This is a genomic window from Variovorax sp. CF313 (assembly GCF_000282635.1).
Lineage (GTDB): Bacteria > Pseudomonadota > Gammaproteobacteria > Burkholderiales > Burkholderiaceae_C > Variovorax.
The window spans coordinates 1-48,562 of the sequence record NZ_AKIW01000099.1; the positions used below are offsets into that span (position 1 = coordinate 1).

34 protein-coding genes, 1 tRNA gene and 1 pseudogene are annotated in these 48,562 nt (G+C 67.8%); 16 read left to right on the forward strand and 20 right to left on the reverse strand.

Features of this window, described 5'->3' with window-relative positions:
* Positions 1 to 87: 87 nt before the first annotated feature.
* The 3 genes from PMI12_RS23270 to PMI12_RS23280 form a co-directional block, all read right to left on the reverse strand.
* Positions 88 to 894, reverse strand: a complete 807-nt coding sequence (locus PMI12_RS23270; RefSeq protein ID WP_007837336.1) for a BON domain-containing protein — start codon at positions 892 to 894, stop codon at positions 88 to 90.
* On the reverse strand, positions 891 to 1,535 hold the full coding sequence (locus PMI12_RS23275; RefSeq protein WP_007837337.1) for an SIS domain-containing protein: 645 nt from the start codon (positions 1,533 to 1,535) through the stop codon (positions 891 to 893). Before PMI12_RS23275 ends, PMI12_RS23270 begins: the two co-directional genes overlap by 4 nt.
* Positions 1,536 to 1,664: 129 nt before the next feature.
* Positions 1,665 to 2,042, reverse strand: coding sequence for a YraN family protein (locus PMI12_RS23280; RefSeq protein WP_007837338.1), 378 nt, complete (start codon positions 2,040 to 2,042; stop codon positions 1,665 to 1,667).
* 46 nt (positions 2,043 to 2,088) lie between these two features.
* Between PMI12_RS23280 and rsmI the strand changes: the two genes are divergently transcribed.
* On the forward strand, positions 2,089 to 3,039 hold the full coding sequence (rsmI, locus tag PMI12_RS23285) for a 16S rRNA (cytidine(1402)-2'-O)-methyltransferase (protein ID WP_007837339.1): 951 nt from the start codon (positions 2,089 to 2,091) through the stop codon (positions 3,037 to 3,039).
* On the opposite strand, the gene PMI12_RS23290 is transcribed toward rsmI, so the two are convergent.
* The 6 genes from PMI12_RS23290 to PMI12_RS23315 all read right to left on the reverse strand — a co-directional run bounded on the left by PMI12_RS23290 (position 3,036) and on the right by PMI12_RS23315 (position 23,248).
* Entirely contained in the window at positions 3,036 to 3,764 is a 729-nt protein-coding gene (locus PMI12_RS23290; protein WP_007837340.1) for a glutathione S-transferase, read from the reverse strand. The two genes, rsmI and PMI12_RS23290, sit on opposite strands and share 4 nt — an antisense overlap.
* Before the next feature lie 83 nt (positions 3,765 to 3,847).
* Positions 3,848 to 10,756 (reverse strand): beta strand repeat-containing protein, encoded by a 6,909-nt coding sequence (locus PMI12_RS23295; RefSeq protein ID WP_007837342.1) that lies wholly within the window; start codon positions 10,754 to 10,756, stop codon positions 3,848 to 3,850.
* Complete coding sequence (locus PMI12_RS23300) at positions 10,737 to 17,969, reverse strand: DUF11 domain-containing protein (RefSeq protein ID WP_007837343.1); 7,233 nt, start codon at positions 17,967 to 17,969, stop codon at positions 10,737 to 10,739. Before PMI12_RS23300 ends, PMI12_RS23295 begins: the two co-directional genes overlap by 20 nt.
* Before the next feature lie 208 nt (positions 17,970 to 18,177).
* Positions 18,178 to 21,090, reverse strand: coding sequence for a beta strand repeat-containing protein (locus PMI12_RS23305; RefSeq protein WP_007837346.1), 2,913 nt, complete (start codon positions 21,088 to 21,090; stop codon positions 18,178 to 18,180).
* Between the two features lie 128 nt (positions 21,091 to 21,218).
* Positions 21,219 to 21,782, reverse strand: a complete 564-nt coding sequence (locus tag PMI12_RS23310) for a DUF11 domain-containing protein (RefSeq protein WP_007837347.1) — start codon at positions 21,780 to 21,782, stop codon at positions 21,219 to 21,221.
* A 485-nt stretch (positions 21,783 to 22,267) separates the two neighbouring features.
* Positions 22,268 to 23,248, reverse strand: coding sequence for a LysR family transcriptional regulator (locus PMI12_RS23315; RefSeq protein ID WP_237726164.1), 981 nt, complete (start codon positions 23,246 to 23,248; stop codon positions 22,268 to 22,270).
* Between the two features lie 208 nt (positions 23,249 to 23,456).
* Here PMI12_RS23315 and PMI12_RS23320 point away from each other — a divergent pair, with 208 nt between their 5' ends.
* Entirely contained in the window at positions 23,457 to 24,191 is a 735-nt protein-coding gene (locus PMI12_RS23320) for a response regulator transcription factor (RefSeq protein WP_007837353.1), read from the forward strand.
* A 21-nt stretch (positions 24,192 to 24,212) separates the two neighbouring features.
* Entirely contained in the window at positions 24,213 to 26,615 is a 2,403-nt protein-coding gene (locus PMI12_RS23325) for a CHASE2 domain-containing protein (RefSeq protein WP_157632276.1), read from the forward strand.
* A gap of 15 nt (positions 26,616 to 26,630) precedes the next feature.
* Here PMI12_RS23325 and PMI12_RS23330 read toward each other — a convergent pair whose 3' ends face one another.
* Positions 26,631 to 27,605 (reverse strand): Bug family tripartite tricarboxylate transporter substrate binding protein, encoded by a 975-nt coding sequence (locus tag PMI12_RS23330; protein ID WP_007837361.1) that lies wholly within the window; start codon positions 27,603 to 27,605, stop codon positions 26,631 to 26,633.
* A gap of 93 nt (positions 27,606 to 27,698) precedes the next feature.
* Positions 27,699 to 28,652 carry a 2-hydroxyacid dehydrogenase gene (locus tag PMI12_RS23335; protein ID WP_042674105.1) on the reverse strand — a complete coding sequence of 318 codons (954 nt, stop codon included), beginning with the start codon at positions 28,650 to 28,652 and terminating at the stop codon, positions 27,699 to 27,701.
* Between the two features lie 117 nt (positions 28,653 to 28,769).
* Between PMI12_RS23335 and PMI12_RS23340 the strand changes: the two genes are divergently transcribed.
* A complete protein-coding gene (locus PMI12_RS23340) occupies positions 28,770 to 29,948 on the forward strand; it encodes a citrate/2-methylcitrate synthase (RefSeq protein WP_042674108.1) in 1,179 nt (392 codons plus the stop codon).
* Between the two features lie 88 nt (positions 29,949 to 30,036).
* Here the strand turns inward: PMI12_RS23340 and PMI12_RS29690 are convergent.
* The 3 genes and pseudogenes from PMI12_RS29690 to PMI12_RS23350 all read right to left on the reverse strand — a co-directional run.
* A pseudogene (locus PMI12_RS29690) lies at positions 30,037 to 30,276 on the reverse strand (amidohydrolase family protein); the annotation flags it as partial.
* A 67-nt stretch (positions 30,277 to 30,343) separates the two neighbouring features.
* Complete coding sequence (locus tag PMI12_RS23345; protein WP_007837367.1) at positions 30,344 to 30,973, reverse strand: restriction endonuclease; 630 nt, start codon at positions 30,971 to 30,973, stop codon at positions 30,344 to 30,346.
* A 90-nt stretch (positions 30,974 to 31,063) separates the two neighbouring features.
* Positions 31,064 to 31,738, reverse strand: a complete 675-nt coding sequence (locus PMI12_RS23350) for a hypothetical protein (protein ID WP_007837370.1) — start codon at positions 31,736 to 31,738, stop codon at positions 31,064 to 31,066.
* 212 nt (positions 31,739 to 31,950) lie between these two features.
* On the opposite strand from PMI12_RS23350, the gene PMI12_RS23355 reads away from it, so the two are divergent.
* Together PMI12_RS23355 and PMI12_RS23360 are read left to right on the forward strand one after the other, a co-directional pair.
* Positions 31,951 to 32,193, forward strand: a complete 243-nt coding sequence (locus PMI12_RS23355) for a helix-turn-helix domain-containing protein (protein ID WP_007837372.1) — start codon at positions 31,951 to 31,953, stop codon at positions 32,191 to 32,193.
* A 123-nt stretch (positions 32,194 to 32,316) separates the two neighbouring features.
* Entirely contained in the window at positions 32,317 to 33,219 is a 903-nt protein-coding gene (locus PMI12_RS23360) for a LysR family transcriptional regulator (RefSeq protein ID WP_042674124.1), read from the forward strand.
* On the opposite strand, the gene PMI12_RS23365 is transcribed toward PMI12_RS23360, so the two are convergent.
* The 3 genes from PMI12_RS23365 to PMI12_RS23375 all read right to left on the reverse strand — a co-directional run bounded on the left by PMI12_RS23365 (position 33,205) and on the right by PMI12_RS23375 (position 34,997).
* On the reverse strand, positions 33,205 to 33,897 hold the full coding sequence (locus PMI12_RS23365; protein ID WP_007837376.1) for a glutathione S-transferase family protein: 693 nt from the start codon (positions 33,895 to 33,897) through the stop codon (positions 33,205 to 33,207). The two genes, PMI12_RS23360 and PMI12_RS23365, sit on opposite strands and share 15 nt — an antisense overlap.
* 307 nt (positions 33,898 to 34,204) lie before the next feature.
* A tRNA-Arg gene (locus PMI12_RS23370) sits at positions 34,205 to 34,279 on the reverse strand.
* Positions 34,280 to 34,322: 43 nt separating this feature from the next.
* Complete coding sequence (locus PMI12_RS23375) at positions 34,323 to 34,997, reverse strand: TetR family transcriptional regulator (RefSeq protein ID WP_042674111.1); 675 nt, start codon at positions 34,995 to 34,997, stop codon at positions 34,323 to 34,325.
* A gap of 176 nt (positions 34,998 to 35,173) precedes the next feature.
* On the opposite strand from PMI12_RS23375, the gene PMI12_RS23380 reads away from it, so the two are divergent.
* From PMI12_RS23380 to PMI12_RS23395, 4 genes are all read left to right on the forward strand, one after another.
* On the forward strand, positions 35,174 to 36,451 hold the full coding sequence (locus PMI12_RS23380) for an efflux RND transporter periplasmic adaptor subunit (RefSeq protein ID WP_007837378.1): 1,278 nt from the start codon (positions 35,174 to 35,176) through the stop codon (positions 36,449 to 36,451).
* Positions 36,452 to 36,469: 18 nt separating this feature from the next.
* On the forward strand, positions 36,470 to 39,634 hold the full coding sequence (locus PMI12_RS23385) for an efflux RND transporter permease subunit (RefSeq protein WP_007837379.1): 3,165 nt from the start codon (positions 36,470 to 36,472) through the stop codon (positions 39,632 to 39,634).
* Positions 39,627 to 41,048: an efflux transporter outer membrane subunit gene (locus PMI12_RS23390; protein ID WP_007837380.1), complete on the forward strand. Its 1,422-nt coding sequence runs from the start codon at positions 39,627 to 39,629 to the stop codon at positions 41,046 to 41,048. The genes PMI12_RS23385 and PMI12_RS23390 overlap by 8 nt, the downstream gene beginning before the upstream one ends.
* 115 nt (positions 41,049 to 41,163) lie before the next feature.
* Complete coding sequence (locus tag PMI12_RS23395; protein ID WP_007837382.1) at positions 41,164 to 41,766, forward strand: c-type cytochrome; 603 nt, start codon at positions 41,164 to 41,166, stop codon at positions 41,764 to 41,766.
* A 75-nt stretch (positions 41,767 to 41,841) separates the two neighbouring features.
* On the opposite strand, the gene PMI12_RS23400 is transcribed toward PMI12_RS23395, so the two are convergent.
* Genes PMI12_RS23400 through PMI12_RS23410 form a run of 3 tightly spaced genes read right to left on the reverse strand, consistent with a single transcriptional unit; the run spans position 41,842 to position 43,905 of the window.
* Positions 41,842 to 42,405: a DUF2946 family protein gene (locus tag PMI12_RS23400; RefSeq protein ID WP_007837384.1), complete on the reverse strand. Its 564-nt coding sequence runs from the start codon at positions 42,403 to 42,405 to the stop codon at positions 41,842 to 41,844.
* A gap of 19 nt (positions 42,406 to 42,424) precedes the next feature.
* A complete protein-coding gene (locus PMI12_RS23405) occupies positions 42,425 to 43,453 on the reverse strand; it encodes a YheT family hydrolase (RefSeq protein WP_007837386.1) in 1,029 nt (342 codons plus the stop codon).
* A complete protein-coding gene (locus PMI12_RS23410; protein WP_007837388.1) occupies positions 43,453 to 43,905 on the reverse strand; it encodes a YybH family protein in 453 nt (150 codons plus the stop codon). Before PMI12_RS23410 ends, PMI12_RS23405 begins: the two co-directional genes overlap by 1 nt.
* A gap of 217 nt (positions 43,906 to 44,122) precedes the next feature.
* Here PMI12_RS23410 and rutA point away from each other — a divergent pair, with 217 nt between their 5' ends.
* From rutA to rutF, 6 genes are read left to right on the forward strand one after another with little or no spacing between them, the layout of a single operon-like run.
* Positions 44,123 to 45,235 carry a pyrimidine utilization protein A gene (gene rutA, locus PMI12_RS23415; protein WP_007837390.1) on the forward strand — a complete coding sequence of 371 codons (1,113 nt, stop codon included), beginning with the start codon at positions 44,123 to 44,125 and terminating at the stop codon, positions 45,233 to 45,235.
* 13 nt (positions 45,236 to 45,248) lie between these two features.
* Positions 45,249 to 46,040 carry a pyrimidine utilization protein B gene (gene rutB / locus PMI12_RS23420; RefSeq protein ID WP_007837391.1) on the forward strand — a complete coding sequence of 264 codons (792 nt, stop codon included), beginning with the start codon at positions 45,249 to 45,251 and terminating at the stop codon, positions 46,038 to 46,040.
* 22 nt (positions 46,041 to 46,062) lie between these two features.
* Entirely contained in the window at positions 46,063 to 46,455 is a 393-nt protein-coding gene (rutC, locus tag PMI12_RS23425) for a pyrimidine utilization protein C (RefSeq protein WP_007837393.1), read from the forward strand.
* A gap of 5 nt (positions 46,456 to 46,460) precedes the next feature.
* Positions 46,461 to 47,267 carry a pyrimidine utilization protein D gene (gene rutD, locus PMI12_RS23430; protein ID WP_007837395.1) on the forward strand — a complete coding sequence of 269 codons (807 nt, stop codon included), beginning with the start codon at positions 46,461 to 46,463 and terminating at the stop codon, positions 47,265 to 47,267.
* The gene (locus PMI12_RS23435) at positions 47,264 to 47,866 is read left to right on the forward strand and encodes a malonic semialdehyde reductase (protein ID WP_007837396.1); all 603 of its coding nucleotides are present in this window, start codon (positions 47,264 to 47,266) and stop codon (positions 47,864 to 47,866) included. Before rutD ends, PMI12_RS23435 begins: the two co-directional genes overlap by 4 nt.
* 12 nt (positions 47,867 to 47,878) lie before the next feature.
* Positions 47,879 to 48,427 (forward strand): NADH-dependent FMN reductase RutF, encoded by a 549-nt coding sequence (gene rutF, locus PMI12_RS23440; RefSeq protein WP_007837398.1) that lies wholly within the window; start codon positions 47,879 to 47,881, stop codon positions 48,425 to 48,427.
* The last annotated feature ends 135 nt before the right edge of the window (positions 48,428 to 48,562 follow it).

Here is a 48,562-nt window from a genome sequence, read left to right on the forward strand (position 1 = left end):
CCTGCGGCCCGGCAAAGCCGGTTCCGCGGTGTTCCACGAAAAATGCCTGCGACGAGCAGCGGGCATTTTTGGTTCGGCGCTCGTTCTTCAGCGGATCGGCGACGTCGTCGCGCCGCTTGCGGGCAGCGGCTCCATCGGCGGCAGCGGCACGCGCGAGCTGGAGGAAGAAGGCGCTGGCGACGGCGAAGGCGCGGACGGCGTTGCCGAGGTCACCGGCGCCGGACCCGTGCCGCCGCGCTGCGCCGCAGCCTGGTTTGCCGCCTGGCTGGCCGCCAGATCCGCCTCGCTCACGACCTCGACCACGCGCACGACCTTCACCACGCCCGACACACCGCGCGTGATGTCGGTGGCGCGGTCGGTTTCGCGCCGCGTCGCGATGCCCATCAGGTAGACCACGCCGCGCTCGGTCACCACCTTGAAGGAATTGGCGAAGATGTCCTTGGCGTCGAGCAGCGAGGCCTTCACCTTGCCGGTGATGTAGAGGTCGTTCGAGCGGTCCTGGAAGGTGCTCGAGGAGCCGACGGTCAGCTCGTTCACCACCGAGCGCACGTTCACGATGCGGCTCACTTCCTCCTCGACGCGGCGGCGGTCGGCTTCGCTGCCCACGGCGCCCGTCAGCAGCACCTGGCGGTTGTAGCTGGTGACGCTCACGTACATCTGGTCGTTGGCGATGTCGCGCACGCGGGCCGCGGCGCGCAACTCGATGCCCTGGTCGTCCAGCTGCGCGCCGGAGCTGCGGCGGTCGGTGGCCACCATGCCCACGCCCATCACGGCCGCACCGCCCACGACGAGCGGCACGCAGGCGGAAAGGCCGGCGACCAGCGCGGCACCCAGGGTGAGGGCCAGGGCGAAACGCCGGGTCGATGATGTCATCGTCATGGTCGTCATGGTCATGAGGAAGCTTCCTGTTCTCCGAGTAACTGGGCATCCACGCCGTCGCACAGGCAATGCAGCGCGATCTGGTGGATTTCGTGGATGCGCGCCGCACGCTCGTGCGGCACGCTGATCTGGACATCGGTCTCGCGCAGCGCACGGCCGATGGCGCCGCCCGAACCGCTGCTGCCCGCAGCCGGCGCCGAGGGCGCCCCCGAGACGGCGTTGCCGAGCAGCGCGACCACGGTCATGTCGCGTTCGTGCGCGGCTGCCACCGCGGCAAGCACCGACGCCGACTGTCCGCTGGCGCTCAACGCCAGCAGCACGTCGCCGGCCTGGCCGAGCGCGCGCACCTGGCGGGCGAAGCGGTCGACGTCCGTCGCGCTCGCGCTGTCGGCCTCGGGGTCGGTGGTGTCCCCGGGCAGCGCGATGGCGCCGAGCTCGGGCCGCTCGCGTTCGAAGCGGCCCACGAACTGCGCGGCGAACTGGGCCGCCAGCAGCCCCGACACGCCAGCACCGCAGGCGAGCACCTTGCCGCCGCTGGTCACGCACGCCAGGATGGCCTGCATCGCTTGAGAGATGGGTTTGCTGAGGACCGGTCCGGTCTGGTACTTGAGGTCGGCACTGTCGATGAAGTGCTGCTGAATCCGTTGCTCGAGCATGAGGCGGGATGATAACTGGGGGTTGTGAAACAAGACGTTTTGAAATGCCCCATCCCGAATCTCCGCGCACTTCGTGTCACTTGCGGGTGCCCGGCATGGGATGGGTTGCTCCACGGGTGTTCGATTGGATCAACTCGCGTCGAAGGCGCCCGGGAGCCAGGTGATTGTCTCTTCGACCAGCACCACGTCGAAACGGCATGGCGGTACCGTGCGCAGCCGGCTCAGGTAATGCTGCGCGGCGAACACGATGCGTCGCTGCTTCAGTCCGGTGATGCTGCCGCCCGCGCCGCCGTGCGTGCCGGTGCTGCGCTGGCGGACCTCGACGAACACCAGGGTGCCCTGCGGCGAATGGCGCGGATCGCGCATGATCAGGTCGATCTCGCCGCCGCCGCGCCCGGGCGTCCGATAATTGCGCGCGACCAGCACGAGGCCGGCGTCCTGCAGATGGTCGAGCGCGGCGTCTTCCGCCGCATCGCCGCGATGCTTCGTTGTGGTGTCTGTCTTCATGGCTCCCTGCCTGCAATCTTCTTGTTCGTTCTGACGGAGAAACCCCTTGGCTTCACTCGCCCCTGCTTCATTCGGCGCCGCCCTCGCGGCCGCGCGCGACGCCGCGGGTGCGCAGCATTATCCACAGGGCACGCTCTACGTGGTCGCCACGCCCATCGGCAACCTGGCCGACATCACGCTGCGCGCGCTGCATGTGCTGCAGCTGGTGGACGCCATCGCCTGCGAGGACACGCGCCACACGCAAAGCCTGCTGCGCGCCTACGGCATCGACCGCCCCGGCGCACAACTGCTGGCGGTGCACCAGCACAACGAGGCCGAGGCCGCACAGGCCGTGGTCGCGCGGCTCGCGCAGGGCGAGCGCATCGCCTACGTCAGCGACGCCGGCACGCCCGGCGTGAGCGACCCCGGCGCGCGGCTCGCTGCGGCCGTGCGCGCGGCCGGGCAGCGCGTGCTGCCGCTGCCCGGTGCGAGCAGCGTGACCACCCTGGTGGGCGCGGCGGGCCTGGTGGCCGAAGGCGGCGACGCCAACGCCAGCAGCAGTGCCTTCGTCTTCGCGGGCTTCCTGCCGAGCAAGGCCGGCGAGCGCGACACGGCCGTGCAGGCGCTGTCGCAGGAGCCGCGCGCCGTGGTACTGCTCGAAGCACCGCACCGCATCGAGAACCTCGCGCGCGCACTGGCCACGCTGGGCGAGCGCCGCATCACCGTGGGCCGCGAGCTCACCAAGCAGTTCGAGGAAATCGCGACGGTGGCGGCCAGCGCCCTGCCCGACTGGTTCGGCGCCGACCGCGACCGCATTCGCGGCGAGTTCGCGCTGGTGCTGCACCCGGTGGCGGTGAGCGGCGACGGCGGCGCGGAAGGCGAACGCGTGCTGCGCCTGTTGATGGCGGAACTGCCGGTGAAAACGGCGGTGAAGCTGGCTGCAGAGATCAGCGGCGCGCCGCGCAACACGCTGTATGAATTGGCGCTGCGCATACGCAACGAGGCCGGGGAAGGCTAGCCGTCCAATTCAGCGTAGCGCCTGAAGATGCCGTCCTCGTTGAACGCGACGCGGCGCGGGCTCTGCAGGTAGTCGTGCACGCGCTGCCGCCGCCTGACGTTGGCATGCAGCTTCTCGACCGCGGGCGTTGCAGCCAGCGCCCGCGCCGTGGCCTTCGGGAACGCGTAGTGCAGACCGTCCACCAGCTGGAACAGCGACAGGTCTGCATAGGTCAGCACGTCGCCCACCAGGTGCAGGCTGCCCGCCGGGTTGCGCTGCAGCACGCGCTCGAACCAGTTCAGGAACTTGGGGATGCGCTCGTTGCGAAAGGCCTGTGCGCGCAGCACGGCCGCGTCGCGCTGGTCTTCGTAGTAGGCGCCGGTCGAGATCGGATGGTGCGTGTCGTGCGCCTCGGCGACCACGTCGGCAATGGTGAGCTGCAGCTGGTGCGTCCACAGTCCGTCTGATTCGCCCACGCCCGACAGCCCGAGCCGGGGCCCGAGGTAGAGCAGGATCGCGGCCGTCTGTCCGACCACGATGTCGCCGTCGACGAGGAAGGGCGGCGCGAACGCGGGCCGCGCGCTGTCGGGGTCGCCCAGCCGCCGGCCCAGCGCGGACTCGCCGCCGCCCTCGGCTTCAGGCAGGCGCGCCACGTCGACGTAGTCGGCACCGGCCGCCTCGAGCGCGAGCCGCACGAATTCGCCGCGGCCCTGGATGGTGGGCCAGTAATGCAGTTGGTAGGGCATGCGGGCATGGTGTCATGAGGCCGGGGCGGTTGCAATCGCGCCCGCCGGCAGCGCCGGATTATTCGGCCCGCATCTCTTCGGCCTCAGTTCACCTTGACCGTGAAAAGCACAGCCCCCGAAGCACCCGGGTCCAGCGGTCCCGTGAATTGCCAGCTCAGCGCCCCCGTGCCTCCCGCGGTCTGCGCCGTTGCGCAAGCCTCCGTGGCCGCCGGAATCGGATTGGCGGGCGTGCGCTTCTGGCAGTTCGCGAGTGTCGCCGGCGTCGTGCCCGCCTGCGCCGTGACGAAGGCGGTGAACTGCGGCGTCGTGTCGTTGACCGTCATGCCGCTGATCGGGCTGGAGCCGTTGTTGGTGTAGGTGATGCGGTACTCCAGCACCTCTCCAGGCTTCGCCTGGTTGTTGATGCCGAAGCTGCCACCCTGCGTCACGTTGCGCACTTCCTTCTTGAGCTCCAGCGCGCTGGTCGAGACGGTCGTGGTGTCGGTCACCGTGTAGGTGGCGCTCAGGGCCGGGCCGGCATTGGTGAACACGAAGCTGGCCTGCACGACGCTGGCGTTGCCGTTGCCGGTCGCCGCGTTGGCGGGAATGAACTCCTGCATCAGGATGCAGACGCTCTGCCCGGCCACGACGTTCACCGGCGCGGCCGGCGGGTACAGCAGTGCGGCGCCCGCCTGCAGCGAACCGGTGCAGCCCACGTCGGCAAAGATCTTCCCGCTCCAGCCGCTGACGGCAGGCGTGTCGATCGAGCTCGGGATGTCGAAACTCACGGCACCCGCGGTCCGGGCCATGAAGGTGTGCGGATAGCTCACCGTGCTGCCGGGCTGGCCGGTCTTCGCGCCGTCGGCCGCGAGCGTGTTGCGGTCCACGTCGCCGAAGTTGAGCCCCGCGTGGCCGGTGCCGTTCCAGGTGAAGGCGATGCGATCCGGCGTGCCGCTGCGGGTGTAGGTGTAGCTGATGCCGGCGATGGCGACGGCCTGGCCGGAGCGCAGCGGGACGCTGCCCAGCGAGGCGCCCGTGGAGATGCGCGAAGCGGCGTTGGTCTCTTCCACGCACACCGGATCGTTCAAGCCGAGACCGAGGGGCGCTCCCAGCGCGTACTGCCCGCTGCCGTTCGTGATCGTCGTTGCGAGCGTGGTGGCGCCGCAATCGGTCAAGCGCACGGTGATGCCAGGGATGCCGGCCTCGCCGCCGTTGATCAGGCCGTCGTTGGCGATTCCGGCGCCCACGCCGTTGTCCAGGAACACCCGGCCGGTCACGCTCCTGGGGTAGCCATTGACGAAGGTGCAGGTGATGGCCGCCCCGGCCACCATGTTGGCAGCAGGAATGCTCAGCTGGTTGCCCGTGAGCGTGCCGAACTTGGCGGTCGGCGTGCCGCTGTTCGCGTCCACGCAGCTGGCGCTCATCGGATTGGCGGGCCAGCCGTCCGGCGAGCTTTCCCGGATGGTGACGCCGGTTCCTGCGGTGCCCGTGATGTTGGCGGCGCCGTTCGCGCTGCCTTCGCCCGTCACGGTGATGCTGTCGGTCGCCGTTGAAAGGCCGCTGAGCGCAAAGCCGAAGAGATTGGCGCCGACGCCGCCGACGGTGGTCTTGACGATCTGGACCCGGGGAAACGGCGGCGAATAGGTGTTGGTGAAGGTACACGCGATGTTGCTGCCCGGTGCCGTGGCGGCGGCGTTCAGCGTCACCTTGCGGTTCGGCAGATCGGGCGTGGCGGCTCCGCCGGCACCCAGGCCGGTACAGCTGATGGCCGTCAGCACGTAGTCGGCCGGCAGCGGATCTTCCGTGATGGTCGTCGCCACGCCGGGCGTGGTCAGGGTCTGGGCCGCGCCCGCGGCGGGCGTGCCGGCGGCCGTGGTGGTGATGCTCTGCGCCGCCAGGCCGTTGTCGCCCGTGAAGCCGAAGGTGCCGGTGGTGCCCACGGAAACCTTGCGGATGGTCACGCTCGCAGATGCGGCATTCGTGAACACGCATTGCAGCGACTTGCCCAGCTGCACGCTGGCCGCCGGGATCGTGTAGGTCCGGCCGCTCGCCCCGGTGCCCAGGCTGCCCACCGGCGTGCCCGCGTCGGTACAGGTTGCACCGGCCAGGTTCCAGCCGGGCACCGCGGCTTCGGTGATGCTGATGACCGCGCCGTTCGAGCTGGCGGTGAAGGCCTGCGTGCCCGCGGCTGCCGTGTTGCCGTCCACCTGCGCCGGCGTGCCGGCGGCCACGGTGCTGACGCTGCCGGCTGCCTGGGTGGTGTTGGTCAACGTGAAGTTGAAGGGGCCGCCGGTGCCGCCGGTCGTGGTCTTCTGCAAGGTGACCGTGGCCGGCGAACAGAGCGCGCTGGTGGTCGCCTGGGCGAGAAAGCCCTGGTAGGGGGCGCCGCTCTTGATGTGGACGACCACCGTGTTCGACCCGGACTGCCAGTTGCTCGCCAGCGTCGCGCTGGCCGCGGCACCCGGGTCGAAGCCGCGGAAGGTGTACGGGGTCGCCCCGCCCTGCGGCACGCCTCCAACGCTCTGCAGCACGCCGTTGACGTAGATCTCGGCGACCGAATTGTCGGAATAGAAGTCCAGCTTCAAAGAAAAGCTCGCCGGGTTGACCGACGCCGCCATGTTGAAGGTGAAGCGGTGGTAGATGTCGACATTGCCGGCGTGCGTGGTCTGGTACTGCGAGATCCAGTTGGCATTGCCGAAGGGCGAGGCGATCCAGGCCGTCGGCGCCTTGTTGCCGACGTAGGAGCGCGCCCAGGTGGCGACGGTGCCGGGCCCGCCCGTCGCCGCGCCGATACCCGACTCCCACACCGGATCGCGGCCCGTCGTCAGCGGTGGTCCGACCGGGCCGTCGAAGCCCGTGTTGAAGATCGCCGCATTGGTCGAGCACATCACCGTCGGCGCGATGGGCGGCGAAGGCGGATTGGTGTCGGCGGTGTTGGTGAAGGTACAGACGATGTTGCTGCCGGGCGCGGTCGCGGCTGCGTCCAGGGTGAGCACGCGTCCGTTGCGCGAGGCCGTCCCGCCGGCGCCCATGCCGGTGCAGGAGGCATCGACCAGCGCATAGGTCCCCGGCGGCACGCCCTCGGTGATGGTCGTGGCGGTGTTGGCTGCCGCGAGCGAACGCGTCGCCGCGCTGGCCGGCGTACCGTCCACCGTGGTCGTGATGTTCTGGGTCGCCGCCAGGCCGTTGGTGCCCGTGAAGCTGAAGGTGCCGGTGCCGCCGAGCGAGGTCTTGCGGATGGTCACCGTCGGCATGGTTCCGAACCTGTAGGGCTGCGGGCTGGGCAGGTAGCTGTTGGCGCCGACGCTGAAGCTGCCGCTCAGGACCGCGCCGCCCACCGTCACCTGTGTCGTGCTGTAGACGGCGGCCACGGTGGAGGTGGCCGTCACCTGACAGGTCGCGGCCGCCGTGGTCGTGCAGCTGCCGGCGGCGCCCACCGCGCCGCCGTTGAAGGCGACGTTCGGCGTCGCGCCGAAGCTCACCACCGTGCCGGCCTGAACCGGGTTGCCGGCCGCGTCGCGGATGAAGACCTCGAGCACGTCCTGTGCCGCGCCGTTGGCAAGCTGGTTGTCGGTGACGATGCGCAGGCCCGATTGGCTGGCGGTGCCGGAGCCGACGACGATGCTCGTCTGGGCGCTGTCACAGCTCACGCCGTTGCCGGACACGCAGCCCGCGCCGGCTGCCGTGGCTGGCGCACCAACGCCGCTCGTGCTGGTACTGGCGTAGTTGGTGAGCACCGTGCCGGTTGCCGCGATCGGCGCGGTCGCGTTCAGCGTGAAGCCGCGCACACCGGTGGAGGCCGGAATGCCGCCGGCAGGCAGCGTCATCGTGCAGCTGAGCAGTGCACCGGCGGCGCTGGGCAGCGTGCCGCAGTTCACCGAGGTGACGCCGGTGCCGGCCACGGCCGACGTGGCCACCACGCCCGGCGGCAACTGCTCGCTCACGACGAGCGAGGTGCCCGAGTCCACCGCGCCCGTGTTGGCCAGGTTCAGGCCGTAGGCGATGTTGCCGCCGGCTGCCACGGTCGCGGGCGCGGTCTTGTCCACGGCAATCACCGGGGCCGCGGTGTTGGTGAAGGTACAGGTGATGGCCGCGCCGGACCGCATCGCGCTCGCGGGCAGGGTCGCGGTGTTGCCGGCGAACGTCGCCAGCTCGGTCGCGGGATTGCCGCTGGTCGCGGCCGCCGAGTCCAGGCAGGACGCCGAGACCGGATTGGCCGGCCAGCCCGCGGGCACGCTCGACTCCTGCACCGTCGCCGCGATTCCGGCCGTGCCCAGATGGACCGTGGCCGAGGCCTGCGGCGTGAACAGCGCCGTCACGTCGATGCTGTCCGCCGGATTGGTGACACCCGTGAGCGTGTAGCCGAAGGTCTGGGTGCCCGTCACGTTGGTCTTGGTCTTGCGCACCGTGATGCGGGGCTGCGCGAGCACCGGGGTCGTCACGCTGCTCGTGCAGTTGCCCGCGGCGTTGCAGGCCGGATCGCCGCCGCCGCTGGCGGTCGCGGTGTTGTCCACGCTCGGCACCGCGCCGGCCAGCGGCGTGACCGGAATGACGAAAGAGACGCTGCCAGTGGTGGCCGCGAGCCCCGCGGGCACCGTGCAGCTCACGGCCTGTCCGGTGGCAGTGCAGCCGGCGGGCATGGTGCCGAGCGTCAGCGTCGCAGGCACCGTATCGCTGATGGTGGTCACGGCGGTCGTGGCGACCGGGCCGGTATTGGCGAGTGTCAGCGTGTAGCTGGCCGGCGTGCCGACTGCGAAGCTCGGCGCGCTGGCGGTCTTGGTCAGATTGAGCTGCGGCTCGATCGAGTTGGTGAAGGTACAGGCAATGTTGCTGCCCGCCGCAGTGGCAGCGGCATTCAGCGCAACGGACCTCGTTGCGAGGTCCGGCGTGGCCGTGCCGCCGGCGCCCATGCCGGTGCAGACGATGCTCTTGAGCCTCCAGCCGGCGGGCGGCGCGTCTTCCGTGATGGTGGTGGCAGCCCCCACGGTGGTGAGGCCCGATTGCGCACCGGCCACGGGCGTGCCGGCCGCTGTGGTCGCAATGCCCTGCGCGGTGAAGCCATTGGTGCCGCTGAAGCCGAAGCTGCCCGTGCCGCCTTCGGTGACCTTGCTGACGGTCACGGCCACGCGGGTGTAGGTGAAGGTGCAGAAGATGGTGGCGCCGTAGTCGGTGGCGGCCGCATCGAAGGTCACTCTTCGGGTCGAGAGATCGTAGGTCGCGGTGCCGCCCGGCGCCATGCCGGTACAGCTGATGCCGGTCAGCACGAAGCCGGCTGGCGCGGAGCTCTGCAGGATGAACGTCGAGATTGCGGGCGTGGTCAGAAACTTGGCGGGTCCGGAGGCCCCGACCCCTGGCGAAGTCGTGACGATGGGGCTGGCGGCCGCGCCGTTGTTGCCGAGGTAGCTGAACGACCCCACGCCGCCGTTCGAGACCACGGTGGTCGTGATGCTGGGCGCCACCTTGGGCGGCGTGTTGTAGGCGAGCACGAGGGTCGCCGTTTCATTGACGTTCACGCCATCGTCGTTGTTCGGATCCGCGTCGTTGGGCACCGTGCAGAAGTGCGTGGCGCCAGGCGTCGCGGCCTGCACGCACACCTTGGCGCCGTTGGGAACCGAGTAGCTGCCGGTCGCCACGCTGGGCTGCGGGAACACGGGAATGTCGAAGCCGACCTCGCCGCCGTCCGTCAGGTTCGGGCCGCTGGAAGCAGCCAGCGGCGTGGGGTTGACCTGGCAGGTCACCACCACGGGCGAACCGGCCTTCGCGCAGTTGGCGGGCAAGGTGCCCGTGTCCCATCCGGCCGGAAGGGTCAGCACCGCGGTCGAATTGTCCGAGCCCGTGGTCGGCGCAGGGCCGAAGTTCTTGGCGATGAGCCTGACGTTGCGCTGCTGGCCGTAGCTGGTCCAGCCATCGCTCGGCACGACCACCTGTACCTGCAGGTCCGGACGGCCGGTGATGATGTTCGAGCAGGTGTAGTCCTCGTTGGTGCCGAGCGCGTGCGCGGTAGCGCAGGTGCCGGTCTTCGAGTAGCTGTTGCTGTTGGTCCCGGTCGGCGCCAGGGCGTTGCCGCTGTAGTTGGTGCCCGCGGAGGTGTAGGTCTCGTAGGTCTGCTGGTAGCGCGCCGTGTTGTTGGAAACGCCCGGCGGATAAAAGACCACGCCGGCAACGCTCGGGCGCCAGGCGGCCGTGTTCGTGCTGCTGCCGAGCGTCTGGTCCCACGCGTAGTTGACGAAACTGATGCGCTGCGAAACGCGCGCATCGGGAAACTTGCCGCTCACGCCGGAGAAGCCGTCGATCAGTTCACCGCCGCCGGTATCGACCAGGCCGCTGCAGGTGCCCGTCGCGGAAAACGGGCAGACCGTCTTTTCGGCGTTCACGGGCCCGGGCACCGCGGAGCCCGGCCCCGTGCCGCCGTCGTCCGCGGTGAGGCCCAGCGTAAAGTTCGCGCCGCCGCTGGACGCCGCCTGGAACCAGTCGCCCGCGGTGACCATGACCGGGCGGCAGACGAAGGTGATCTGCGTCGGATAGATGTTGCCCGAGGCGCCGTTGAACATGCGGTCGAAGCCGCCGAGCACGGCAATCACGGTACCGGCCGGACAGACCTGGGGACCGCGCTGCGTCATGCCGTTGATCGGTCGGCCCCACCATCCCGCCGAGGCCGACGAGCCGAACGCGATGGTCGCCGCGCCCGCGCCTTCGCTCACGGTGAATGGCGTGCAGCCGAATTCGACCGCGCGCAACCCGCCGGTCAGGTTGGCGAAGGTGCCGCTGACCTCGGGGCCGTTGATGCGCTCCCACATGGTCAGTCCTGTGGGGAAGCCGTTGGCGCAAACCGTCTGCACGACCTGGCCGGCGTTGGTGCCCACCACGGTGCCGTTGAGCCTTACCGCCCCCTGCGGCACGAGCACCTGCTGCGCATGCCCGAGAAGCGGAAAGGACAGCAGCCAGGCTGCGAGCAACAGCCATCGCCGCGCGGCGGCCGCATGCGAGCGCAGCCTAATCTTGAGTCTTTGCATGTTCGCTTGCCTGATCCGTGTTTTTTCGAGAGGCCGATGCGGCGGGGGCGCTGGCCGACGCGAAGCCCAACCCCGTCTCGTCGAACTTGAAGCGCAGCCGGATGTAGGCACCCTTGCTGGTGTATTCGTTGGCCGTCAGCTCGCGGTCGCGCAGGCCGACGAAGTTGTAGCCGGCCGAGACCCACAGGTCCTTGGCCACCTGGTAGCCGAGTTCGACGCCCGCGGTCTTCTGCAGCGCGCCGCCCTTGCCGTAGAGCACGCCGGCCTGCATGCCGAAGTCCCAGTCCTTGTTGATGTCGCGCGTGTAGCGCGCATGCAGCAGATGGGCCCAGTAGCGGCTCGCCAGGAAACCGTCGTCGGCGCGCGAGATCTTGCCCGCGTAGCGCGCACTGAGAACGCTGCCGCGCTGCGGGTTGTAGTTCAGGTGGGCCGAGACGATGTCGGCGCTGGTGCTGCCCGGCAGGCTCCTGTTGCCGGAATCGCTGCCGAAGGCGCTGCCGCCGTTCAACGCGCCAGCCGCATTGCCGCCCCCCACGATGCGCTCGGAGCGGCGCTCGTAGCGCAGCAGCGCGTTCCAGCTGTCGGTGTCCACCGGGCGGTAGGCCATGCCGATCTGGTGGCGCTGAAGGTGGCGCTCGTTGCCTGCATTGGTGCCCTGCCCTTCGCTGTCGCTCACCACGCTGCGCGCCAGCAGGCTCCAGGCGGGGCTGATCTTGTAGCCGAAGCCGGCGCTGAAGAGCCGGGTGTCGGCATCGTCACCCTTGCGTCCTTCGAGGATGCCGCTGAGCTTGTAGGTGTCGGTGAGGTACTCGACCCCGGCGGTGATGGCGGTGGACTGGCCGAGACCGCCCGCATAGCCGGTGCCGCTGTTCGCGCTGTTGGCGTAGCCGCCCAGCTGGCGGGTGTGCTCGAGGCCGCCCGTCACGCTGAAGCGGTCGGTGAGCTTCACGGTGTTGCGCACGCCGGTCGCCGCCTGCGCGGCCCGGCCGTCGATGCTGTCGGCGAGCCGGAACTCGTTGTAGACGCGGCCGCCCTCCATGTAGTTGCTCTCGATGCCCAGGATGCCGACGTTGTTGGATTGCGTCGCGCTCAGCCCGTCGGTGCCGTAGAGGCTGGAGACGAGTTCATAGCGGCCGTAGACGCGGGTTTTGTCGGTGATGGCGTAGTTGCCGCCAACGGCCAGCGTGCGGCGAGCGGAATCGTGCAGGTCCTGCTCGCCTTCGACGAAGACCTGGGCCAGCGGCACGCCGGGCACCTGCGCCGACAGGCGTGCGCGCACGGTGGTCAGGCTCTCGCTGTCGGCATTGGCGGTGGCCGCCGCACCGAGTGCGGTCACGTTGTTGGCACCCACGCGGCTGCCGAGGCTTGCGTTGGAGGTGGAGACCTCGCCGTAGTCGAATCCGGAGCCGGAGGCGAGGCCGCTGCTGCGCTGGCCTTGGCGCAGGCCCACTTCGGCGACCAGGGTGTCGCCGAACTTCTTCTGCACGCTCGCGGTAGCGCCCTTGCGGTCGCCTTCGAGCAGGGCGTCCTTGCTGTAGATCATCTCGGCGCGCACCGCAGTGCTTGCGTCGATCTTGTATTCGGCGCGTACGGAGGCTTCGGTGCGGCCTGCGGAAAAGCTGGCGCCGGGGTTGTCGAAGCCCGCGCTGGTCTTGCCGGCCAGCGCCACGACCGCGAGCTTCTCGTCCTGGTGACGCACTTCGAGGCGCGTGCCCTCGCCCTTGCCCTTCGCATCGGAATCGGTGCGAACCAGCTCGGCCGCGGCCGTGGTGTTGTCGCCGATGCGGGCCACCGCCGTCAGGGCGCGCAGGTTGCGGTGGTTCTCGGGATTCTGGTCGGTGCTGGCGACCACGCCCAGCTGCAGGCGCTCCGCCACCTTGACCTGCACGTCGGTACCGGCCACCGTGAACTTGGGGCCTCCGCTGTCGACTTCGTACGTGACGCGGATCGACTGCGGGTTGAGGTTGGCATCGGCCGACGCGATCGCATGGGTGAACAGGATGCGGCGCGTAAGCGGCTCGACCGTGTAGTCGACGAAGCGCGTGACCGGCGTGCGCTGCAGCACGACGTCGGGCTGGTTGCGGTCGCGCACCACGACCTCGACCTGCTCGCTGTTGTCGACGAACTCGCCGCCGGTGGCGCTCAGGTAGTAGGGGCCGGAAGTGCCGACGGCGCGGAATTCCTCCACCTGCTGGGTCTGCGCGGTGCGCGAGACATAGCTGGTCGCGCGCACATTGCGGTCTTCGTACACGTGCTTGAGGCCGGTCAGCGAGCGGTTGTTCTGGCTCAGGTTGCGCACCTCGGTGCTGCTCGCGGTGGTGAAGTCGCCGTACAGCAGGAAGGAGCGGTTCTTGTCGATGCGCACGTAGAGCTTTTGCGTGCTCTGCGCGTCGAAGCCCTTGACCGACGAGTCGCCGTACACCGGGTAGAACTCGTCGGGCCGGATGTCGCGGAACAGCCGGTCGTCGCGCGTCTTGTCGGAATCGAAGGCGGCGGTGAGCAGGTAGTCGCCCTTGACGGCACCCTTGAAGAAGAAGGCGGCGCGGGCGCCGGCGCGGCGGTCCTTGCGCTCGTCGGCAAGGCCCGTCAACTCTGCCTCGAACGCGGCGCCGGCAGGCATGGCGCCGAGCGGTACGCTGCCGCGCCTGGTGAAGTCCAGCACGCCTTCGACAATGCCCACGCCGAGCATCGGCCGCATCTCGGGCAGCAACGCCAACCGCACTTCCTTCACAAAGCTGCCGGCGCTCACGCGCAGGCGCACATCGCCCGGCTCGCCGGGCGGCAGCAGGCGGAACTCCGCCGCGCCGCCGTCCATGAAGACCTGCGTGCCCGGTTCGGCGGGGTTCAGGTCCTCGTCGAGCCAGCGGCCGCGGTCCGTCTCCAGGGTGAGTTGGGTGCGCGCGGTCACCGGCACGCCGGCCGCGTCGACCAGCCGCACCTTGACAGCCACGGGGGTGCGCAGGTCGGCATATGCAAGCTCGGGCAAGTCGACCTGGATGGCGCCGAGCTTGTCCGGCGCGACGATGCCGATCCGCTGCGTGGCGCGCACGTTGCCGAAATCGTCCACCGCGTCGAGCTGCAGGCGGTTGGCCCCGGGCTGCAGCACCACGCCGACGTATTCCCAGGCGCCGATGCTCTTCGACGGCAGCTGCGTCTTCTTGCCGACGCGTCGTTCGTCGATCGCCTGGCCGTTGACCGAGAGGCGCAGCGCCACGCCGGACTCGCCCTTGACGCGCACGTTGATCGACTGGCCGGGAACGGTGTCGCCTTCCTTCAGGCCGAGGAAGCCGAGGGCGTTGCCGTCGAGCTCGGGCAGCAGCACTTCCAGCTCGATCGGGCTGGGCGCGGCCTGCGGCAGCAGCGGCGCGCTGCGCGGCGCCAGCATGGCGGCGGAGGTGTTGACGGGCCGGCTGGCGAAGGCGCCGATGCCGGCCGCCGCGCCACCCGCGGCCGAAGCGCCCTGCGCAGCGGCCGGCAGGCCGTTGAGCGCGGCGAACAGGCTTCCTGCCGGGGTCGCGGCCGCCGGCGCGGTGGCGCCCAGCGTGCCGCTCATGCTGCCCGACGCGGCACCGACGAAGCTGCTGGCGTTGGCCGGCGCATCGGGCATCGCGATCAGCGGCGCCGACGACGCCATGGTCGAGCCGCTGCTGCCGCTCGCAAGCGCCTGGCCGCTGGCCGGCAGCGAGCGGAGATCGCCCACTGCAACGATCTGTCCTTCCGGATTCAGGCGCAGCCGCACCTGGGCCTCGGCCTCGGTGTCCGGGATCGCGGCAATGGCGGCGCGGCGCGCCACCACGTCGGCCACCACGGCCTGGTCGCCGCAATTGCCGATGATGAAGTTGGCCTTGTGGAACTCCCCCTTCTTCAGGTCGACGAATCGGCTCTCGGGGCGGCCGGCATTGCGGTTGTCCAGCAGCTCCAGGCGGGCGCCGGGCGGCAGCGTGGTCTGGTCCAGGCGCAGCACGTGGGTGAGCGGCTTGAGGCCGTAGAGGCTCCACTTGCCCTCCACGTCGGTGACGACGTTGGTGCCGTCCTCCATGAACAGGCGCACGCCGGGCACGCCGATCTCGTCGGCGCCTTCCTGCCTGCCGTCCGCCTTGCAGTCCATGTAGACCTTGCCGAACAGGAAGGCGTCGTCGGAAAACACGCCGCCCGTGACGCGTACCGTCCAGTTCGCGAGGTTGGACTGCAGCGGCCCCGAATAGGCGCGCGCACGATTGACGGCGTCGCCATTGGTGGGCGCACCCACGCCGATGCGCACGCGGTAGCGCACCACGGCCGCCTGGTCGATACCGAGGGTGAGCGTCGGGTAGTCGAAGACCAGTTGCGGGCCCGCGCCGCCCGCCGGGTTGCCGGCCGCGGCGGTGTTGAGGCGCGCACTGTTGGCCACATAGGCGAAGCCCGGCGGCAGGCTGTCGCTGAAGCGCACGCCGGTGACCGGGAATCCGGTCTTGTTGGTCACGGTCAGTGCGTAGTCGATGAAGTCGCCGAACTCCACCTGGCGCTTGCTGCCGTCCTTGCGCAGCACCAGCCCGAGCACGTTGCCCGGGTCGAGCGGGATGTGGTTGTGCACGATGTCGCAAGCCGCGCCCGAGGCATTGAAGCCGGCGTTGACGGAGAAGTAGTGGGTCGTCGGATCGGCACCCTTGGGCGGCGTGGCGTTGGGCGCGATCTGGCCGCAGCCCGAGAAAGTGCCGGCCGTGACCGGGATCAGCTGCGACGGGTAGACATAGCCGGTGCCCGCCGGCGGCACCACGCCGAGCGAGTAGGTGCACATGCCGGTGACCGGCGGCGACTGCAGGAAGAACTGGTAGCTGCCGTCGGCGCCCGTGGTCATCGAGACGCTGCCGTTCGTATTGAATGTATAGGCGCCCGACGAGCCGCCGAAGATCTCCCCCGCCGTGATCGGCGTCGCGGCCCCGCTGCTGCAGGACTGCCGCGTGAAGGTGACCAGCGCGCCGGCAACGGGCTCGCGCGTCACCGCGTTGTAGACCGTGCCTGCCGGATCGGCCAGCAGCGACTGCACCGAGCTCGCGCTGGCCGCCACCAGCATGGCGGGCGTGACGTTGATGGTGTTCTGGTCGAAGGCCGCGGCCCAGGCCTTGTTGGTGACCGCCACGCGGCTGCCCACCGCACCGGCCTTCTCGGTGATGCGCACCGTGAAGCCGATCTGCTCGCTCTGGCCGGGCGCCAGGCCGCGGTTGCCGTCGCTCAGGCTGAGCACCGCCTCGGTCGGCAGCTGGAAGGGATCGCTGCTGGCGAGCGCGCCGCGGTTGCAGGTAGCACGGCCGGTGAAGCTTCCCGCGACGTCGAGCAGTCCGCTGCGCGCCTTGGGCGCACCGACCAGCTCCCAGGACGCGACCGAGCCGTCCGGCTTGTCCATGTCGAAGGTGCAGTTCAGGTTGTCGATCACGCGCACGTGCGGTGCCGGGGCGATACCGGTGTTGGTGACCAGCAGCCGGTAGTCGAGTTCGTACACGCCCTGCCCGATGCGCCGCGGCAGCGAGACACTCTTCACGAGCGTGAGCGAGGGAAGCTCCATGGACACTGGCGTCGGCGAGCTGTTGTTGTTCGGGTTGCCGTCGCCGTCCGGGTCCGGGTCGGCGCCATCGACCGAATCGTCGAAAGCCACGGGCGCGCCGCCGGGCGTGAGCGCGCCCTGTGCGCGCACGCTGTTCAGCAGCGTGCCGGTGCGGCCGCTGAGGTTGATGCGCAGATCGAACTGCACCGTGAACCGCGCCCCGACCGGCAGCACGGCCCCGGGTGCCAGCAGGTTCTGCGCGGCCGGCGTGCCGGTGAAGGCAGCGTTGGCCGCAGCCACGGTGCCGCTCACGCCATTGCCCTGGTTGCCCGCGATGCCGATCGAGCCGGCCACCACCGTGTACTGGTTCGGCCCCGGTACCGCCGCGGTCGTGTAGCTGCCGAACTGAGTGGCACCGCTGCCTTCGAGCAGGTCGGCCGCCTGCACGCCGTAGAGCCACACGGCGCCGTAGTTGCGGATGTCCACGCTGAAGCGAACCGTGGCGGTTCCGTCGAGCAGGCCATCGGCGCCGCGGTTCGGGCGCGGCGCCGACGCGGCCTTGGCAACGCCGATGCGGCTCTGGCTCGTGGTGATGAGCACCGTGTTGGACGGCGACACCGCCAGCGCGACGCCGTCGTTGTAGTAGCTCTGCGCGGTGTTGCGGATGTCGCCGGTCTGGTCCGGCCTGACCCGCACGGCGAACTGCATCGCGATCGATGCATTGCGCGACACGGGAGTGGGCACGCCGATCGCCACCTCGATCGCGGCGGCATCGTCCGCGGTGCGGTAGCTGAAGGCCGGATCGCCCGGCAGGCGGAACAGGCGCACCGCGCCCGCGGCAGTGCTCTGCAGCGTGCCGGCGATGTACTGCGTGCCGGCTGGCACCAGGTCGCGCACCAGCACGAGGCTGGCCGGCGCGCCGTTCACCAGCACCGGCGTGCCGCCCGGCGCGGCGCTGTTGGCGGGCTGCGCATCGCGGGCGCCGATGTTGGTGCCGGAAACGGTGAAGTCGATGCGCGTCTGCCCCGGCACGACGATGCCGGGATAGCTCGCGGCCTTGGTGATGGAGATCACCGCGACGTCGCCGACGGTCACGACGTCGCGGTTGGTGGCGCTCAGGTTCTGCAGCGCGGTGGTGGCCGTCAATGCGGCGCAGGCGACACCGTTCGCGCTCGCCGGGATCGTTCCCTGCACCAGCAGCGCGGCCGTCTCGCCGGGCTGCAGCGCCAGCGCACCGCCGGCGCCGAGCGGAAGCACCGGATCGGCGGGGTCCACCACGCCGTTGTTGTTGGTGTCGCGCACCACCCGCAGGGCCGAAAGGTCCAGCGTGTCGGCCGCGCAGCCGCCGGCGTTGTTGGCAAAGCCCAGCATGTAGCTCGACGGCACGTTGCCGGTGTTGGTGAGCAGGTGGCTCAGCGTGACGACGGTGGCGGGCGGACGCGTGACGGTCTGGTCCTGCGTCAGCACCAGCGCCTCGACCGGCAGCACGTTCGCCACCACGCTGTTGGAGCTGGAAGTTTCGGTCTGGGCAAATCCGGCCGGCACGTAGGTGGCCGTTGCCACGTTGCGGATCACGGTGCCGCCGGGGGCGGGGGCGGCCAGCACCGCAGCCGGAGCAAGGATGAATGCCAGCCCGATCGCGAGCGTGGCGCGGGCGCGGCGCCATCGATGCGAGCTGCCGCTCACGCTCATTGAATCAGACAAGAATTGCACTCCGCGAAACCTTCCGTCGGCCCCTCCGGGCCGTGAATGACTGGATCTTTTTCCGCTGCCGCTTCCGCGCCGATGCGCATGCACGGCGCACGAAAGCGGCAGGGGAAAAAGGCGAAGCGCGGCCGACAGGGCGGCGCTTCGCTCAAAGCCGGCGGACCCCGAGGCCCGCCGGCGACTCAATCGCGCATCACTGGTTGATCCGTACGGCGAAGGTCAGGGTGGCCGTGCCGCTCGGGGCCACGGTGTTGGCCGCGCTGCCGCAGCTCACCGCGGTGGCGGTCTGCGCGTAGGCCAGGGCCGTTCCGCTCACACCCGTGGAGACGCACCGCGTGGCCACCGGGGGCTGCGTGGGGCTCATCGTGGTGTACGCGGGCGCCGCATCGTTGATCGCGATGTTGGTGACCGGCGCGCTGCCTTCGTTGGTGGCAACGATCTGGTAGACGATGCACTGGCCGGGCTTCAGCGACAGGGGCGTCGCGGCGAAGGCGGCGTCCGCCGTGCCGTCGCAGGCGACGTCGGGGGCCTGCGCCTTGACGACGCGCAGCTGGCCCGTGATCACGGTGCTGACGTCGGTGGCCGACGGCGCGCCGCAGTTCGGGGCCGGGTCCGTGAACGTCGCCGTCACGGTCGCGGTGTCGGTCGCGCCCGCGCTGGCACCGCCCGGAGCGAACACGCGCACCAGCAGCTTCTGCGTTGCACCGGCCGCGAGCGGCCCTGCGATCGGGCCGGTGACCAGGGTGTCGCCCGCATTGATCTGGCCGTCGCCATTGACGTCGAGGTAGATCGCGGTGGTCCAGCCCAGCGTGGCATCGCCCGCCGGCACGGTGGCCGTGAGCTGGTACGCGCCGCAGCTCTGGTTGCCGGTGTTGGTCAGCGTGTGCGCATAGACGACCGTGCCGCCGGGAGCGACCTGGCCGACGTTGTTCGGCGTGAGCGTTGCGCCCAGCGTCTGTGCGGTGGTCACGGTCACGGCGTCGAGCTTGACGTCGGACACGAGCACGCCGGTCGATGCCACGGCAGTGGATTGCACGCGGAAGTAGATCGCCTGGGCGGTCACCGGCGTCTGCGTTGCAGGCGGCGTCACGCAGGCGTCGACCTGCTGCTGCGCGCCGGCAGCCACGGACACACTGGTGATCGCTGCAGCGGTACAGGTACCGCCCGCGGCCACGAACTTCACGCTCCAGCCCGCCGGCAGCGTGCCCGGGAAGCTGGTCGACTGGCTGGCTGCCAGGCTGTAGGTTTGCGTTGCAGGGCCGGTTCCATCGTTGTTCTTGACGAACAGCGTGAAGATCGTGCCGGTGCCCGCTGGCGTGGTGTTGGTCGTGGTCGGCTGCGGGCTCGGGCCCGGGCCAAGGTCACCGCCGCCGACCGAACCGGAACCAGTACCGGCAGCGCTGTTGGTCAGGTCGACGAGTGAACCGACAACCACCGTGACGCGGTCGAGCGTCGCATCGAGCTTGGTCGCATCGCCCGCGGAGCGGCCGGTGACGACCGCGTCGAACGGACCGGAACCTACCGTGGCGCTGGCCGGCACATTGGCCTGCACGACGACGTTGACGCTGCCGCCGACCGGAATCGGGCCGGTGTCGGGAACGCCGTCGCCCGTGGTATCGAGCAGCGGCGTCACGCCGTCGGCCGCGAACAGCAGGAAGGTCGTGCCTGCCGGGAAAGTCCCGTTCGCGATGCTCAGGTTGACGCTGTCCACGCCGCTGCCGGCGTTGAACACGGTCTGCGCGAACTTGACGCTGCCGCCGGCAACGACCGAAGGCCGCGTGGTGGTGTCCGCCGCGGTGCCGTTGGGCGTGCCAGCCACCGTGTCGACCGCCGTCGCAGCCGTCGAGGGGTTGGTACCCAGCACGATGCCGTAGCTGGCCGTGACCGTGTAGGCCGCCGGATTGGTGCTCGAACCCAGGGTGCCGATGGCCGCGGCCGTGGCGGCCGGGGAATCGGTCGGGTTGTACTGGCCCACGTTGGTGGTGGTCGAGGTGCCGACCACCGCCGTGTTGTTCACCAGCACCACGAAGCTGATCGTCTGCGTGACGTTCTGGCCCAGCGAAGCGACCACGGCGTTCAGCGTGTTGCCGGTCACCTGGAAGTCGATGCCGGCCGGATCGCCGGCGGCACCGTCACCCAGCGCGACGCCTGGTGCACTGCTCCAGACGGCGGAGCCCGCAACGTACGTGAGGCCCGATGGCAGCGTGTCCGACAGGGCGAACTTGCCGGGCGCTCCGCCGGTGTTGTTGAAACTGAGCGTGTAGACCGTGTACTTGCAGGTGGCGCTCGAAGCCAGGCCGGCCGCCCACGTCGTCGAGCAGGTAGCCGACGAGGAACGCGGACCGCCGGTGCTCGCGAGCGGCCAGGCCGCGCCGCCGGGACCGGCGACAGCCGGAGCACCGATCGACTTGGTGGCATTGAACGCAGCCACGGTGGTCAGGTTCACCTGGTCCTTGTCCGCCGCCGAGGTGTTCGGCGCCGTGTACAAGGCCGGCGTGCCGGGAACGGCAGTGATGGTGGCCGTGTCGAAAGGCGTCGTCGGCGTGGTGGCCGTGCCAGGAATGGTGTACGCCACCACGAACTGGAAGGTGCCGTTGTTGCCCGGCACGTTCTGCGCGGGCACGTTGCAGACCGCGGCGGAGGTGGCGGTACACAGCGGCGTGGTGCCGTCGGGTACGCCGTCGCCGTTGGTGTCGGGGTAGACCTCGACCTTCGAGAAAGCGTTGGTATCGGCGTCCACCGTGATGGTGAAGCTGTCCGTGCCGTTGCCGGTGTTGGTCAGGGTGTGTGGCGCGTAGACCACCGAGCCCGCGGCACCCAGCTTGGTGTTGACGACCGTGGTCGTGACCTGGTTGACCGTGTCCAGCGTGAAGGAGCCCACCTGCTGCACCGTGGTCTGCACCAGGTTGGAGGTTGCCAGCTGCGTTGTCCCGGCGGAATCCGAATAGGTGGCCGAAGCCTGGTTACCGATGACGGTGTTGGCGGGCGGCGGCGCGGCAAGGACGCTCGAGCTTCCGAACAGGAAGCCCAGCGACAAAACTGCGGCGCCCGCCCAGGTGGCGTTCGGCCTGAAGCCGACGCCCTTGGCTGGCAAGATGGGACTCACGTGGTTTCTCCTCGGTTGTTGTCAAAAAAAGGGACAAAAAAATCCCGGCCCCGTCCGCGAACGGAACATCAGCCGGGTTGCGTGTGATCAGCGGAATGAACCCAAGAAAGAGACCGCTGTCCGGGTGATCAGCGCGCGGGAGCGGGCTGCACCGTGACGGCGGGTGCCTGCACTGCCGCGGCGGCGGCCTTGGGAGCAGGCGGCACGACGACCTCGACCTTGGCGCGCGCGCTCACGGCAGTCACGCCGTTGGCGGGCAGCTGGCCGAGCGTCCAGCGCAGCGCGCGGTAGTCGCTGTAGGGCACCGGTTCGGTCTTGTTGCCGTCGGCCTTGCGCATCAACGGCTCGGCCCCGTAGACGCCATCCTTGGCGGCCGCCTTGACCAGCGCCGCGCCGGGCTTGGCACTGCGGGGCAGGTATTCGAGCCCCTCGGGAATCGGCAGGTCGGCAACCAGGCCGGAAACCGCCTTGCCGGTGTTGTTGGTGTACGTGGCGCGGTATTCGAGGATGTCGCCCGGCTTCACCGAGGAGGCTTCCAGCAGTTGCTCCTTGCCGTCGGCGGTTTTCACGACCTTGTGCTGCGTGAGCGCTACGGCAACGGTCTTGCTGCCGGCACCAGCCTCCGGCGAGGCGACGCGCTGCGCCGCCGCAGGCGCCATCAGGCAGGCCGCCATGAGCACGCCGGCCGCCATGCGGACCGCAAGTCCCGGGAAACCGCCCGTGCGGGGGCGGAAAAAGGATTGAGTAGATTTTTCAGTGGGCACGAATGCTTGCTCCGGGTTCGAAAGTCACAGGCATGCCGGTCCATCGCCGGCGAGGGAAACAGCAGCTCGGGCTGCAAGGGACAGGAATTTCTTTGCGATTCAGGGGCAGGAAGGGCTCGCCTTCGGCCCAGTTGATACATTTATTTCCAACCGTTAATTATGTAAGTGATCTACCATTTTTCTACTAGAAAAGTTCCACTTTTGGATCGGGACCCATGGTTCCAGCCAGAACAACCAAGCACGGGCCTCTAGAAAATCGGGCTAAATTCCCTCAATTCCCTCACTTTTGCCTCCAAATTTCGTCATCGAGAGAGGTCGGTCACGGCATCGCTGGTTGACGCAAACGCACAACAGCGCGCGCGGAATAGCAGTCAACGACTTTGCGGAAAAAATGTGAAAAAAGCGCATTTCCTTCAAGCACCCGACGACGGGCGACCGGCCGGCTGCTTCAGGGCGCCAAGCAGGTAATCGGCAAAAGCCCTAACCTTCCGGGAATTTCGCTTGCCCGGGAGATACATGAGATCGAATTCCATCGGCCTCAATTCGAGCGTCGGAAATGCAACCTGAAGCGATCCGTCTTCTATATTGGGTTTTGCCAGAATCAGGGGAATCAAGGCAATGCCCTTGCCCGCGCAGGCAAGCCTCAAAAGCAATTCCGGATCGTTGGAGCGGAACAGGCCGATGGGCTGCACGCTGTGCTCTCGGGAAACAATCGGAATGATCATTTCCTGGCCGGCGCGCTCGGTGTCGCACGTCAGGAAAGTGTGCTGCGCCAGGTCTTCCAGATCCTTGATTTGGGGACGCCGTTCGAGGTAGGACGGCGCTGCGCATAGCACGAGCGGCTCGCTCGCGACGCGGCGCGCCACGAGGTCTTCGCACCCTTCGCGGCTCGCCCGGATGAGCACGTCGGCCTCCTCGCGGGAAAGATCCACCTTGTGGGATCCCAGGCGCACCGTGATTTCGAGCCGGGGATGCGCGGCCATGAAAGCGGGAAGATGCGGCGCCAGCAGAGCCCGGCCGAAATAGCTGGAGGCCGAGACGCGAAGCCGCCCCCTGAGGTCGTCGCTCGTGCTCGCGCGCTGCGCCATTGCATCGTCGACCGCGATAAGAATGTCACGCGCAGCCGATAAAAAAGAGCGCCCTTCGTCGGTCAATCCAAATCGATGCGCACTGCGGTGCATCAATAAATGCCCGAGCGTCGATTCAAGTCTTTTGAGCTGCCTGGATGCGGTGGCTTTGGGAATTCCCAGCGCCCCGGCTGCGTGCGTCAAGCCCCCGGCCTCAACCGCTTTCACGAAAAGGCGGACATCCGGCAATATCAAATCCTGCGCGCTCGACTTCGAATTCGGATTTTCGGCTCGAACGTCAACATCATTTAAAGACATCTTCATCATCTCTCAGTGATCCAATGGCTTCCCATGCCTGGATGGTCTCAAGAGCGATTTGGTTCGTCTTACAAATGTGAGATTTGGTGATAAACTATTAACAGTTGTTACCACTCACTTCATTTGCCTGGTCACCGCCAGTCTTCGTGGGCGCCAAGGCTGCAGCCGCTCGCAGTCGAGGCTCCGCATTCGGTACCGGACACCGACAACCGAACTCATGCGTATCGCCGTACTCGAAGACGAGCCCGACCAGTTGGCTCAATTGGTCCGCGTGCTGCAAGAGCAGTTCACGCAGGGAGACGTCACCAGCACCTGCGTTGCGTTCGCCGACGGGCTTTCGCTGCAGAGAACGCTGCGCCGCGAAACCTTCGACCTGATCGTGCTGGACTGGAACGTGCCGGGGCTTGACGGCGCCGAGCTGCTGCAGTGGCTGCGCACCTGGCAGAAGAGCCCGGTGCCCGTCCTGATGCTGAGCTCGCGGTCTTCGGAGCGCGACGTGGCAAAAGCCCTGGGCCTCGGCGCCGACGACTACATGGTCAAGCCTGTGCGCCTGCTGGAACTGCGGGCGCGCCTGCAGCGCCTGCTGAAGAGAAGCCACTCGCTCGAGCCGTCCGACCGGAGACATTTCGGGCGCTGGGAGTTCGACCAGGTTTCGCACAGCGTTCTGATCCATCCGGAGCACGACGACGGCGCACCGCCGCGGCGCCAGGAACTTTCGAGCCGCGAGTTCAAGCTCGCGCTGATGCTGTTCCAGAACATCGGCCACGTGGTTTCGCGCGCGCACCTGCTCGAAAGCGCAGGCTACGACGGAGACCTGCCCTCGCGCACGCTGGACATGCACATCTACCGGCTGCGCAACAAGCTCGAGCTCGAAGCCGCGCAGGGGCTCACCTTGCGCACGGTCTATGGGCGAGGCTATTGCCTCGACGCCACGCTGGAAGCGGCCGCCTGAACCGTGGACCCGCGAAACTCGATGCAGCGATCGAGTGATCGCGAGCGCCTCCCCACCCGAACGCGCGCACGTGCAATGGTCGCGCGGCTGCTGATTGCGCTGCTGCTGCCCGCCGCCATGCTGTGGCTCGTCGATCGGCCCGGCTGGCTGCAAATGCTCGACACGATGGTCTACGACTCCGTGCTGCCGCTCGCCGCGCCCCCGCCGTCGCCGGACATCCTGATCATTGCGATCGACGAGCGAAGCTTGCGCGAGTTGGGACGCTGGCCCTGGCGGCGCGAAACCTATGCACGGCTTCTGGAGCAACTCGCACCGGCAGCACCCCGAGCAGTGCTGCTCAATCTGTTCCTGACAGAACCCAGCCCCGATGCCGGAGACGACGAGCAATTGGCCCGGGCCATGGATCGCTTGCCCGTCTACCTGCCGATGCTGCGCGACAGCGGCACTGCGCCTTCGCCGGGCCGCTGGTCGGGCTTCCTGCCGCCCTTGCCGGTGTTCGCCGCCCATGCGCGCGGTGTCGGCCATGCGGAGCTGGCGCTCGATGGGGACGGCGTGTCGCGCACGCTGTATCTGCGCGAAGGTCCGGCTGGCCGTGGTCAATATTACGTGGGCGCGCTGATGGCCGGGTACGGGTCGGCGGCCGAGCTCGAAGCCGAGCCTGCAGCGATCGCGCCTGGCGCCTGGAAGCACGAGCAACCCGTGCGCATGTTCTTCGCCGGGGCCCGGGGCAGCTACCGCACGGTGTCCTATGCGAGCGTTCTGCGCGGCGAGGTGCCGGCCGCGCTGCTGCAGGGCAAGCTGCTGCTGGTCGGCGCCACGGCGCACGGCCTGGGCGGCCAGGTGCCGACGCCGAACGCGGGCGTCGCCGCACTGCCGGGCATCGAGGTGCATGCCAACCTGATCGACGGACTGCTGCACGGCCGCAACGTGCGCATGCCGGCACCGCTGGCATATGCCGCCTGGACCACCTTGCCGATCTGGCTGGTGCTGTTGCTCCTGGTGCATGCCAGGCGCCATGCGCTGGTATTCATTTCCGGCCTCGCGCTCTCGTGGCTGCTGCTCTGCGTGCTGGCCATGCCGTTGCTGCACTGGTGGCTGCCGCCGGCGGCCCCCATCCTCGGCATGCTGGCGCTCTACCTGCTGTGGAGTTGGCGCCGGCTCGAATCGCAGTTCGTCTACTTCCGCCAGCGCGCGAGAACACTCGACAGCCTGCCAGCGAGCGCTTTCCAGGCGCTGGCGGCCCTGGCCCTCCCGATGCAGGCTCCGCCGGCAAATCCGCAGCAGGCGCTCGACCGCGCGATTGCGCGAATCGGCCGCATGCAGACGCTGATGGACGAGGCGCTCCAGATCATGCCGGCAGCCGTGCTGATCTGCGATGACACCGGCTGCATCGGCTCGAGCAATGCCGCGGCGCAGCGACTGCTCGACGAAACCTTGCGCGCCACCATGCACGCCCCGGCACGGCCGCCCCACGGCATGCACCTGCCGACCCTGCTCGGCAGCCTTGGCGGCGTTGCGAGCGAGGGCATCGAAGCCGTCGGCGCCCACTGGAGCGAGGATCTGCGGCGCGAGTACCGGACATCCGACGGCCGCATCTTTCAGCTCGAAGCCGAAGCCTTCGGCACCACCGAAGCCGGCGATCGCAACTGGATCGTCGTGCTGCCCGAAATGACCGCCGAGCGCGAGGCGCAGAACCAGCGGGAAGAATGGCGCCGCCTGCTGTCGCACGATCTGCGCAGCCCCCAGATGACGATCCTCAGCCTGCTGTCGATGCACAGGCCCACGGAAAGCATCGACGTGCTGCTGCACGCGGTGCGCCGCGAAGCCGAGCGCACCGTGAGCCTGGCGGAAGGATTCATGGACTTCGTGGAAGCAGGCTCCGACGACTACAGCATGGAAGACACCCACCTCGGCACCGTGCTGCTCGACGCGCGCGACCAGGTCTGGCCGTATGCGCGCGCCAGCCAGGTGCAGATCGAGACCCGCATCAGCGACGCCGATGAACTCGCCATGCATGCCGACGGTGTGCTGCTCACTCGCGCGATCGTGAACCTGCTGAACAACGCCATTCGCCACAGCGCCGCGGGCGGGCGCATCACGCTGTGCCTCGCGGCCGAGCCCGGCGCCGGGGCAGAGGAAGATGCGCGGGCCTTCATCGCGGTCAGCGACGACGGCGAGGGCATGTCCCATGCGCAACTGAACGGCCTCCTGAACGGAACGCGGCCGCCGCGCAGCAACGACGAGGTGACGCATGGTTCGGCCGACGAACCCCATGCACCCATCAGGCGCCGGGGCATGGGACTGGGCTTTGCGGTGGTGCGCACGGTGCTGCGGCGCCATGGCGGGCACATCGAGGCCGCGAGTGCGGCCGGCGCGGGCACGACCTTCTGGATCAGCCTTCCGCTTCGCGGCAGCTTGCCCTGAAATCGTGCGGCGGCCTCACTCCGGCTGGATCCCCGCCTCCTTGACGACCTTGCCCCACTTGGCGAGGTCTGACTTGATCAAGGCGGCGTATGCCTGTGGCGTTCCGCCCTGGATCTCGACGCCGACAGCCTCCAGCTTGGCCCGGACATCGGGCAGCTTCAGCGCCGCGTTGATTTCGGCATTGAGCCTCGCGACGATCGCCTGAGGCGTGCCGGCAGGAGCCAGGAACCCGCCGTTCGTGTTCGCGTCGTAGCCCTTGAGCCCCTGTTCGTCCGCGGTCGGCACGCCGGGCAGGGACACTGTTCGCTTGCGGGTCGACACCGCGATCGCCAGCGCGTTGCCGGCCTTCACCTGCGACTGGATGGCGCTGATCGTGTCGATGAACAGCGCAGTGCGTCCGGCCAGCAGATCGGGGTGGGCGGCGGAAGAGCCCTTGTACGGGACCAGCAGCATCTGCACGCCGCTGGCCATGCGGAACATCTCGGCGGCCATTTCCTGTGCACTGCCGCGACCGGAGGTGGCGACCTTGGCCTGGTCGGGGTTGGCCTTCATCCAAGCCACGAACTCGGGCAATGTCCTGGCCGGGATTCGCGGGTAGATGGCAAACACCAACGGAACCTCGTGGGTGTAGATGATCGGCTCGAAGCTCTTCTCCGGATCCCAGCTCAGGTTCTTGAACAGGAACTTGTTGATGTTGTGGCTGCCGCCCACGATGCCGATCGTGTAGCCGTCGGGCGCCGATTTGGCGAGGACGTCGGTGCCGAGATTGTTGGATGCGCCGGGCCGGTTGTCGACGATCACCGGCTGCCCCATCGACGCCGCCAGCTTGTCTCCGACGACACGCGCAATGGTGTCGATCGCGCCGCCCGGCGGGGCGGGCACAATGATCTTGATGGCACGGCTCGGATAGGCCTGGGCCGACGACAGGGATGGCACCACGGCCAGGGACGCCGAGACGGCGAGGATCTTGAACAGGGCTGCGAGTTGCATTGGTGTGTCTCTCTCTCTCTTTTGTTGATAGGTAAATCGTCATGAAGCCCCGGCGAACTCACCGATGGCCAGGGCTGCGCGTTCGCCCTGGCCTCAGGTGGTCAGGCTCATCGCCGGACGTTCTCCTGCCAAGGCCTGGGCGATGCTTTCGAGCACCATCTCGGCCATTGCGGTCCGGGTTTCCCAGGTGGCGCTGGCGCGGTGGGCCTGCAGGGTCACGCGGTCGGACTGGCGAAGCGCAAGGGGAACGCGGGGTTCGTCGACGAACACGTCCAGGCCCGCGCCGGCAATCCGCCCTGCGGCCAGCGCCCTTGTCAGGTCGTCCTCGTTGACCAGTCGGCCGCGCGCAACGTTGACCAGGAAGCCGCGTGGGCCCAGGGCGTCCAGCACGGCCGCGTTGACGATGCCTTCGGCCTTGTCCGCCGCCGCGCAGAGCACCAGCGCATCGGAATTCCGCGCAAGTTCCACCAGGTCCGCGACAAAGCCGTGGGCAACATCGTTCATGGGGCGCAGGTCGGTGTAGGCGATCGGACAGCCGAAGGCCGCTGCCCGAGCCGCGACGGCGCGCCCCACGCGCCCCATGCCGACGATGCCCACGCGCATGCCGCTGAACCGCCGCGCAAGCGGGATGGCGCTCGGCTGGGGGAAGCGCTCCCACTGGCCGTCGCGCACGAAGCGGTCCCCGGCGCACAGCCCTCGGCAGGCGGCGATCAGCAATCCGATCGCGAGATCGGCCACGTCCTCGGTCAGCGCGCCCAGGGTTGCCGTAACGGGCAGACCGCGGCCGCGGCAGTACTCCAGGTCCACGGCATCGGTGCCGACGCCATTGATGGCCACGACCTTGAGGCCGGGCAACTGTTCCAGCATGCCGCGCGAAATACCGGTGTGCCCTCCGGTGATCACTGCGTCGATGGATGCGCCATGTTCGCGCAGCCAGGCTTCCTGGCCTGCGGTCTCGAAGTATTTGTGAACGGTGTAGCGCGCCGCGAGCTTGTCGTTGACCGAGGGGATCAGGATCGGATTGAGTTGCAGGACCTGGGGATTCATATCGAATTCGTTCAATGGATGCGGTGTTTTCAAGGCTGGAGGCATGCTAGTTATTGATTGATGAAGTCGTCAATATTGATATATAAAATCAACATATTTGGACTCACGCACCCGACCATGGCTTCCTGGATTTCGATGGACGAGGCCTGCCGCCTCCTCGGGGTGCAGCCCCAGACGGTTTACGCCTACGTCAGCCGCGGCAAGCTGGAAGTCGCGCCCGACCCGGCTGACGCACGCCGCAGCCTGTATCGCGCCGAGGACGTTGCCGGCCTGGCCAGACGCAAGCAGGCCGGCCGCAAGCACGAGACGCTGGCAGCCAACACGCTCTTCGGCTCGGAGCCCAGCATCCCGACGGCCCTTTGCGCCTTCTTTCGCGGGCGCCCGTACTACCGGGGCGAGGACGCCGTCGGCCTGGCCCGGACGGCCACCCTCGAAGACGTCGCGCAGCTGCTGTGGGAGGCCGAGCAACCCGTCGACTTTTCGTGCGCCACCGCAATGCGCTCGGGCGCGTCTGGGCGGGTAGCCGCCTTCACTGCGTTGGCGGGCCTGGCGGCCACCGGGCACTCCACGCGTGGACGCCTGACCCGGGTGCTGCACGCCGAGGGCCAGGCTTTGGTGGGTGCAGTGGCCAACGCGTTCGGCGCCGAGCCAGGACATGGGCCGCTGCACCTGCGCTTTGGGCAGGGATGGAAGCAACCGCCCGAGGTCGCCGAGTTGCTGCGAACCGCCATGGTGCTGCTGGTCGACCACGAGTTGACCAGTTCGGCGTTCGTGGCGCGCATTGCGGCATCGACGGGCGCCTCCTTGCCGGCATGCCTGCTGGCCGGACTCACCACCCTATCGGGCCCCTTGCATGGCGATGCCTCGGGCCGCGTCCAGGCGCTGTTCGGCGAAGTGGAGCGACTGGGCGAGGACCAGGTGGTGGCGCACTACCTGTCGACCGGCTTGCCATTGGCCGGGTTTGGCCACCACCTCTATCCCGAAGGCGATCCTCGCGCAGCCGCCCTGCTGGCGTTGTTCGAGCCCCCGGAGGTGATCGCGCGCTTCATCCATAAAGTGACGCGTCTGACCGGATTGCATCCCAACATCGACGTGGCCCTGGCCGCGCTGGTCGCGGTCCATCGACTGCCCGCCGACGCGGCCTTTGGCCTGTTCGCGACGGCGCGCAGTGTCGGGCTGTTGGCGCACAGCCTGGAACAACTGGGCGTGGCGCAAGTGATCCGCCCGCGCGGACGCTATGTGGGTCCGATGCCCGACTTGGCGCAGCACGCACGGCCCCCGTATCAGCGCCTGTAGGCGCCGGTCGATCACGCCCACCGGAAATGAAGTGATAAAGGCGTGCTGCGTTCTCGACAAGAACGACACGAATTTCGTCTTCGGACAGCCACCGTGCGAGCAGATTGATCAAGACGGCGTCATCGGGCTTGCTCGACTCCGTGACGTGCGGCCAATCGGCACCCCAAACCAGCCGGTCGAGGCGGTCACCCGCAAGGTGGCGCACAAAGTCGTCGAGATCTTCATAGGCCGTCGAGTCGGGCGAGGCGATGTAGGGCGCCGACATCTTCATCCACACGCTGCCGCTGCCCATCATGCGCAGAAGGACGGCCTTCACGCGGTCCGACATCGCGGGCTCGGCATTGATGCGCGCGAAATGGTCGATGACCACGGGCACCGGCAGCGCGGTCAAGTAGCTACCGGTCAGACGCCATGTAGAGCTTGAACCGGCAACGCGTCTTGCCGTAGTTCACGCAGCCCCAGAACGGTGTCCCGCCCTCCTTGGGCTTTCTCTCCGCCATCTTCACACCGCAGTTCACGCAGGTCGGTTTCCAGTACTCGCCTTCATAGGCGACTGCGAGCAGTGCTTGTTGTTGCTCAGCCGTGCGCGTGCCAATGAGGCGCAGCAGGCCTGACCGATCTTGTGCGTTGATGCCATTGGCCTTGGCGAAGACCAACGCGTCGTCAGTGAATGTGGAGCTTGTAGCGAAGGTGCCGTATTGCAGGTCGTTGGCCTTGAGCACGCCGAAGAACTCGCGCAACTGCTGCACGCCGACAGGCTTGCGGCGCCAGTGCTTGCACTGAACGATCATCGGTTTTGGGCTGTGCGCCGAATAGAGCCAGATGTCGACGCCGCCGTCCGCGCCGTGAGACTGGCTCTCCGTACGCACGCCGGCCTGCCCGAACAGCGTTTCGCACAACGCCTCGAAGCGGCGCCACTCGATGTCCTCGAATACCTGAGGAGACCACGCCTGTTGAGGCGCATGGGCCGCCTCGCCGGTTTCGCCTGTGAGTTCTTTCTTCAGTGTGCTCAGCCATCCCGCCATACATCACCTCCGCCTCTTGAGGCACCAATGTAACGCAGTGTTGCAGCACTTCTCCGGGCCGGCTTGATGCCCAGTTGCGCCGCGGAGTAGCTACCGCCCCGGCTTCCGACCATCCTCCGCACGAATCCGCTGACCCCGGTCAACGCCTACCTGGTGGATGCTGACCAGCTCGCAGCGCCGCCAGAAACCCACGCCCTCCAGCGCCGTGGAAATGTCGATCTTCGCCAGCCGGTAGAACCCCAGGACCACCCCTTGCGCGAATGCGGAGATCAGTGGCTCCGCATGCCCCGCAACCCTGGAGCTGCCGCGGATCAGCTTGCCGCCAAGCTCCATGAGCTTGAGCGCGTGGCTCGACCCGGTTGCGGTGCTTTCCTTCGGCACCCGCAGGCACCAGAGCCTGGAGCCGAGCGTCCACACCGCGTGACGCGGCACCTCGTCGAACAGAGCCCCTTCGATCACGATCTGCCTTGCGCGGATCTCGCCGAAGTCGTGATGGTCCTGGCCATAGAAGAATTTGGCGAACTCATCGGCCTTTCTCTCCACGGCGCGGTCGCTGCGCGCCATCTTCTCTGCGGCTCTGAGGCCCGAGACATGCGCGACGAGAAAGCCCAGCTCGTCGGATGACATCCGGTGGCCGGACGCCATGCGGCGGTCATACCAGTCCGCCAACTGGGTCAAGGTCTTGCATTCCATGAAAGCCCTGTCGAAGGGCGTGTGTCGAGAGAAGCGGGAGTTCTGCTCCAGCTTGCCTTCTGGCCGTTTCATGGCAACGGTCCTCGATCCCCTCCCCCAACATCGACTCCGCCGCTGCCACCGCGAGCCGACAGCACAAAGGCTGCGCCCACGAGAAATATCCCGTTATTCATTTCAATCCATCCCTGATTGATTTTTTCGCTCCGGTCTTCGCCGTTGCTTGTCGGATCGTATCTCGAAAAGTCGCGTTACGACTATTCCATATCGGACTAGACGATTAGCGCATGTCCGTTTCCCTCTACCACGCTGAATACGAAGCGCTGCGCAACTTGATGCGCAGCGTTCGGGTGAAGGCCGGCCTAACGCAGGTGCAGATGGCCGAAGCCCTGGGCGTGGGCCAGTCCTACGTCTCCAAGCTGGAACGCGGTGAGAACTTCGTCGACGTGTTGCTGTTTGCTCGGTGGTGTTCGGCCTGCGGGGTCAAGCCAGGCAAGACCTTGGACAAATTGATAGGGACGCAGAACTAGCAGTCCAACGATCTGATCCCGAGAGCAGTTCGGCGGTTGCCGCCCTCGACTTGCAGAACCGAGTGCTAGCGCGGATCGCGAATCGGGAGCAAATCTTGGATGTGTGCAGCGACAATGCCAATCATGAGCCGCACCTCCGCTTTCGAATGGGATGACCTGCGTATTGCACTCGCCATCATGGAGAGCGGCACCTTGTCCGGTGCCGCAACCACGCTGCACGTGAGCCATCCAACGCTATCGCGCCGTCTGCAGCTGATGGAGCGGCGCCTCGGAACGCGGCTGTTCGAGCGTACCTCGGGAGGCCTTCGGCCGACGGAGGCGGGAGAAGAGGTCAGGGCGCTTGCGCTCCGCTTTCGAGACGAGATCGCCGGCCTGGAGCGCCGCGTCTGCGGGCGTGACGATGGCCATGACGGGCCGGTGCGTGTCACTGCCCCTGACGCTGTCTCCGAGTACCTGCTACCCGGTGTGCTGGCCGCTGTGTGCCGAACGCAGGTCGGATTGCAGCTCGAGCTTCATGTGTCCAACGATGTTGTTTCGTTGGCGCGGCGCGAGGCTGACATTGCACTTCGCGTGACCAGAGCACCACAAGAGACTTTGCGCGGACGCGAGGTCGGTACCGTCGCGATGGCGGTTTATGCACCGCGCCAGTTGACCGAGGCGGAAGAGGCCTCAGCGCCGTCCATCCGCCTGCCATGGGTCGGCTTCGACGCTGGCTTGGCCTGCAGTGCGCCTGGAATCTGGCTGGCGAGCAACGTTGCTCCCGACGAGGTGCGGTTTCGCGCGAACACCCTGCTGGGCGCCGCGCAAGCCGCACGCGCGGGAATCGGTTGCGCCGTTCTGCCTTGCTTCGTCGGCGGCTCGATCCCGGAACTCGTTCGCGTCGGTCCACCGCTGGACGAGCTGGCGCAGCCGCTGTGGCTGCTGATGCATGAGGACGTCGCGCGCGTGCCGCGCATGCGCCGTGCGAGCGCGGCGCTGTCCGAAGAGATCGCGAGATCGTCTCAGCTGATGTCAGGCCTCGACTGAAGTCGCCTCGGCGGTGACGAGTCGAGACATGTAGGAACCGCGCCCGGCCAGATAACGCATGAAGACCTGTCCGTATTCGGGCACCACGGCTGCGCGCACGCTTGGCCGCTCCGCCAGCTTGTGGCGATAGGCGGCTGTTGCCGGAAGCCCTTGAAGAAGGCGGAAGTCCGCCAATCGGTCGAAGGTTTCGAGTAGCCGGAAGATTGGTGCAAACGCGGCGTCTACCAGACCGAAGCGCTCGCCGCCGAAATACGGGCCGGCTCCAGCCAGCTGGCTCTCAAGCCGCGCGAAACGTCCAGCAAGCTCGGACCGTTCGCGTTCGAACGCTGCTTCTTCTGGCGCCATATAAAAACCAAACACATCTGCGATCACGGTCGAGGCGAACTCGGCCCATGCGCGGTGCCGAGCGCGATCCAGAGCGCGATCAGGCCACATCGGCGCCTGGCCGACGGTTGCTTCTTCGATGTACTCGCAGATGACGGCGGTCTCGAACACGGCCGTGTCGCCCACGCGCAGCAGCGGCACCTTGCCCAGTGGCGACAGTCGGATGAACCAGTCCGGCTTGTCTGCAAGGTCGATGTAGGTTCGCCTGGCTTCCAGGCCCTTCTCGGCAAGCTGGATGGCTGCCCGCTGCGTATACGGGCAAAGGATGTTACTGATGAGTTCAAAGTTGTGCATGCCATTTCCTTGTGGATGAGCACACGACGTTACGCACAGGCGGCAGGCAGCACCATCGAAAGCTTGTGCAGGCCGCTGTGCAGAAACTTGTAGGTGCTGGCGCGCTCACCTGCGTTGGCTGGAAGGTCCCGAACTCGATGAGTCTCATCGCGCTCGGCATCCAACACAGGGCCAGAAGATGGAGAGGGATCGGCCGGGTCCATCGGCTGCAGTCAAATTTCCTCGGACCAGTCTGGCGACAGAACCGCATTCCCCAGACAAAAAACAAAAAGCCGGACACCTTTTTGAGAGTGTCCGGCTTCATATCTGGTCCCGCCGCCAGGAATCGAACCTGGATCTCAGCCTTCGGAGGGCCGAATTCTATCCGTTGAAATACAGCGAGGAATCTGGGCTCCGGCAGAACCGGAGCCACGCATTATCGCCCATCAGACGGCGACTTCTTCAGCTTCGTTTCCGATGCCCGCCGCCAAGTTCCGCGCAAAGCCCAGTCCGGCCAGGTAAACGTTGAAGGTGCGCCGGCCGGTGGGCACCAGGTCGAAGGCGGTGGGGTCGAGCAGCCAGTTCTGGATGAGCCCGCTGATCAGCGCGTGCAGGCCCTGGGCCGCCACGTCGCCGGGCACGGGCAGCTTGATGTGGTCGCGCCGCGCGGCCAGGCGCAGGGCTTTTTCGAAATCGCTCACGCAGGCGTTGCGCGCGCTCAGGTGGCGCTGCTGCACCGAGGCCATGTCGTGGGTGTATTCGACCTTGTGGGTGGCCACGTCGAACACGCGGCGCACCTGGGGGTCGGTGGTCATGAGGGTGAGCGCGTGCACCATGCCCTCCTCTATTTCGGCCAGGGGGTCGTCGTCAATGCCCACGGCCGCGGCGGCGGCCCGGGGGCCGGCCTCCAGCGGGAGGATGACGCGCTCCATCATCGCGTTGAAGAGGGCGGCCTTGTCCTTGAAGTGCCAATAGATGGCGCCGCGCGTGGCCCCGGCCTGCTGCGCAATCTGCTGCAGCGAGGTCTGCGAGACGCCTTGCGCCTGAAACAGCAGCTCCGCGGCATCGAGCAAGCGATTCCGCGTGGCCAGTGCCTCTTCCTTCGTACGACGTGCCACCAAGTCTCCCAATTTGCAAAGCCAAGCCCTTTCCGATTCGTGGGGCCATTCGATGCTGTCACTATACATCCATGAATGTATGTAAACTACCGGGCTTCCCCGATGGCCCGGCTGTTTATGCTGGCTTTCTGTTCGCTCCGCGAACGCGCCATCTCCCGTCTTTGCTTCAAAGGATTCGCATGCCTCTCCTGCATGTTTCGCGTCAATCTTCGTTCTCGCCGCGCCTCGCGATCGTGGCCGCTGCTGTGGTGTTGGTGCTCGCGGCCTGTTCCAAGGGCGATGCGCCGGCCGGCCCGGGTGGCGGTGCCGGCGGCGGCGCCCGCCCCGCGCCAGAGGTGGGGGTGGTGGTTGCCACACCGGGCGACGTGGGCCTGGTGACCGAACTGCCGGGCCGGCTCGAAGCCTCGCGCGTGGCGCAGGTTCGCGCCCGCGCCTCGGGCATCCTGCTGAAGCGCGAATTCCGCGAAGGCAGCGACGTGAAGGCCGGCCAGCTGCTGTTCCGCATCGACCCGGCGCCGCTGGTGGCCGCTTCGCAGAACGCCCAGGCCACGCTGGCGCGCGCCGAGGCCAACGCGGTGCAGGCCAAGGCCCTGGCGGACCGCTACAAGCCGCTGGTCGAGGCCAACGCGGTGAGCAAGCAGGAATACGCAACGGCCGTGGCCTCGCAGAAAACGGCCGAAGCCGACGTGGCCGCCGGGCGCGCCGCGGTGCAGACGGCCAAGATCAACCTCGGCTATGCCGACGTGACCTCGCCCATCGCGGGCCGCATCGGCCGCGCCCTCGTCACCGAAGGTGCGCTGGTGGGCCAGGGCGACGCCACCGAGCTCGCGGTGGTGCAGCAGATCAACCCGCTGTACGTGAACTTCACGCAGTCGGCCTCCGACGCGATGAAGCTGCGCCGCGCGGTGGCCGCCGGCCAGTACAAGCGCGCGAGCGGCGAGGAAGCCGCGAGCATCCGCGTGGTGCTGGAAGACGGCAGCGACTACCCGCTGGAAGGCAAGCTGCTGTTCTCCGACCTCACGGTCGACTCCACCACCGGCCAGGTCACGCTGCGCGCCGAAGTGCCCAATCCCAAGGGCGAACTGCTGCCCGGCCTGTATGTGCGGGTGAAGCTCGAACAGGCGCAGGCCACCAACGCGATCACGCTGCCGCAGCAGGCCGTCACGCGCACCCAGCAGGGCGACACGGTGTCGGTGGTCGACAAGGACGGCAAGATCAGCAAGCGCACCGTGAAGATCAGCGCCGCCAAGGACAACCAGTGGGTGGTGCTCGATGGCCTGAAGGCCGGTGAGCAGGTGATGGTCGACGGCTTCCAGAAGCTGCAGATGATGCCGCCCGGCACGCCGGTGAAGGCAGTGCCGTGGACCAAACCCAACCCGAATGCCGCAGCCGCGCCCGCCGCTGCGGGGGCCGCACCGGCGGCGGCTGCCGCGGCCGAGAAGACCGACAAGAAGTAATCAGGAAAGCGCCCGCAAATGGCCAAATTTTTCATCGACCGCCCGATCTTCGCGTGGGTGATCGCGCTGTTCATCCTGGTGATGGGCAGCGTGGCAATCACCCAGCTGCCGATCTCGCAGTACCCGCCGGTGGCGCCGCCCGCCATCGTCATCAACACCGCCTATCCCGGCGCCTCGGCGCAGACGCTGGAGGACAGCGTGCTGTCCGTCATCGAGCGCGAGATGAACGGCTCGCCGGGCCTGATCTACATGGAATCGGTGGCCCAGGCCGACGGCACCGGCTCCATCACGATCAGCTTCGAAGCCGGCACCAACCCCGACCTCGCGCAGGTGGACGTGCAGAACCGGCTCTCGCGCGCCACGCCGCGCCTGCCGGCCGCCGTGACACAGCAGGGTGTGCGCGTGGACAAGTCGCGCAACAACTTCCTGCTGTTCGCGATGCTGTCTTCGGACAACCCGAACTTCGACCCCGTCGCGCTCGGCGACTACGCCTCGCGCAACATCGTGCCCGAGCTGCAACGCGTGGTGGGCGTGGGCCAGGCCCAGCTGTTCGGCACCGAGAACGCGATGCGCGTGTGGATCGATCCGGCCAAGCTGCAGGGCTTCAACCTGTCGGCCACCGACGTGAACAACGCGATCAAGGCGCAGAACGCCCAGGTGTCCTCCGGCACGATCGGCGACCTGCCCAACATTCCCGGCCAGGCCATCGCGGCCACCGTGGTGGTGAACGGCCAGCTCGCCAACGTGGAGCAGTTCAAGAACATCGTGCTGCGCGCCAACACCGACGGCTCGACCGTGCGGCTGAAGGACGTGGCGCGCGTCGAACTCGGCGGCCAGTCGTATGCGACCTCGGCGCGCCTGAACGGCGTGCCCGCGGTCGGCATCGGCGTGCAGCCCACGCCGAACGGCAACGCGCTGCAGTCGGCCAAGGCGATCCGCGCCAAGATGACCGAGCTCGAGCGCTTCTTTCCGCCGGGCGTGAAGTGGAACATTCCATACGACAGCTCGCGCTTCGTGCAGATCTCGATCACCGAAGTGGTCAAGACGCTGCTGGAAGCCGTGGCGCTGGTGTTCATCGTGATGTTCCTGTTCCTGCAGAACTGGCGCTACACGCTCATCCCGACCATCGTGGTGCCCATCTCGCTGCTGGGCACGTTCGCCTCGCTGCTCGCACTCGGCTTCTCGATCAACGTGCTGACCATGTTCGGCATGGTGCTGGTGATCGGCATCGTGGTGGACGATGCCATCGTGGTGGTGGAGAACGTCGAGCGCATCATGAGCGAGGAGGGGCTCTCGCCGCTCGAAGCCGCGCGCAAGGCCATGAGGCAGATCTCCGGCGCCATCATCGGCGTGACGGTGGTGCTGATCTCGGTGTTCGTGCCGCTCGCATTCTTCGCGGGTTCGACGGGCAACATCTACCGCCAGTTCTCGGCGGTGATGGTGACGTCGATCGGCTTCTCGGCCTTCATGGCGCTGTCGCTCACGCCGGCGCTGTGCGCCACGCTGCTCAAGCCAGTGGAAGCCGGCCACCATCATGAGAAGACCGGCTTCTTCGGCTGGTTCAACCGCGGTTTCACGCGGACGGCCAAGGGCTACGAAGGCATCGTCGCGCGCATCCTGCGCCGCGCCGCGCGCTACCTGATCATCTACGTCGCGATCATCGGCGCGGTGGTGTTCACCTACACGCGCCTGCCGAGCTCCTTCCTGCCGGAAGAAGACCAGGGCAACATCATCGTCAACGTGCAGCTGCCGCCAGGTGCGACGCAAGAGCGCGCGCTGTCGGTCATGCAGCAGGTCGAAGGCTTCATCCTGAAGCAGCCCGAAGTGCAGAGCATGGTGGGCGTGATGGGCTTCAGCTTCTCGGGCCAGGGCCAGAACGCGGGCCTCGCCTTCGTGACGCTCAAGGACTGGGAAGAACGCAAAGATCCGGCCCACTCGGCCAGCGCGCTGGCCGGACGTGCCTTCGGGGCGCTCTCGGGCATCCGCGACGCCTTCATCTACCCGTTGAGCCCGCCGCCCATTCCCGAACTGGGCAACGCGAGCGGTTTCAGCTTCCGGCTGCAGGACCGCTCGGGCGCAGGCCACGAGGCGCTGATCAACGCACGCAACCAGCTGCTGGGCATGGCTTCGCAGAGCAAGATCCTGACGCAGGTTCGCCCCGACGGCCTGGAAGACGCGCCGCAACTGCAGATCGACATCGACCGCGACAAAGCCAGCGCCCTGGGCGTGACCTTCGATGCGATCAACGCAACGCTGTCGACGGGCCTGGGTTCGAGCTACATCAACGACTTCCCGAACCGCGGCCGCCTGCAGCGCGTGGTGGTGCAGGCCGATGCGCCCGCACGCATGCAGCCCGACGACCTGCTCAAGCTGAACGCCAGCAACACGCAGGGCCAGCCGGTGCCGCTGTCGGCCTTCGCGACCACCAAGTGGGTCACGGGCGCCACGCAGACGGTGCGCTACAACGGCTATCCCGCGATCCGCATCAGCGGCTCCGCCGCCGCGGGCTTCAGCACGGGCGCCGCCATGGCCGAGATGGAAAAGCTGGCCAAGCAGCTGCCGCAAGGCTTCGGCTTCGAATGGACCGGCCAGTCGCGTGAAGAAAAGCTCGCGGGTTCGCAGGCCATCATCCTGTACGGCTTCGCGATCCTGGCGGTGTTCCTGTGCCTGGCCGCGCTGTACGAAAGCTGGACGATCCCGCTGTCGGTGATTCTGGTGGTGCCGCTCGGCGTGCTGGGCGTGCTGCTGGCCACGATGCTGCGCGCCTATTCGAACGACGTGTACTTCCAGGTGGGGCTGATCACCATCATCGGCCTCTCGGCGAAGAACGCGATTCTGATCATCGAGTTCGCCAAGGATCTGCAGGCGCAGGGCAAGGGCGTCATCGAAGCGGCGCTGGCCGCGGCCCATCTGCGTTTCCGCCCGATCATCATGACCTCGCTGGCCTTCGGCCTGGGCGTGGTGCCGCTGGTGATCGCCTCGGGCGCCGGTTCGGCCAGCCAGCGCGCCATCGGCACGGGTGTGCTCGGCGGCATGGTGACGGGTACGGCACTCGCCGTGATCTTCGTTCCGGTGTTCTTCGTCGTGGTGCGCACGCTGTTCAAGGGCAGTGCGCGCCAGCACGAGGTCGACAAGCGGCATGCGGAAGCCGCCGGCATCACGGAAGAGAAAGCACATGACTAAAAAATTGATTCCCACAGCCCTGGCCGCGGCAATGCTGCTGGCTGGCTGCTCGCTGATTCCGACCTACGAGCGTCCCGCGGCGCCGGTGCCGACCACCTTCCCGGGCGACCCGGCGCAACCGCCCGGCCAGGCCGCGGCCGACCTGCCCTGGCAGGACTTCTTCACCGACCCGCGGCTCGCAGGCCTGATCCAGACGGCGCTCACGAACAACCGCGACCTGCGGGTGTCGGTGCTCAACATCGAGCAGGCGCGCGCGCAGTTCCAGATCGAGCGCTCGAATCTGTTCCCGGCACTCGGCCTGACGGGCAGCGGCTCGCGCTCGAGCCCCAACCCGGCTCAGGTCTACAACAGCAGCGCCGGCAGCGTGGCCTCGCAGTACAGCGTCAGCGTCGGCTTCACGTCCTGGGAAATCGACTTCTTCGGCCGCATCCGCGCGCTGAAGGACCAGGCGCTGGCGCAGTACCTCGCCACGGACGAGACGCGCAAGGCGGTGCAGATCAGCCTGATCGCGTCGGTCGCCAACGGCTGGCTCACGCTGTTGGCCGACGACGAGTTGCTGGAGATCACGCGCCAGACGATGGTCACGCGCGAGGAGTCGGTGCGCCTCACGAAGATGCGCTTCGACAACGGCGTGTCGTCGGAGCTCGACTTCCAGGCCGCGAACTCGCTGCTGGAAACGGCGCGCGCTTCCTATGCGCAGCAGCAGCGTGCGCGCCTGCAGGACGAGAACGCCCTCGCCCTGCTGCTGGGCGCGCCGGTGCCGGCCGAAGCCACGTCGGGCGGAATCAAGGGCCTCGACGGCATCAAGCCGATGCCCGACGTGCCGGCTGGCCTGCCTTCGGACCTGCTGGCCGAGCGGCCCGACATCCGTTCGGCCGAGCAGCAGCTGATCGCGGCCAACGCCAACATCGGCGCCGCGCGCGCGAACTTCTTCCCGCGCGTGTCGCTGACGAGTTCCATCGGCACCGCGAGCAGCGAGTTCTCGGGCCTGTTCGACCGCGGCTCCAAGGCCTGGTCGTTCGCGCCGTCGGTGACACTGCCGATCTTCAATGCCGGCCGCAACATCGCCACGCTCGACTCGGCCAAGGCCGGGCGCGAGATCGCGGTGGCGCAGTACGAGAAGTCGATCCAGACGGCGTTCCGCGAAGTGGCCGATGCGCTCGCGGGCCGCGCCACCCTGGGCGAGCAGGTGCGCGCGCAGCGTGCGCAGGCCGACGCGGAAGCCGTGCGATTCAAGCTCTCCGACCTGCGCTACCGCAACGGCATCGCCAGCGCGCTCGATCTGCTCGACGCGCAGCGCTCGCTGTTCACCGCGCAGCAATCGGCCGTGACGACACGCCTGCTGCAGTTGCAGAACCAGGTCACGCTGTACAAGACGCTGGGCGGCGGCTGGGCCGCACGCGACAAGGGTTGATGCGCCGAGGCGCTCGATAAGGGTGGTCCCTTGTCCCTTCGGGCAAGGGGCCTCTCTATAATCGCCGGTTGGTTAGGAAAAGCCCCCCGACGAGCCCCCGTTATTGAGGACGCCAATGAGCGCAGACCCGCATTACCAGGCCACAGAAGAAGCCCACACCGGGCCGATCAAGAACCCGAAGCAACTGCTGCTCGCGGTATTTTTCTCCTTCATTGCCCCGATCCTGATCATCGTGGGTCTTGTCTCCTACGTGGTCTCGGGCACCAAGCCCGCCGGCACCGCGGAAGGCGACAACATGGCGCTCTACGGCGTGACCAAGGAAGCGCGCGACCGCGAAGTGGCCGAACGCCTCAGGAAGGTCGGCACCATCGAGATCCGCGACGCCAACCGCCCGCTCGCTGCAGGCGAGGCCGTGTTCAAGGCCCAGTGCGTCGCCTGCCACGGCGCGCCCGGCATTCCCGGCGCACCGCACTTCCAGGACGCGGCCGCCTGGGGCCCGCGCATCGGCCAGGGCTATGCCACCCTCCTCGAACATGCCCTGAAGGGCAAGGGCGCCATGCCCGCGCAAGGTGGCGGCGACTTCGAAGACCTCGAAGTGGGCCGCGCCGTGGTCTACATGGCCAATGCCGGCGGCGCCAAGTTCCCGGTGCCCGACCGCCCGGCAGCCGCAGCCCCCGCTGAAGGCGCAGCCTCTGCGGCCAGTGCTCCTGCCAAGTAAGCGTTTCCCCTAGTCACACGAAGAAGCCGGCCCAGCGCCGGCTTTCTTCATTGGCGGATCGGCAGGCTGCGGAGTTCAGGGCTTCGCCGGCGCGGAAGCCGTGCCGGCATGGCGCTGCGCCGGGCTCAGCACATGGCCGAAGCGGTCGGGCAGTTCGCTGGCCTGCACCGCCTCCGGCGTCCACAGGCCTCGCTCGACCGCCTCGGCGGCGATGCCCACGTCCTGCGTGTGCACCAGTCCAAGCCCGAGGGGCGAGACCAGATAGAGCCGGCCTTCACCATCGAGCAGGCAGCCCGATACCTCCACCGCCTTGCCGGTGTGGGACGTGACGGTGAACCCACCGCCCTCCTTTTCGGCCACGCGCCACACCAGCGGCGCAGCCTCCAGCTCCACATACACGCGCTGCGGCCCGTTCTGGAAGAACCACTGGCCCTCGTCGTCGTGCTCGTAGTTGCGGTGGATGAAGTCGATCAGCTTGTCGTGCCTGAGCATCGAGCCCTTGGCTGCGCGGAACGGGCCCATGGCCTGGGTGCGGTCGTCGCGCATGTACCAGTTGCCGCGCGCGTCGAGGCCGAGCCAGCCGTAACAGTGCGGCACGTTGGGCCATTTGGCGAGGGCTTGTTTGACGATGTCGTCCATCGCGCTATTTTGCTCGCCCTCAGACGTGCGTTGCCAGCCAGCCGCCGACCCGCTCCGGCATGCCGCGCACATGCCCCGGCGGCGGGCCCATCGGAAAGCCGACGTGCCCGCCGTGCGCGGGCTGCCACAGCGTGACGTGCGCGCCGACCTCGCCGGGCTTCGGCAGGCTCGCCGCGGGAATGAACGGGTCGTTGCGGGCGTTCACCACCAGTGCGGGCACGCGCACCGAGGCCAGGTGCGGCTTGGCCGAGCCGCGCGTCCAGTAGTCCTCGGTATCGCGAAAGCCGTGCAGCGGGGCGGTGAAGACGTTGTCGAAGTCGTAGAGGTTGCGCGACGACATCAGCCGCTCGCGGTCGAACAGCCCCGGGAACTGCTCCAGCTTGGCCAGCGCCTTGGGCTTCATGGTCGCGAGGAACATGCGCGTGTAAACCAGCCGGTTGAAGCCCTGCCCGATGGCTTCGCCGCCCGCCGCGAGGTCGAGCGGCGCGCTGACCGATGCCACGGCGCTCACCACGCCGGAGGCGCTCTCGCCCGCCTCCGAGGCCCAGCGCATCAGCGCATTGCCGCCGAGCGACACGCCCGCCGCCATCACCGGCCCGCCGCCCTTGCGTGCATGCTGGTCACGCATGCGCGCGAGGATCCAGCCGATCTCCTCGAAGTCGCCCGAGTGATAGGCGCGCGGCGCCAGGTTCAGCTCGCCGCTGCAGCCGCGGAAATGCGGCACGGCGAAGGCCATGCCGCGAGATGCGGCGAATGCGGCAAAGGCTTCGGCGTAGTGGCTGCGCGACGAGCCTTCGAGCCCGTGGAACAGCACCAGCAACGGCCTCGGGCCCGGCATTGGCGCATCGACGAAGTCGACGTCGATGAAGTCGCTGTCGGGCGTGGGCCAGCGCTCGCGCCGGTAGACCGGGGCCGGCCCGTCGAAGCGCTTCGCATAGAGCGCGGCCCAGATGGTCTGCAGGTTGCCGCCGGGCAGCCAGCGCGGCGCCGCGTAGTCCAGCGGCTGGGGCGCGGAAACGGGACCGGAGGTGGCGACGAAGGAAGACATCAGTGCAGGACCTGGGGCGGATCGTTCGCTTCGTCCGGTTCGCGCGCACTGCCCGGGCTTGCATGGTGCGCCACCATGCGCCAGCCCTGGACGGTCTTGTGATAGACGTTGGTGGCCAGCACGAAGGCATGGCGCGGGCCCTCGGCCGTGAGCACCTCGATGCGTTCGAGCACGTTGTGCACGGCGCTGGCGAGCGACTCGATCTTGCGCACCCGCGCCGGCGTGGCGTGGATCGCGCCGTTGCCGAACATCTGCTCGAAGGCCGCGCGGATCGCCACGGCCCCCACCAGCCGCGGGCCCCCGGGATGCACGCAGAACACCTCGTCCTCGTCGGCCCAGCAGGCCATCAGCGCGTCGATGTCGCCGCGCTGCAGCGCTTCGTAGAAGGCCGCTTCGACGTCGTCGGCAGTGCCGCCGATGGCCGCGGCGGCGCGGAGTGGGGTCTTGGGCATGGCGTGATTTTGCCGCGCCGTGCGTGACGGCGGCACTGCACCGCTTTGGTCCATGCTGCACCGTGCTGCCGCAATCCCGGCAGAACACCTGCTCCACTTTGGACCAAATGGTCAAAACATGGATGCGATTTTTCCCTAACCCATTGATTCAAAACAACTTATTCAACTGGCACGGCGCATGCAAGGAGCTTCGCAACCTCGCAACAGGAGCGCTTCCATGAACGTCGGCATCTTCATTCCCATCGGCAACAACGGCTGGCTGCTTTCCGAAAACGCGCCGCAGTACAAGCCCAGCTTCGAACTCAACAAGCAGATCACCCTGAAGGCCGAGCGCTACGGTGTCGACTTCGTGCTGTCCATGATCAAGCTGCGCGGATTCGGCGGCAAGACGGAGTTCTGGGACCACAACCTCGAATCCTTCACGCTGATGGCCGGCCTCGCCGCCGTCACCAGCAAGATCAAGCTGTTTGCCACGGCCGCCTCGCTGGTGATGCCACCGGCCATCGTGGCGCGCATGGCGTCGACCATCGACTCCATTTCCAATGGCCGCTTCGGCCTCAACCTCGTCACCGGCTGGCAGCGGCCCGAGTACTCGCAGATGGGCATGTGGCCCGGCGACCAGTTCTTCGGCACGCGCTACCAGTACCTCAGCGAATACATCCAGGTGCTGCGCGACCTCTGGGGCACCGGCCAGTCCGACTTCAAGGGCGACCATTTCAAGATGGACGACTGCCGCCTGAGCCCGCAGCCGCAGGCCGACATGAAGGTGATCTGCGCCGGCCAGAGCGACGCGGGCATGGAGTTCTCGGCCAAGTACGCCGACTACAACTTCTGCTTCGGCAAGGGCGTGAACACGCCCAAGGCCTTCGCGCCCGCGGCCGAGAAGCTCATCGAGGCCACCGCGAAGACCGGCCGCAGCGTCACCACCTACGTGCTGATGATGGTGATCGCCGACGAGACCGACGACGCCGCGCGCGCCAAGTGGGAGCACTACAAGGCCGGCGCCGACCATGAAGCGATTGCATGGCTGGGCCAGCAGGGCGCAGCCGACACCAAGTCGGGCGCCGACACCAACGTGCGCCAGATGGCCGACCCGACCTCCGCCGTCAACATCAACATGGGCACGCTGGTCGGCTCCTACGCCACCGTCGCGCGCCTGCTCGACGAAATGGCAGAGGTGCCCGGCACCGAAGGCGTGCTGCTGACCTTCGACGATTTCGTGCAGGGCGTCGAAGCCTTCGGCGAGCGCATCCAGCCGCTCATGAAGAGCCGCGCGCATGTGCAGAGCCCCGTGCCTTCGCAGGCCGAGCCCGAGCGCCTCGCGGCCTGAGCAGGAGCATCACGTGAGCACTCCCGCACGCAACACGACTCTCACATCGAACATCCCCGTTGGCGCACCGCGGCTGCCCGGCGCCCCCGCACCGCAGGTGCTGCCCGCGCGCCCCGAGCCACTGGCGCTGCACGCGACCGATTCCGCGCTGATCGTCGTCGACATGCAGAACGCCTACGCCTCCATCGGCGGGTATGTCGACTCGGCAGGCTTCGACATCTCGGGCGCGCAAGGCACCATCGCGAACATCGCGCGCACCATCGCAGCGGCACGCGCGGCCGGCATGCTCGTTGTGTTCCTGCAGAACGGCTGGGACGCGGCGTACATCGAAGCCGGCGGCCCCGGCTCGCCGAACTGGCACAAGTCGAACGCGCTCAAGACCATGCGCTCCAGGCCCGAGCTGCAGGGCAAGTTCCTCGCCAAGGGCGGCTGGGACTACGACCTCATCGAAGAGATGAAGCCACAGCCCGGCGACATCGTCGTGCCGAAGACGCGCTACAGCGGCTTCTTCAACAGCACGCTCGACAGCACGCTGCGTGCACGCGGCATCCGCCACCTGGTGTTCACCGGCATCGCGACCAACGTGTGCGTCGAATCGACGCTGCGCGATGCCTTCCACCTCGAATACTTCGCCGTGATGCTCGAGGACGCCACGCACGAACTCGGCGGCCCTGCGATCCAGAAGGCATCGGTCTACAACGTCGAGACCTTCTTCGGATGGGTCTCCACGGTGGAGCACTTCTGCAGCACATTCGCACCCGCATCCATCACCCAACCCGCACCGGCCGAAGCGGCCACTGTCTGATTCTTTTCAAGGAGCTCTCTTCATGCCCAAGCAAGCCATCATCCCGCCCGGCACCGGCGTACCGCTCGCCCCCTACGTCCCCGGCACGCTCGCCGACGGCGTGCTCTACGTGTCGGGCACGCTGCCCTTCGACAAGGACAACAACGTGGTCCACGTCGGCGACGCGAGCGCACAGGCAAGGCATGTACTCACCATCATCCAGGGCGTGGTCGAAGCAGCGGGCGGCACCATGGACGACGTGACCTTCAACCAGATCATGCTCAAGGACTGGGCCGACTACGCGAAAATCAACGCGGTGTATGCCGAGTTCTTTCCCGGCACCAAGCCCGCGCGCTACTGCATCCAGTGCGGCCTCGTGAAGCCCGATGCGCTGATCGAGATCGCCTCGATCGCACACGTCGGCAAGAAGGCCTGACACTCATGCCGTCGCTGCACTACGAAGTGCATGGGCCGGCCGATGCGGCGGCCACCGTGCTGCTGTCGTCCGGCCTCGGTGGCTCGGCGGGCTTCTGGCAGCCGCAGCTCGGCGCACTGGTCGCCGCCGGGCACCGCGTCATCGCGTACGACCAGCGCGGCACCGGCCGCAGCCCTGCCGCATTGCCAGAGATGTATGCCATCGAAGACATGGCGAAGGACGTGCTCGAAGTCCTCGACGCCACGAACACTTCGCAGTGCCACTTCGCAGGCCATGCGCTCGGCGGCCTCGTGGGTTTGCAGCTAGCGCTCGACGCGCCCTCGCGCATTGCGAGCCTCGTGCTCGTCAACGCGTGGTCGAAGCCCAACCCGCATTCGGCGCGCTGCTTCGAGGCGCGGCTCGCGCTACTCGGCGCCTGCGGTCCGCGCGCGTATGTGGAAGCTCAGCCGATTTTCCTGTACCCCGCAGCCTGGGCCGCCGAACACGCACAGCGCGTGGCCGACGAAGTCGACCACGCCTTCGCGCATTTCCCCGGCGAAGCCAACATGCGCGCGCGCATCGCCGCGCTGCGGGCCTTCGACATCGACGCGCGCCTCGCCGACATCGCCGCCCCTGCATTGGTCGCCGCAGCCAAGGACGACGCGCTCGTGCCCTGGACCTGCTCGCAGCGCCTGGCCGATGGCCTGCGCGACGTCACGCTCGACTTCATGCCGCACGGTGGCCATGCCCACAGCGTGACCGAGGCCGAAGCCTTCAACCGCAGCCTGCTCGACTTTCTTTCCCGGGTCAGCGCACCCGCCATTCCCGCATGACCCAAACGCTTTCCACCACACTCGACGACGCCGCGCTGTCGCTGCTTTTCACCGGCGCGCGCAGCCACAACGGCTGGACCGGCGAACCTGTCACCGATGCACAACTGCAGCAGATCTACGCGCTCGCAAGCCTCGGCCCGACATCGGCCAACTGTTCGCCTGCCCGCTTCGTGTTCGTGCGCACGCCTGAAGGCAAACAGCGCCTCGCACCGGCGCTCTCCAAGGGCAACCTCGACAAGACAATGGCCGCACCCGTTACGGTGATCGCCGCATGGGACCGCAGGTTCTACGACAAGCTGCCCACGCTGTTCCCGCATGCCGACGCGCGCAGCTGGTTCACCGGCAGCCCCGAGGCCGCGCACGAGACCGCCTTCCGCAATGCCAGCCTGCAGGCGGGCTACCTGCTGCTCGCCGCGCGCGCGGTCGGCCTCGACGCCGGGCCGATGTCGGGCTTCGACAAGGCGAAGGTCGATGCCGCCTTCTTCGAGGGCACCGACTGGACCACCAACTTCCTCATCAACCTGGGCCACGGCGATGCGTCGAAGGTGTTCGGCCGCCTGCCGCGGCTGCCCTTCGACGAGGCCTGTGTGCTGGCCTGAAAGAGTCACGACATGCTGAACGCCATGGCCTCCCACCCCACAGCATCGAACCCACCCGGCCTGCCTACGGGCCTGCCGAAGGCCGACTACCGCAATGCAATGGCGCGCCTGGGCGCCGCGGTGAACATCATCACCACCGACGGCCCCGCAGGCCGCGCCGGCTTCACGGCCTCGGCCGTGTGCAGCGTGACCGACGAACCGCCGACGCTGCTGGTGTGCCTGAACCGCTCGGCCTCTGTGTATCCGGCGTTCAAGGCCAACGGCGTGCTGTGCGTGAACGTGCTGGCCGCGGGGCACCAGTCGCTCTCCGCGCTGTTCGGCGGCAAGACGCCGATGGACGAACGCTTCGCCGCCGGCAACTGGAGCCACAAGACCACGGGCTCGCCGATGCTCGACGACGCGGCCGTGTCCTTCGACTGCCGCGTGGTGCATTCAACGAGCGCGGGCACGCATGACGTGCTGTTCTGCGAAGCGGTGGCGATTGCCATCGGTGGCGCGGCGCAGGGGCTGATCTACTTCGACAGGAGCTATCACGAGATCGCTGCGCCGCCGCAGCACTGACGCTTCTTACCCTTCTGCATTCGCAGGCAATGCCTTTGAATTGCTCCTTCCCCCCTCTGGGGGAAGGCTGGGATGGGGGCAGGCAGAGCGCTCGATGGACACGCTGCTTGCCCCCCACCCCACCCCTCCCCCAGA

Excerpts from the sequence above, each read along its gene's own strand:
- PMI12_RS23270 (WP_007837336.1), bottom strand. The coding sequence starts at position 894 with ATGACCATGACGACCATGACGATGACATCATCGACCCGGCGTTTCGCC.
- PMI12_RS23275 (WP_007837337.1), bottom strand. The coding sequence starts at position 1,535 with ATGCTCGAGCAACGGATTCAGCAGCACTTCATCGACAGTGCCGACCTC.
- PMI12_RS23280 (WP_007837338.1), bottom strand. The coding sequence starts at position 2,042 with ATGAAGACAGACACCACAACGAAGCATCGCGGCGATGCGGCGGAAGAC.
- PMI12_RS23290 (WP_007837340.1), bottom strand. The coding sequence starts at position 3,764 with ATGCCCTACCAACTGCATTACTGGCCCACCATCCAGGGCCGCGGCGAA.
- PMI12_RS23295 (WP_007837342.1), bottom strand. The coding sequence starts at position 10,756 with ATGCAAAGACTCAAGATTAGGCTGCGCTCGCATGCGGCCGCCGCGCGG.
- PMI12_RS23300 (WP_007837343.1), bottom strand. The coding sequence starts at position 17,969 with ATGAGCGTGAGCGGCAGCTCGCATCGATGGCGCCGCGCCCGCGCCACG.
- PMI12_RS23310 (WP_007837347.1), bottom strand. The coding sequence starts at position 21,782 with ATGGCGGCCGGCGTGCTCATGGCGGCCTGCCTGATGGCGCCTGCGGCG.
- PMI12_RS23315 (WP_237726164.1), bottom strand. The coding sequence starts at position 23,248 with ATGATGAAGATGTCTTTAAATGATGTTGACGTTCGAGCCGAAAATCCG.
- PMI12_RS23320 (WP_007837353.1), top strand. The coding sequence starts at position 23,457 with ATGCGTATCGCCGTACTCGAAGACGAGCCCGACCAGTTGGCTCAATTG.
- PMI12_RS23325 (WP_157632276.1), top strand. The coding sequence starts at position 24,213 with ATGCAGCGATCGAGTGATCGCGAGCGCCTCCCCACCCGAACGCGCGCA.
- PMI12_RS23330 (WP_007837361.1), bottom strand. The coding sequence starts at position 27,605 with ATGCAACTCGCAGCCCTGTTCAAGATCCTCGCCGTCTCGGCGTCCCTG.
- PMI12_RS23335 (WP_042674105.1), bottom strand. The coding sequence starts at position 28,652 with ATGAATCCCCAGGTCCTGCAACTCAATCCGATCCTGATCCCCTCGGTC.
- PMI12_RS23340 (WP_042674108.1), top strand. The coding sequence starts at position 28,770 with ATGGCTTCCTGGATTTCGATGGACGAGGCCTGCCGCCTCCTCGGGGTG.
- PMI12_RS23345 (WP_007837367.1), bottom strand. The coding sequence starts at position 30,973 with ATGGCGGGATGGCTGAGCACACTGAAGAAAGAACTCACAGGCGAAACC.
- PMI12_RS23350 (WP_007837370.1), bottom strand. The coding sequence starts at position 31,738 with ATGAAACGGCCAGAAGGCAAGCTGGAGCAGAACTCCCGCTTCTCTCGA.
- PMI12_RS23355 (WP_007837372.1), top strand. The coding sequence starts at position 31,951 with ATGTCCGTTTCCCTCTACCACGCTGAATACGAAGCGCTGCGCAACTTG.
- PMI12_RS23360 (WP_042674124.1), top strand. The coding sequence starts at position 32,317 with ATGAGCCGCACCTCCGCTTTCGAATGGGATGACCTGCGTATTGCACTC.
- PMI12_RS23365 (WP_007837376.1), bottom strand. The coding sequence starts at position 33,897 with ATGCACAACTTTGAACTCATCAGTAACATCCTTTGCCCGTATACGCAG.
- PMI12_RS23380 (WP_007837378.1), top strand. The coding sequence starts at position 35,174 with ATGCCTCTCCTGCATGTTTCGCGTCAATCTTCGTTCTCGCCGCGCCTC.
- PMI12_RS23385 (WP_007837379.1), top strand. The coding sequence starts at position 36,470 with ATGGCCAAATTTTTCATCGACCGCCCGATCTTCGCGTGGGTGATCGCG.
- PMI12_RS23390 (WP_007837380.1), top strand. The coding sequence starts at position 39,627 with ATGACTAAAAAATTGATTCCCACAGCCCTGGCCGCGGCAATGCTGCTG.
- PMI12_RS23395 (WP_007837382.1), top strand. The coding sequence starts at position 41,164 with ATGAGCGCAGACCCGCATTACCAGGCCACAGAAGAAGCCCACACCGGG.
- PMI12_RS23400 (WP_007837384.1), bottom strand. The coding sequence starts at position 42,405 with ATGGACGACATCGTCAAACAAGCCCTCGCCAAATGGCCCAACGTGCCG.
- PMI12_RS23405 (WP_007837386.1), bottom strand. The coding sequence starts at position 43,453 with ATGTCTTCCTTCGTCGCCACCTCCGGTCCCGTTTCCGCGCCCCAGCCG.
- PMI12_RS23410 (WP_007837388.1), bottom strand. The coding sequence starts at position 43,905 with ATGCCCAAGACCCCACTCCGCGCCGCCGCGGCCATCGGCGGCACTGCC.
- rutA (WP_007837390.1), top strand. The coding sequence starts at position 44,123 with ATGAACGTCGGCATCTTCATTCCCATCGGCAACAACGGCTGGCTGCTT.
- rutC (WP_007837393.1), top strand. The coding sequence starts at position 46,063 with ATGCCCAAGCAAGCCATCATCCCGCCCGGCACCGGCGTACCGCTCGCC.
- rutD (WP_007837395.1), top strand. The coding sequence starts at position 46,461 with ATGCCGTCGCTGCACTACGAAGTGCATGGGCCGGCCGATGCGGCGGCC.
- PMI12_RS23435 (WP_007837396.1), top strand. The coding sequence starts at position 47,264 with ATGACCCAAACGCTTTCCACCACACTCGACGACGCCGCGCTGTCGCTG.
- rutF (WP_007837398.1), top strand. The coding sequence starts at position 47,879 with ATGCTGAACGCCATGGCCTCCCACCCCACAGCATCGAACCCACCCGGC.